This is a genomic window from Myceligenerans indicum (assembly GCF_016742955.1).
Taxonomy (GTDB): Bacteria; Actinomycetota; Actinomycetes; order Actinomycetales; family Cellulomonadaceae; genus Myceligenerans; species Myceligenerans indicum.
The window spans coordinates 56,265-113,935 of sequence record NZ_JABBYC010000004.1 but is presented as its reverse complement, the minus strand read 5'-3'; the positions used below and the strand labels follow the sequence as shown (position 1 = coordinate 113,935).

Here is a 57,671-nt window from a genome sequence, read left to right as displayed (position 1 = left end):
CGAGAAGCTGCAGATCAGCCTGGGCGACGATGCCGCCGAGGTGGAGTACTTCACCGCGATCGGCAACTCGATCGAGACGGTGCTCGGCATCCCGTACGAGCTGAACATCGATCCGGACTACTTCAGTACGCGCGCGGCGCAGGGCTACGACGGCATGTTCCGCAACAACTGGTTCCCGGACTACCCGCTGAACGAGAACTACCTCAGCTTCTACGCCTCGGGCGAGCCGGGCGCGGGGCACTTCGGCTGGTACAGCAAGGCGTTCGAGGACAAGCTCGACGAGGCCGCGCAGGCCCCCACCCTGGACGAGTCCATCGATCTCTACCAGGAGGCGGAGGGCATCCTGGCCGAGGAGTTCCCGACCATCCCGTTCCGCTGGAGCTTCAGCGCCACCTACTACAGCGAGCGGCTGGACAACGTGGTCCTCAACCCGTTCTCCGGGGCTCCGATGCTCCGCGCGGTCGAGGTCACGGACGCCTGAGGAGCCGATGACCCGCTACATCGCGAGACGCCTGCTGCAGGGGGCCGGGACGCTGCTGCTGGTGATGTTCGTGCTGCACCTGCTCACGACCGTCGCCATCCAGCTGAACGGCAACCCCGCGCAGGCGTTCTTCGGGGACAAGGTCGCGACGCCGGCACAGGTGGCAGCGGTCGAGGAGCGCTTCGGACTGGACGACCCGTGCTTCGACCAGCCCGGGAACCCCTGCCTCGGGCCGTTCGCCGAACGGCTCGGCCAGTACGCCCGCGGAGACCTCGGCACGAACCTGCGCGGCCGTGAGGTGGCCGACATCGTGGGTGCCGCCGCGCCCAACACGCTGCGGCTGTTCTGCGTCGTGGTGGTCACGTGGCTGGCCCTCGGGATGGTGCTGGGCTCGGTGGCCGCCCGCTGGCGTGGATCGGCCGGTGACCACGGCATCCGGCTCACGTCCGTGCTGATCGACGCGTTCCCGGTCTTCGTGCTGCTGATCGTGTACCGCTACGTCGTGGCCGTGCCGCTGAACCGGTGGTCCAAGGAGACCTTCGGCGAGGACAGCTGGCCCCCGTACTGGTTCCGGCCCTCGTTCGACCCGGCGCACCCGTGGGCGACGGTCCTCGTCCCCGGGATCCTGCTCGGCCTGGCGGGCTCGGCGGCGTTCATCCGGCTGGTGCGGGCCAGTCAGCTCGAGTCGTACGCCGGCGAGCACGTCCGCACGGCCCGGTCCAAGGGGCTGAGCGAGCCGCGCGTCGTCGTGCACCATGTGGTCCGCAACTCGTCCGTGCCGGTGGTCACGGCCGTCGGCCTCACGTTCGCCGAGGCCCTGGGCGGCGCGGTCATCACGGAGGGGCTGATGAACATCTACGGCATGGGTGGCGTGCTGTGGGAGGCGGTCCGGAACGACGACGTCGGTCTCGTGCTGGGCATCGTGACGCTCCTGACCACCGTGACCGTGCTGGTGATGATCGCGGTCGACATCGCCTACGCCCTCCTCGACCCGAGGATCCGCCTTGGAACGGATGACTGACATGGACCGTACCCTCACCCCGCGCCCGCTCGCCGGCGCCTGGCGCGCGCTGCGGCGCCGGCCTGATGCGGTGATCGCGGCCGTCGTCCTGGTGCTCTTCACGACGATGGCGCTCGCCCCCCGGCTGTTCACCCGCACGAGCCCGCGATCCTGCGACATCCGCGAGGCGCGGGTCGACCCGCAGTGGGCGGGTGGCGCGCACCCCCTGGGCACCGACTCGCTGGGTTGTGACGTGCTCGCGACGCTGGTGCACGGCGTCCGCCCGTCGCTGCTGCTCGCGGTGGTGGTCGTGGGTGTGGCGCTGGTCGTCGGCGTCACGCTCGGCCTGCTCGCCGGGTACTACCTGGGCTGGGTGGACTATCTGGTGTCGCGCACCGTCGAGGTGTTTCTCGTGATCCCGTTGCTGCTGGCCGCTCTCCTGATCCTGTCCCTGTTCCAGGGGGTCGACCTCGGCGGTGGGACGTTCGACGTGATCCTGCTGCCCGCGATCGTGCTCATCCTGTTCAGCTGGATGCCCTATGCCCGGTACGTCCGCGCGAGCGTGCTGGAGACCAAGAACCTGGACTACGTGACCGCGGCCCGTTCGCTGGGCGCCTCCGACCTGCGGATCATGGTGCGACACGTGCTCCCCAACGCCGTCGGCCCGGTGACCGCGATCCTCCCGACGTCGGTGGCGGGGATCATCAGCTGGGAAGCGGTGCTGTCGTTCCTCGGGATCGGCGTGCGGCCGCCCGCGACGAGCTGGGGGATCCAGATCGAGCAGGGGTCCGAGTGGGTGACGGGCGGCGCCCCGCACATCCTGCTCGCGCCGCTGGTCTGCCTGGTCGCGACCGTCCTGGCGCTCGTGGTCCTGGGCGACGCCCTCCGCGACGCCCTCGATCCGAGGCTGGCCCGATGAGCGCCGGGACGTCGCCGTCGGACGTTCCCCTGCTGGAGGTGCGTGATCTGGCCGTGGAGTTCCGCACGCCCGAGGGCTTCGTGCGGGCGGTGGACGGGTTGTCGTACCGGGTGGAGGCGGGCCGCACGCTCGCGGTGGTGGGCGAGTCCGGGTCGGGGAAGTCGGTGTCGTCGCTCGCGGTGATGGGGCTGCTGCCCGACGCCGCGCGGGTGGCACGCGGGTCGGTCCGCCTGGCGGGTGAGGATCTGCTGGGGCTGAGCCGGCGCGAGCACCGCCGCCGGTGCGGTGACCGGGTCGCGATGGTGTTCCAGGACGCGCTGGCCGCGCTCAACCCGGTGCACACGGTGGGCCGGCAGCTGACCGAGGCCCTTCGTGCCCGGCGCGGCATGTCTCGGGCCGATGCGCGGCTCCGGGCCGTGGAGCTGCTGGACCTGGTCCAGGTGCCGAACGCCCGGGACCGGGTGAGGGACTACCCGCACCAGTTCTCGGGCGGCATGCGGCAGCGGGTCATGATTGCGACGGCACTGGCCATGGAGCCGGACGTGCTCATCGCGGACGAGCCGACCACCGCGCTCGACGTCACGGTCCAGGCCCAGGTGCTGAGGCTGCTCGCCGAGATCCAGGCCGAACGGCGCATGGGGCTGGTGCTCATCACGCACGACCTGGGCGTGGTGGCCGGCATGGCGGACGACGTCACCGTCATGTACGCGGGGACGGTCGTGGAACGGGCTCCGGTCCGCGAGACCTTCCGGTCGCCCGCGCACCCGTACACGCGGGCGCTGTTGCGGTCGATCCCGTCGGCCGTGGACCGGTCCACCGCCGACGCGTCCGGAGCCGACCGGTCCACGGCCGGCTCCGGGAGGCGCCGCCTCCCCGTCATCCCCGGCCGGCCGCCGGGCCTCGGTGCGTCGCCGGCCGGGTGCGCCTTCCATCCGCGCTGTGACCTGGCCCGGGACCTGTGCCGCACGCAGTCGCCGGTCCTGGCGGCGGTCGACGGGATGCCGACGGCCGACCGCGGAGGGCCGGGCGACGGGCACGGCGACGGCACCGTCGTGGCCGCCGCGCGCACCGGCACCGACGCGTACAGCGGCGCAGGCCCCCGCAACGCCACGGCCGCGCGCACCGGCACCGACGCGGTCATCGAAGCGCGCGGCCCGGAAGGCTCGCCTTCGACCCGTGCGTCGGCCTGCCATTTCGCCGCCGAGGTGCTGGCGTCCTCCGCCGCGGCGGTACCGACGTCACCCGACAGGGCGGTACCCGCGTCACCCGACAGGGCGATTCCCACACCCCGGGCCGGTGCGGCACCCGCATCCCGCGCCGGGGAGATACCCGCCGAACCCTGGGACGATCCCGGGACCAGCACCCCGGAGAACCAGGAGGCCGCTGATGACTGAACCGGTCCTCGAGGTCCGTGACCTCGTCAAGCACTTCCCGGTGCGCCGCGGCCTCCGGCGCCGCACCACGGATGCCGTGAGGGCCGTCGACGGGGTCTCCTTCACGATCCGCGCGGGCCGCACCCTCGGGGTGGTCGGTGAGTCCGGGTCGGGCAAGTCGACGCTCGCCCGCACTCTCCTGGGGATCGAGCGCCCGACGTCTGGCCAGGTGCTCGTGGACGGCGAGGACGTGGCTCACCTGTCCCGGGCCGGGCGCAGGCAGTTGCGTCGCGACGTGCAGATGGTGTTCCAGGACCCGTACACGGCGCTGAACCCGCGGATGTCCGTGGGCCAGATCGTGGGCGAGCCGTTCGCCGTCCACCGCGTGCGGCCGCCGCGCGGCCGGACGTCCGCCGTCGGCGAGCTGCTGGAACTGGTGGGGCTCGATCCCGGACAGGTGAACCGCTACCCGCACCAGTTCTCGGGCGGGCAGAGGCAGCGCATCGGCATCGCCCGGGCGCTCGCGCTGCGCCCCCGGATCCTGGTGTGCGACGAGCCGGTCTCCGCCCTCGACGTGTCCGTCCAGGGCCAGGTGGTCAACCTGTTGCAGGACCTGCAGGACGAGCTCGGGCTCGCGTACCTGTTCATCGCGCACGACCTGGGCGTGGTCCGCCACGTGGCCGACGAGATCGCGGTGATGTACCTGGGCCGCCTGGTGGAGCAGGGTCCGCCCGGCGACGTCTACGACAGAGCCCTCCATCCCTACACCCAGGCGCTCCTGTCGGCGCTCCCGGTTCCCGACCCGGCGGTGCGGCTGACCGACTCCCGGGCCATCATGGTGGAGGGCGAACCGCCGTCACCGGTCGATCCCCCGGCGGGCTGCGCCTTCCACACCCGGTGCCCGCTGGCACGGCAGCTCGGGGAGGGCGCCAGGGCTGACGGGGGAACCGGAGCGGGCAGGTGTGCGAGCACGCCACCCTCCCTGGAGCCGCATGGAGCCGGCGCGGCTCACGACGGCACCGCTCCGTCACACCGGGCGGCGTGTCATTTCGCGCGCACGCTCCCCACCCCGGCGACAGTGGAGGCATGATGCAGGTCCTGGTGGTGCAGAACTCGACGAGCTCGGGTCCCGGACGGCTCGGGGGCTGGCTGACGGAGGCGGGCGCGACGGCCGACGTCGTCCGGGCGCCGGAGGGCCTGCCGGACAGCCTGGACGGGTACGACGGCGTCGTCCTGCTCGGCGGCGGCTACCTGCCGGACGACGACGCCGAGCATCCCTGGCTGCCACGCGAACGCTCGCTCACCGCGGAGGCACTGGACCGTGACGTGCCGCTGCTGGGAATCTGCCTGGGTGAGCAACTGCTCGCCCAGGTCGCGGGCGGCAAGGTGACGGCGCGGTCGGGCGAGACCGAACGGGGGATGTGCACACTGGAGGTGCTGCCGGCGGCGGCCGGGGACCCGGTACTGGGACAGTTCGTCGCGGAGCCGCTGTGGATGGTGGAGAACCACGAGGATTCCGTGACGACGCTGCCGCCGGACGCGACGCTGCTGGTCACGTCTTCGGGGTGCCGGGTACAGGCGTTCCGTGTCGGGCGGGCCGCCTGGGGCCTGCAGTTTCATCCGGAGGCTTCCCCGGACGCGATCCTCCGCTGGGACGAGGCAGCCCTGGCAGACCAGGGTCTCGACAGAGCGGTCCTGGCGGCGGCCGCCAAGGAGCACGCGGAGGAGAACGAGGCCCAGTCGCGCTCCCTGGTCCGACGGTGGGCCCAGTTCCTGAGGAACGTTCGGTAAGGACGGAGGAATCTCATGGTGCGGACCGGGACACACAGCGACGGGGTGCCGTTCATCGCCTTCCATGTCGCACGGGCGTCCGGTGAGGTGCTCGCGGCACGCGAGGACGACGTCGTCGTCTACGCCGCGTCGACGGTGAAACTCGCGGTGCTCGTCGCCGCGGCTCGCGAGCTGGACGCCGGGACCGCGTCGCCCGGCGAGGAGCTGATCGCCACCAGGACGTTCACCTCACGGGTGCCGGGTGCGGGCACGTTCACGATCGAGCCCGACGACGCCGACGCGGGCCTCCCGCCGGACGGCACGCCGATGGCGCTGGCCGACGTCGTCGAACGGATGATCGTGGTCTCCTCCAACGAGGCCACCAACATGATGATCGAACGGGTGGGCTTCGAGGCGCCCAACCAGGCCCTCTCGGACGCGGGCTGCGAGAACTCGATGCTGAGCCGGCTGTACGCCGACCTCGTCGCGGCGGGCACCGGCGAACCGTCTCATCTGGTCACCGCCCGGGACCTCGCCCGGCTGATGGCGGCGATCGTGACCGGCAGGCTTGCGGGTCCGGAGCGGACGGCCTGGATGCTGGACCTGCTGTCCCGGCAGACGGACCGCCAGCTCACGGCGTCGTTCCCCCACGACGTCCCGTTCGGGTCCAAGTCCGGCTGGGTCGACGGGATCCGGCACGACGTGGCCTTCCTCGGCGGCCCGGGGCCGGACGCCCTGGTGGTCGCCGTGTGCACACGCGGCTACGAGGAGGCGGACGCGGAAGAGGCTCTCAAGGCGCTCGGCGCGATGGCCGTGGCGCTGAGAGGGCTGCCGCCCGCGAGCTGAAGGCGGCCTCTCACGCGATCACCCGCTTAACGAACAGCACACTATCCCTTAGAGGCGACGACGGCTATCCTGGTAGCCACAGTCCAAGCGGCGCGCCCAGACCGCCGTCGTCCAGAAAGTCCGACACCATGGCCCGCGCGTCCCAACGAACTCACCGAGATCTCGCCTCGATCGGCGAGCATGTCCGCAACTGGCGCAAGATCCACGGCCTCACCGCACAGCTCGTGGCAGATCGCGCCGGCATCACCCGCACCACCCTGCGCAGCATCGAGAACGGCACCGGTACCGCCAGCCTGGAGAACACCCTCGCGGTGCTTCGGGTCCTGGGGGTCGCCGACGCCGTGGTCGGTGCGACAGACCCGTTGACCACCGAGATCGGGCGCTTCCACGCGGAGCGCACCCTCCCGCAGCGTGTGAGGATTCCCGGCTGACACGCACCCAGCGCATCGAAGGAGTTGAGCCGCCGTGGCGATCCGTGTCGAGGTCCATCTGCCCGGCGGCCGTCAGGTTCACGCCGGCGAGCTGGACCTGCATCTCAACACCGGTGGGGCGCTGGTCGGCAGCACGTTCCGGTACGACGACGCCTACCTGCGCGCGCCGGGCGCGTACGCGCTGTGCCCGGAACTGCCGCTGACGCCCGGGCCGATCCCGTCGGCGGGTGACCGGCCGATGTTCGGCACGTTCGCCGACTGCCAGCCGGACCAGTGGGGGCGCACCCTGCTGTTCCACGCGGAACGGAACAGCGCACGCGCCCAGGACCGGGCGTCGGTGCGGCTCACCGAGAAGGACTTCCTGCTCGGGGTGCAGGACGAGACCCGGCTCGGAGCGTTGCGGCTCTCGCTCGACGGCGGTGAGACCTACCTGGCACCGCCGCGCGCGGACGTACCGGAACTCGTGGAACTGCCGTCGCTGACGGAGGCGGCGGACGCCGTCGCCGAGCATCGCGGGTCGGACCAGGACCTGCGGCTGCTGGTCGCCGCCGGCACGTCGATGGGCGGCGCCCGGCCGAAGGTCACCGTGCGCGACGCGGACGACGAGCTGTGGATGGCCAAGCTTCCGCTGCGCACCGACCGCTGGGACGTCCAGGCCTGGGAGTACCTCACGCTGCGGCTCGCGTCGCGGGCCGGGATCGAGATCCCCGTGGCCAGACTGCACCGGGTGGACGGGGCGAACGGACGCCACAGCATCCTGCTGACCCGGCGGTTCGACCGACTGCCCGCCGGCGGGCGGATCGGGTTCCTGTCGGCGGAGTCGCTGGTGCAGAAGGCGTTCTTCGAGACGATCGACTACCGCACGCTCGCGGAGACGCTCGCGGACCACTCCGGACGGCCGAGCGCGGACGGGCACGACCTGTTCCGGCGCGTCGCGTTCACCCTGCTCGTGCGCAACGTGGACGACCACCTGAAGAACCACGGGTTCCTGCGCCGTAACGACGGCTGGTCGATGGCGCCGCTGTTCGACGTGAACCCGGACCCGTTCTCGGTGGCGGAGTCCACGCCGCTGCGACCGATGGGGAACCAGATCGACCGTGAGGTCCGCGTGCTGCTGGAGACCTGCGGCTCCTACGGCCTGCGGCCCGAGGACGCGCGCCAGGTGGTCGCCGAGGTCTCCGCCGCCACCGCGGGCTGGGCGGACCTGGCCCGCGACCTGTCACTGCCCGAGGGCGAGATCAGTCTCATGGCCGAGGCCTTCGAGAACCCGAACCGCAGCGAGGCCCAGGGCCTGGCGGCCTAGCCCCGGTGGCCCGGCGTGGCCCGCCCCGGCCCGGGGCGTGTCAGTGGCGAGCGCTACGCTGTTCTCAGCCCATCCGCCCCTCCGCAGGAGGAAAGTGGGCCAGTTGTCGTGTGCCCACCCGGTCTCGGGGCGCGTGTCATCGCTCCACGTCGCCGCACCCCACCTCCACGCCCCACCTCCACACCCTGCTGTAAGGACCCTGATGCATCTCACCGGTCTGCTCCCGCTCCTGCTCGACGATCCGGGTGCCGCGGCCGCCGTCGAGCACGTCGGCACACGCGGCGAGGCCGACGTCGTCGGACCCGTCGGGGTGCGGCCGCCCCTCCTGGCGTCCGCCTCCGAGAGGCGGCCGCTGGTCGTGGTCACCGCGACCGGGCGCGAGGCCGACGAGCTCGCCGCAGCCGTCCGCGTCTATCTGCCCGAGGGGCGTGAGGACGACGTCGCGGTCCTGCCTGCCTGGGAGACGCTGCCGCACGAGCGGCTCAGCCCGCGCGCCGACACCGTGGCGCGGCGCCTGGCGGTCTTCCGACGGCTTGCCCACCCCACCGAGGAGTCCGGCATCGCGGGGCCGGTCCGCGTGCTCGTCATGCCGGTCCGTGCCCTGCTCCAGCCCGTCGTCGGGGGGCTGGGTGAGCTCGCCCCGGTGTCACTGGCAGACGGTGACACGGCTGACCTCACCGACATCGCCCAGCGCCTTACCGACGCCGCCTACACGCGCGTGGACATGGTCGAGCGCCGCGGCGAGTTCGCCGTGCGCGGCGGCATCCTCGACGTCTTCCCGCCCACCGAGGACCACCCGCTGCGATGCGAGTTCTGGGGCGACGAGATCACCGAGATCCGCTGGTTCGCCGTCGCGGACCAGCGCTCGCTGGAGATCGCCGAGCGCGGCCTGTGGGCGCCGCCGTGCCGCGAGATCCTGCTGACCGACGCCGTCCGCGAGCGCGCGGCACGCCTCGTCGAGTCCCTTCCGGGTGCCGCCGAGATGCTGGAGAAGGTGGCGGACGGATCGCCCGCGGAGGGGATGGAGTCGCTGGCACCCCTGCTGGTGGACCGCATGGTGCCCGTGCTCGACCTGGTGCCCGACGACACATTGCTGGTGCTCAACGAGTCGGAGCGCGTGCGGCGCCGCGCCCACGACCTCGTGGCGACCACCCAGGAGTTTCTCGAGGCCGCGTGGGTGGGGGCGGCCGCGGGAGGTTCGGTCCCGCTGTCGGGCGATGGTGGGGCGGACCTGTCGGCGGCGTCGTTCACGACCCTCGCCGAGGCCCGCACCATCGCTGCCCGCCGTGGGCTGGGCTGGTGGACGCTGTCGTCGTTCGGCCAGGACACGGAGCTCGCACAGCTGTCCGGCGACGCCACGGCCGCCGTGGACGCGTCCTCCGCCAGGGAGGGCCGTCCCGGGTCCCCCGACCCGTCGGCGGCCACCGGGGCGGGTGCGCCTTCCTCCGCGCCGTCTGACCACGATGCGAGCGGGTATCTCCCGAGCTGGCTGGCCGGTGCGCAGTCCGCGGGCGGTCCTGCGCAAGGGTTGGCGGATGGTGGATCAGGGTCCGCGATCGCCTCGGGCGGAGAGGTGTTCACCGTCGGCGCGCGTGACGTCGAGTCCTACCGCGGCGACTTCGCACGAGCGCTGCGCGAGGTCGACGCCCTGCAGAAGTCCGGCTGGACGCTCGTGCTCACCACGGAGGGGCACGGCCCCGCCAAGCGCATGAGCGAGCAGCTCTCGGATGCGGGTACCGCGGCCCGCCTGGAGTCCTCCTTGCCGACCGCGCCGGAGGCCGCCGTCGTCCACGTCGTGGCAGGCGGGGTCGGCCGGGGCTTCGTGGTGCCGGAGCTGCGGATCGCCGTCTTCTCCGACCAGGACCTCACCGGGAGGGCCGGCGGGACCGGCACCCGGGACATGCGCAAGATGCCGAGCCGGCGCCGGAACGTCGTCGACCCGCTGCAGCTGCGGGCGGGCGACTACGTGGTGCACGAACAGCACGGGGTCGGGCGGTTCATCGAGATGGTGCAGCGCAGCCTCGGCGGGGGTGCGAACGGTGCCACGCGGGAGTACCTGGTCATCGAGTACGCGTCCTCCAAGCGTGGCCAGCCGGGCGACCGGCTGTTCGTGCCGACGGACCAGCTCGACCAGGTCACCAAGTACGTCGGCGGCGAGGCACCCAGCCTGAACAAGATGGGCGGCGCCGACTGGAAGAACACCAAGGCGCGGGCCCGCAAGCACGTCAAGGAGATCGCGAGCGAACTCATCCGGCTGTACTCCGCGCGCATGGCCACCCAGGGTCATGCCTTCGGCCCGGACACCCCCTGGCAGCGCGAGCTGGAGGACGCGTTCGCCTACGTCGAGACGCCGGACCAGCTCGCCTCCATCGACGAGGTCAAGGCGGACATGGAGAAGCCCGTCCCGATGGACCGGCTGATCTGCGGTGACGTCGGCTACGGCAAGACCGAGATCGCCCTGCGCGCCGCGTTCAAGGCGGTGCAGGACGGCAAGCAGGTCGCCGTGCTCGTGCCGACCACCCTGCTGGTGCAGCAGCACTTCGAGACCTTCTCCGAGCGGTACGCCGGGTTCCCCGTCACCGTGAAGGCGCTCAGCCGCTTCCAGTCCGACAAGGAGTCCGAGGCGGTCGCGGACGGGCTGGCCAAGGGCACCGTCGACATCGTCATCGGTACGCACCGGCTGATCACCGGGTCGGTCCGGTTCAAGGACCTCGGGCTGGTGATCGTCGACGAGGAGCAGCGGTTCGGCGTCGAGCACAAGGAGACGCTCAAGCAGCTGCGCACCAACGTGGACGTGCTGGCCATGTCGGCCACCCCGATCCCGCGCACGCTGGAGATGGCGGTCACCGGGATCCGTGAGATGTCCACCCTGGCGACGCCGCCCGAGGAACGGCATCCTGTCCTCACGTACGTGGGTGCCTACGAGGAGAAGCAGATCGCCGCCGCGCTGCGCCGCGAGCTGCTGCGCGAGGGCCAGGTCTTCTATGTGCACAACCGGGTCGAGTCGATCGGCCGGACGGCCGCGCGCCTGAACGAGCTCGTGCCTGAGGCACGGATCGGCGTCGCGCACGGCAAGATGGGCGAGCACCAGCTCGACCAGGTCATCCGGGCCTTCTGGGAGAAGGAGCTCGACGTGCTGGTCTGCACCACGATCGTCGAGACCGGCCTGGACATCTCCAACGCGAACACCCTCGTCCTGGAGCGCGCCGACGTGCTCGGGCTCTCCCAGCTGCACCAGCTCCGGGGGCGCGTGGGGCGCGGACGGGAGCGCGCGTACGCGTACTTCCTGTACCCGCCGGAGAAGCCCCTCACCGAGCAGGCCCACGACCGTCTGGCCACCATGGCGGCACACACGGACCTCGGCGCCGGCATGCAGATCGCCATGAAGGACCTGGAGATCCGCGGTGCCGGCAACCTGCTGGGCGGTGAGCAGTCGGGCCACATCGCGGGCGTCGGGTTCGACCTCTACGTGCGGATGGTCGGCGAGGCGGTCGCCGCCTTCCGCGGCGACCGCGAGGAGGAGGTGCCCGACGTCACCATCGAGCTGCCGGTCGACGCCCACCTGCCGGAGGCCTACATCGCCACCGAGCGTCTGCGGCTGGAGGCCTACAAGAAGATCGCCGCCGCTCACGACGACGCGGCGCTCGGCGAGGTGCGGGCGGAGCTCACGGACCGCTACGGCGAGCTGCCGGAGGTCGCCGCCGCGTTGTTCGACGTGGCCGAGTTCCGTAACCACGCCCGTGATGCCGGTCTCACCGACGTGACCGCCCAGGGCAAGTACATCCGGTTCGCGCCGGTGGAGCTGGCGGAGTCCCAGACGCTCCGGCTCAAGCGCCTCTATCCCGGCACGATCCTCAAGCCGGGCATCCGCGCGATCCTCGTCCCGTTCCCGACGACCGCGCGCCTGGGCGGGCGCCCCCTCCGCGGCGCGGAGATCCTCAACTGGGCGAAGCAACTGGTCGACGCAGTAATCCTGGGCGAGGTCGCTGCGGCAGCGAAGGCGGGGACGGCTCGCTGACGTCAGGTCGCCGATGCGGTCACGACCGCATTGCCGGAGAATCCGTTTCGCGCACAGAAGTCGGCGACAAAGCCGGCCAGCCATCCGACACCTTCAAACGTCCAGCCCTGAAATTCGCACCGGATACTGACTGCACCTCGTGACGGACCGTCCCAGAAGTGATCGGCGACCAAGACCGGGACCTCGACTGAATCCACCTCCGTCACCAGAGCTTCGCGGAGAAGCGGCGCGGCGAGCTCGTGAACGCTTTCGGCCATGTTCCGCGCGAAGTTTCGGGGCATCTCGGCCGGAAGACTGATCTCGATCTTCGCCGGGACAGGATCGGACTGCGCCAGCACCTCACTCATGGCGAGCCAGCCCATACCTTCAACGCTGGGCGCGAGCGCCATATCGCGCCGACGCCCGACATCGAGAAGCTGAGTGGGCAGGACGAACTGAACCGCCCGAAGCCGGAACTCACTCTGCCGCATCGCGACGACGTCACCGATGCAGCGGAGCAGCGCTTGAGTGGGCAGCGCACCACCAACGGGAAGAGGTTCGACGCCGACATGGAACCAGTAGTCAGCAGGAGGCCCGGCCACCCCCTCGGTGACCGAACCAGTGCCGGCATCGTGGAGCGCCCAGAGGCCTCGCGTCCCGACGTGCTCCTCGAAGCCGTCACGCCATTCGATCACTCCGCGGGTGTCGAGCCACCCCATGGACTCCGAACGCCTGTGAAAGAGGGAATACTCGTCCTCGTCGCCGGCCGAGGGCGCACGACCGCCGGGATCGCCGAACAGCGCCACGACCACCGAACCGGGGGCTTCAGGTTCGGTGGTCGTAGCGCCGCATGATGGAGCAAAGTCTTTCGTCAACCCGACCGGTCCAGTTCTTGGTTTACGCGGCAAGCAACGTCATTCGTCCTACGCGCGACCTCCGGCGTATCGACTTCCCAATCGACATCGACACTGACGTGAGCCCGCCAAGACACCCTCTCACGCGTATCGCAGTCCTCGTGTGCCGTCACCCGGTTTCCGCTGCCACCCCCAGGCCTCAACTTCGTGTTGGGCGAGCAATCCTTCCGCTCCCAGTACCCCTCAGTCCCACTTGCGTTTCTGTAGTACTCGTACAGGCAGACGATTACATGAGCAGTGTCACCAACGTGGCCGAGTTCCGTAACCACGCCCGTGATGCCGGTCTCACCGACGTCACGGCACAGGGCAAGTACATCCGGTTCGCGCCGGTGGAGCTGGCGGAGTCCCAGACGCTCCGGCTCAAGCGCCTCTATCCCGGCACGATCCTCAAGCCGGGCATCCGCGCGGTCCTCGTCCCGTTCCCGACGACCGCGCGCCTGGGCGGGCGTCCTCTGCGCGGCGCGGAGATCCTGAACTGGGCGAAGCAGCTGGTCGACGCAGTAATCCTGGGCGAGGTCGGCGCGGCAGCGAAGGCCGGCACGGCGCGGTAGAGGCGTGACGCCCCGCGCGCGACCGCGGCGCGGGGCGTCGTCGGGCGGCATCACCAGGTGGTGTCACCCGCGCCTCATCCCTGGGTGGCGTACCCGCGCGATGCGCCGCGACGAGCAACGGGCACCCGGCCGGGTCGCGAGAGCCCGTGGGCGTCCCCTCGCTCGGCAAGGGGGACTTTTCCCCTCGATACGATCACGGACGATGTTCACTGCGGCTCCCCACTCGGCATCCAGGTCCGACACCGCCCGTGCCGCGCGTTCACGCCTCGCGTGGGCCGACGCCGCACGCGGTCTGGCGATCTGTCTCGTGGTGCTGTACCACTCGACCAACTGGACCGCGGCCACCGGCTACGACGTCAGCTTCCTGCGGGAGTTCGACGAGCCGCTGCGCAGCCTGCGCATGCCACTCTTCTTCATGGTGGCGGGCATGTTCGCCACGAAGTGGGTCGCGGCCTCGTGGTCCACGCTGCTGCGCGGCAAGATCTTCTGGTTTGCCTGGGTCTTCGTGCTCTGGGAGCCGGTCAGCCTCGTGATCCGGTTGTCCACCGGGTACTACGAGGTGGCCGGCGCCGACTGGTCGACCCTGGCCGGGGACCTGGCCTGGTCGCTGCTCATCCCCCGCTCGGAGCTCTGGTTCATCTGGACGCTGGCAGCCTTCTTCGTCCTGGCCCGGCTCCTACGACCCGTCCCGGTCCGGGTGCAGCTGCTCGCGGCCGCCGTCGTCAGCGCCTGGGCCCTGGCCGGCTGGGAACCCGAGAGCATCGCCTACCGCGGCACGGCGCAGTTCGCACTGTTCTTCCTGGCCGGGCTGCATCTGCGCCCGCTGGTCGAGGCCTACGCCGACCGGCTGCGGTGGTGGTCAGGACTGCTGACCGTCTGCGCCTGGTACGGCGTGACCTGGATGGTGCAGGCCGCCGGCCTGGAGTCGGTCCCGGGTCCCTACCTGGTGGCCAACCTCGCCGGAGCGCTGGCGGGGATCGCGATCAGCGTGGCGCTCGCCCGCTACGTGCCCGGGCTCGGCTGGGTCGGCACGCGGACCCTGCCCATGTACGTCACCCACACTCCGTTGATCCACACGATCCTGTGGGTCTACTGGTCGAACGGGATCTGGATCCCCGCCCCGCAGTCGCAGTGGATACCGGTCTTCATGTCGATGACCGTCGCCGCCGCCGCGCTCACACTGGACGCTCTCACGCAGCGCATCGGCCTGGGCTGGGTGTGGGGCCCACCCCGCCGCTGGCTCAGCGCCCCGTGAGGCACGAACCCGACGACAACCGGGCTTACAGGGGTCAATGACATGACTCTTCCGATACACCCCTTTTCTTGTTAAAGTCGGAGTCAATTGCGGGGTCGTGCTCGCGCGGCCTCCCGGGCGCCGACAACGCCGTCGGAACCCGTTCCGACCGCAGGAGGCGACGTGCGACGTCCACGACGAACGGCAGCACTGACCGTCACAGCTCTGATGACCGGCCTCGCCACGACGGTGGCGGCGCCCGCCACGGGCGCCGTCCCGGATCCCGTGCTCCCCACCCCCGAGTCCGAGGTCAACATCACCGGGCTGCCCTTCACCGGCACCACGCCGGACGGCTCCGTGCGCGGCTACATCGACGCCCACAGCCACCTGTTCATGGAGGACGGCATCGGCGGCGCAGCCGTCTGCGGCAGCGTGTTCTCCGAGAACGGCATCGCCGACGCCCTCCAGGACTGCACCGCGCACGGGCCCCACGGCGGCACGGCCCTGCTGGAGAACCTCACACGCAACGGTTCCCCGTTCGGCACGCACGACACCACCGGCTGGCCGACCTTCGCCGACTGGCCCGCCTACGACTCCCTCACCCACCAGCAGATGTACTACCGCTGGGTGGAGCGCTCCTGGCGAGCCGGACAGCGGGTGCTCGTGAACCAGCTGACCAGCAACGGCCTGTTGTGCTCCATCAACCCGGGCACCTATCAGGACTGCGACGAGATGGCGGCGATCCGCCTGCAGATCGCCGACGCGTACGCGCTCCAGGACTTCGTCGACGCGCAGTACGGCGGACCAGGCGAGGGCTGGTTCCGCATCGTCACGGACAGCGACCAGGCACGCGACGTGATCGCCGAGGGGAAGCTCGCGGTGGTGCTCGGCGTGGAGACGTCCGAGCCGTTCGGGTGCAAGCAGACGCTGCGGGTCTTCGACGGGTGCAGCCGCTCGGACATCACCGCCGGCCTCGACGAGCTGTACGGGCTGGGCGTGCGGTCCATGTTCGTATGCCACAAGTTCGACAACGCGCTGTGCGGGGTGCGCTTCGACTCCGGGTCCACCGGCACGATCGTCAATGCCGGCCAGTTCCTCAGCACCGGCACCTTCTGGAACGCGAGATCGTGCCCGGCGGACGAGCCGCACGACAACAATCCCGGCAACGTCGAGCTGCCCGACGAACTGGACTGGTTGCCGGTCCCGCCGCGCTACCCGTCCGGCACCGTGTGCAACGCCTACGGGCTGACCTCGAAGGGCGAGTTCCTCGTCGAGGAGATGATGCGGCGCGGCATGCTGATCGAGGTGGACCACATGTCCGCCAAGGCGGCCGACCGCACGCTGGAGATCCTCGAGGAGGCCGGCTACGGCGGCGTGCTGTCCACCCACTCCTGGACGGACGAACGGTACCTGGACCGCATCTATGCCCTGGGCGGGTTCGTGACCATGTACGGGCACGACACCGAGGATCTGATCGCGGAGTACCGGCGCACGGCCGACGTGCGGGCCCGGTACGACATCACGGGGGTCGGGTTCGGCTTCGACATGAACGGCTTCGGCGGCACACCGGACCCGTCGGACGGCCGCGTCACCTACCCGTTCACCTCGCTCGACGGCGGCTCGACGCTGGACCGCCAGGTCACGGGTGACCGGGTGTGGGACGTCAACGCCGACGGCGTCGCCCACTACGGCCTGGTGCCCGACTACCTGGAGGACCTCCGCGTCACGGGCGGAGAACCCCTGGCGGACGACATCCTCCGGGGTGCGGAGTCCTACCTCCGCACCTGGGCGACGGCGGAGTCGGACGCCACCTCCTGAACCGCCGGACCAACACCTGCGCCCGGATCGTCCCGGTCCGGGCGCTCGGCCGGTCCGCTCAGGCCCTGGCCGGGTGGAACTTGCCCTGAGCTGTCAGAAGTCCCTCCGTGACCAGGAGCTCCACCGCGTCCGCGGCGTCGTCCACGAAGATCGGGAGGTCCTTACGCTCCGTGGCGGTGAAGTCCCGCAGCACGTAGTCGGCGGTGTCCATCCGGCCCGGCGGACGGCCCACGCCCACGCGGACGCGGTGGTAGTCGCGGGTGCCGAGCGCCTTGGTGATGTCGCGCAGCCCGTTGTGCCCGCCTTCGCCGCCGCCGATCTTCAGCTTGATCGTGTCGAACGGGATGTCGACCTCGTCGTGCACGACGGCGACCTGGCCGGGCTCGATCCCGTAGTACTGGGCGAGCGCGCTCACCGGGCCGCCCGACACGTTCATGTACGTGGACGGCTTCGCCAGGATCACCCGAGGTCCTGGCCGTCCACCGGGCAGCATCCCGAGCCGCACCTCGGCGACGGCAGCCTGCGCCCGCCCGTGCCGCGCGAACGAACCACCCGTCCGCTCGGCCAGCAGGTCCAGGACCATGTGGCCCACGTTGTGCCGGTTCCCGGCGTACTTGGGCCCGGGGTTCCCGAGCCCGACGACGAGCCATGGCTGGTCGGTCATCGATTCCTCCGTCCGGGGCGGCGGTCCGCCGGGTAGGGACTCACACCGGCCGACGACGGGGCTCGCGCGCGAAGAACGCCGAGGTAGCAGGTGGTGCGGCAAACCTACTACCTCGGCGTTCCGGCACAGGGCGGTGCGAGGTCACGCGGTGCACGGCCTCACGGCGGCGGCACCCACCCACGACCCGACGTCCGGTGTGATCGGAAGTGCCGGGAGGATCAGCCCTCGGAGGAGCCCTCGGCGCCCTCGGCCGCCTCGCCCTCGCCTTCCTCGGCGGCGGCCTCGCCACGCGGCTCGGTGATCAGGACGACGGCCTGCTCCGGGTCCGTCAGCAGCGACGAACCGGCGGGCAGCACGATGTCCTTGGCGAACACGTGGGAACCGGCCTCGAGGCCGTCGATCGACACGTCCACGGACTCCGGCAGGTGCGTCGCCTCAGCCTCGACCGACAGCGTCTGGGACTCCACCAGGTGGATGGTGCCCGGGGCGGACTCGCCGGTGAGGTTCACGGTGATGTCGACGGCGATCTTCTCGCCGGCCGCCACGACCAGCAGGTCGATGTGCTCGATGATGTTGCGGACCGGGTCGCGCTGCACGTCCTTGGCGACGGCGAGCTGGCCCTTGCCGTCCAGCTCGATGCTGAGCAGGGCGTTCGAGTGGCGCAGCGCCAGCATGGAGTCATGCCCCGGCAGCGTCACGTGGACCGGGTCGGTGCCGTGGCCGTACAGCACGGCGGGAATCTTGTTGTCGCGGCGGATACGGCGCGCGGCGCCCTTACCGAACTCGGTGCGGGTCTCGGCGACGAGCTTGATCTCGGACACGGCAGTTACTCCTGAAGGTGATGTCGGACTATCTCGGGTGGGCGGCTGCGTCGGCGTGGGACATGTGACGGACGCAATGCGCGCGAACTCGCTGCGTAGCGGTTGGCCCTGTGGGTCACCGACTCACCGCCCAGTCGATCACGGACTGCGGCGCGTGCGGAAGATGAAGATACCGTCGCGGCCGTCCGACGTCCCTCGCCGAGGCAACCTGACTACTGTACCCGCTCGTCGGCACCGGACGCACCGAGAACGTCGTTCCCGGGCTGTGAGGAAGGCAGCGAGGAGTCCCCCAGCAACGGCTGGGTCCGCCGTGGGCGGTACACCACCTGTGCGTGGAAGACGAACCGCAGCAGGAACGCCACCACCAGCATGAGCGCCTGCACCAGCACCGGCCAGAGGCCCGAGACCTCCACGACCCACCACAGGATCGGCAGCCGGACGGCCGCCTCGGTCCCGTTGAAGGCGAACGAGTGCGCCAGGCGCGACCAGAACCCGTGGCGCCCCTCGGCACGCAGGTCGCGGAACACATACCGCTCCTGGAGGGCGAAGTTCACGCTGATCGTGACGACGGCGGCGATGACGGCGGCAGTCAGGTAGTACACGCCGAGCGTCGTCAGGGCCCACAGGATCAGCACGTTCCACACCGCGCCCATCCCGCCGATGATCGCGAACCGCGACATCCGCCCGAAGCGCAGTGACGCGAGCTGTTCCAGGTACCGCATGCCCATCCGCAGGGTCGCCTTCGAGCTGCCGGCGTACCGCTCGCCGAACACGAATGGTTCCTCGCCGACGGCGAGCGTCCGCTTGCCGCGCGCCAGCACCTCGAGCAGGATCTTGAAGCCGCGCGGCCGCAGGCCGTCCAGGTCGAGCGCGGCCAGCCGCACCGCGAAGAACCCGGTGAGCGGGTCGGTCACGTTCCGCAGCCGCAGCGGGAACATGGAGCGGGCGAGCAGGGCCGACGTGGAGGAGACGGCCCGCCGCCAGTACCCGTCGAGCCCGCCGGCGTCCCCGCCGCCGATGTATCGCGACGCGACGACGACGTCGAGCCCGCCCTCCTGCCCCCGGCTCGCGAGCACCGATGCCAGCTCGGGCGGATGCTGGAGATCACCGTCCATCACGACGGCCCACTCGGTCCGGACGGACCGCAGCCCCTCGACCACGGCGCCGCTCAGGCCGCCGTCTGCCTTCTCACGGTGGATCAGGCGGACCGGGAGACCGCCGTGGGCCGCCTGCTCGCCGGCGACCCGCTCGATGATCGACGGCGTGTCGTCCTTGGAGTCGTCGACGAAGAGGACACAGGAGCCGGGAGAGCCCGCCAGCGCCTCGTCCAGGCGCCGGACGAGCTCGGCGACGTTCGGCCCCTCGTTGAACGTGGGGACCACGACAGTGATGGCCACGGCGCCTCCTGGGCAGGTCTGTGTCATAGAACAGTCCACCCTCTACCAGGTTCGAGTCAACTCCCGAGGAGGACTGAACCCTTTAACACGTCCGCCCGTCAGGCGTTCCCGTCGAACAGGCTCGTCACGGACCCGTCCGTGAAGACCTCCTTGATGGCGGTGGCGATCAGCGGAGCGATCGACAGGACGGTCAGGGACTCGAACCGCTTGGACGCCTCGATCGGCAGGGTGTCGGTGACCACGATCTCCGTGGCACCGCAGTCCGCCAGACGCTGCGGCGCCGGGCCGGACAGCACGCCGTGCGTGGCCGCGACGGTCACCGACCGCGCGCCCGCCGCCATGATGACCTTGACCGCCTCGGCGATCGTGCCGCCGGTGTCGATGAGGTCGTCGACCAGGACACAGTCCTTGCCCTCGACGTCGCCCACGACGCGGTTCGCCACGGCCTGGTTGGGGCGCGTCACGTCGCGCGTCTTGTGCACGAAGGCCAGGGGCCCTCCGCCCAGCTTGCTCGCCCAGATCTCCGCGACCCGGATGCGGCCGGCGTCCGGGGACACGACGGTCACGTTGTCCACGTCCACGCGTGTGCGCACGTAGTCGACGAGGATCGGCATCGCCCACAGGTGGTCGACCGGCCCGTCGAAGAACCCCTGGATCTGCGCGGTGTGCAGGTCCACGGACATGAGCCGGTCCGCACCCGCGGTGGCCAGCATGTCGGTCATGAGACGCGCCGAGATGGGCTCGCGGCCCCGTCCCTTCTTGTCCTGCCGGGCGTACCCGAGGAACGGCGCCACGGCCGTGATGGTGTGCGCGGAGGCCCGCTTCGCGGCGTCGACCATGAGCAGGTGCTCCATGATCCACTGGTTGATCGGCGCGGTGTGGGACTGGAGCAGGAAGATGTCGGCCCCGCGGATGGACTCGCTGAACCGCACGTAGGTCTCGGTGTTGGCGAAGTCGTAGGCGCTGACCGGAAGCAGGTCGACGCCGAGCTCCTTGGCCACGTCCTGCGCCAGCTCGGGGTGCGCGCGCCCGGACGCGACGACGAGCGGGCGCTGGATCTGGCGGAGGGCGGTGCTCATATCAGTGGGCCTTTCGTTCCTGATCAGGGTGTCCGACGCCGGACGTGGTGCTGTGGTCTGTCGCGCCGGGATCGGCGGCCGCCGCGGCCTCCGCCGCGGCGGTGCCGGGCCGCCTGCGCGCCACCCAGCCCTCGATGTTGCGTTGTTCGGAGCGCCCGACGCCCAGCGCGCCCGGCGGCACGTCCTTGACGATCACCGAGCCGGCCGCCGTGTAGGCGCCGTCGCCCACGGTGACGGGCGCGACGAACATGTTGTCCGCCCCGGTGCGCGCGTGCGCGCCGATGACGGTGCGGTGCTTGTGCACGCCGTCGTAGTTCACGGTGACCGACGCCGCTCCGATGTTGGTGTGCTCGCCGATCTCGGCGTCGCCCACGTAGCTGAGGTGCGGCACCTTGGCGCCCTCGCCGATCCGGGCGTTCTTCGTCTCGACGAACCCGCCGATCTTGCCCTTCGGGCCGAGCACGGTGCCGGGACGCAGGTAGGAGTACGGGCCGACCTTCGCGCCGGCACCGATGACGGCGAGCTCGGCGTGCGTGCGCACCACGGTGGCGCCGTCGTGCACCTCCGTGTCGCGCAGCGTGGTGTCGGGGCCGATCGTGGCTCCCTCCCCGACCGTCGTGGCACCGTGGAGCTGGACGCCGGGCAGGAGCGTCACGTCCGGGGCGAGCTCGACGTCGACGTCGACCCACGTCGTTCCCGGGTCCACCACCGTGACCCCCTCACGCATCCAGTGCTCGAGGGTGCGCCGGTTCAGCTCGGCGCCGAGCGTCGCGAGCTGAACCCGGTCGTTGACGCCCTCGACGGACATGGTGTCGTCCGTCATGACCGCGCGGACCCCACCGCCCTCCTTGCGGGCGAAGGCGATCACGTCGGTCAGGTACACCTCGCCCTGCGCGTTCGCGCGGTCCAGGCTCGCGAGCCCGCGCCGGAGGGTCGCCGCGTCGAAGACATAGGTGGAGGTGTTGATCTCGCGCACCTCGAGCTGCGCGGGCGTCGCGTCCTTGTGCTCGACGATCGCCTCCACGGCGCCGTCCGCCCCCCGGACGATCCGTCCGTAGCCCGTCGCGTCGGGGACCTGCGTGGACAGGATCGTGACGGCGTCGCCCTGGGCGTGGTGCGTCGCCAGCATCTGGGCCAGCGTGCCGCCGTCGAGCAGCGGCACGTCGCCGGCGAGCACGACCACCGCTCCGTCGATCTCGCCCAGCGCCTCCATCGCGCACTCGACCGCGCGGCCGGTGCCGGGGACCTCGTCCTGGTCCACGACGCGCGCCGCGGGGTCGAGCTCCGCGATCGTGGCGGCCACGAGGTCGCGCTCGTGCCGCACGACGACGGCCAGCTCCGCGGGGTCCAGCTCCCGTGCGGCGGCGATCGCGTGCCCGACCATCGGCCGCCCACCCACGGGATGGAGGACCTTCGGGAGGCGGGACTTCATCCGTGTGCCCTGCCCGGCGGCAAGAACGACGACGGCGGCCGGACGGTGTGTTTCCGTGCTCACGCTCCGCCCCCAGGGCTCGAACCTGGACCATGGGCACCAAAAACCCGTGTGCTGCCGATTACACCAAGGCGGACCGGTGCACCGGACGACGCGCCCGGCCGCCGCCAGGATGCGGGCTCACCGACCTCTGACAGCATGCAACACCACTATCAGGGAAATGCGAGGCCCGCTCCCCGAGCACGGGGGCCGCCGTCGTGCACCGTGCCCTAGTCTGCCAGGTCGCCAGGGGTGGGTGCGGCTGCGGGCCGTGTCGCACGGGACACACGGCACAATGTTCACCATGGCACCCGACTCCCGACGCACGCCGCGACCCCGCATGACCGCGAGTCAGCGTCGCGAGCAGCTCCTGTCCGTGGCACGCGAGCTGTTCGCCTCCAAGGGGTTCGACGGTACGAGCGTCGAGGAGATCGCGGCACGCGCGCAGGTGTCCAAGCCCGTGGTGTACGAGCACTTCGGCGGCAAGGAGGGGATGTACGCGGTGATCGTGGACCGCGAGGTCCAGGAGCTGACGGCGGCTCTGACCGGCGCCCTCGATTCCCGCGGACACCCCAAGGTGCTGGTGGAGCGCACCGCGCTCGCCCTGCTGGACTACATCGAGGAGAGCGAGGACGGGTTCCGGATCCTCGTGCGCGACTCGCCGGTGGCGCAGGCGACGGGAACCTTCTCGAGCCTGATCGGCGACGTCGCCACGCAGGTGGAGCACAAGCTGACCAAGCAGTTCCGGATCAACCGGCTCGATCCGCGCACGGCTCCCCTGTACGCGAACATGCTGGTCGGCATGATCGCGCTGACCGGCCAGTACTGGCTGGACAACCGTGCCACGAAGAAGTCCGAGGTCGCGGCGCACCTGGTGAACCTGGCGTGGAACGGGCTGAGCCGCATGGAGAAGAAGCCGGCGCTGCTGCAGACGCGGTAGCGGACGGAGCACGCTCCACACCGGGCATCACCTAGCACATCCAGCAGCACGACACGCGCAGAACGTGACCGTTGCATCCTTGATCGTCCCCTCAATACCATGCGGATACGGCCTGCGGGATAGAGGTGGGCCGGTCGACGATGCCTGCCCCACTTCGAGAGGGACTCCAGACACATGGCCCGCGAGAACCGTGCGACGCTCGCCGCCGAGCTGATGGACGCTTCGGCTGCACACCTCGTGTTCCCGGGGGGTGACGAGCCAGGCGAAACCGCGCGGGTGCGCGACGGCGCGGCCCCGGTGCCGCGCCGGTGAGCGGCGGATTCACCGGCACCGATGGCCTGATCGACGCGTCCGCGTTCCCGATCGCTTCGGGTGACCTCGACCTCGACTGGCTCGTGGACCAGGCCGCCCACCTCCGACGGATCGGCGCCGCGACCGGAGAGGCCGCGCGCCGTGTCGCCGTCCTGTGGGGTGGTGTGGCAGACCACTACTCCGCGCCCGAGGCTCCGCGCATGTACCGGGCGATGGATCCGGTCGAAGCCCGCGGTGAGCACGAGCAGCAGGTACACCTCGCCGGGGCGAGGCACATCGATCACCTCGCCCACGAGCTGCGGCCGCTCAAGCAGAAGCTGCAACGCATCGAGTTCGAGGCCGACACGTTCCGCAACCAGGTTGTCTCGGGAGTGTGGGTCGGAGCGGACGACGTGGCACGTGGGCTGGTTCTCCTGGAACCGGCCGAGCTGGCCGGCTGGTACGACGGGGCCCGGACCGGGGCCTGGGTGACCTGGGCGAAGCACCGGCCCTCGATCGAGCGCAACGAGGAGCTGATCGCGGACGGCGCCCACGTGACCGGACAGATCCGCGCCGCGGCCGAGGACCTCGAGCGCCGGCTACGTGAGCTGACACCCGGGGATGCGGGCCAAGGCATGGTCGGGCGCGGCTCACGCCACGGCGGTTCGCTCGCGGCTTCCGGCACCGACCCCGCGGACATCTCGTGGTTCGTCCCCGACCAGGAATGGGTCGACGGGGCCACCCCCGCCGAGATCCGCGGATGGTGGGACGGCCTGGATCCCTGGCAGCGGCGGGCGCTGATCGCAGGGATCCCGCTTCTCGTCGGCAATCTGAACGGGATTCCGATGGGGTCCCGCGCCGAGGCGAACGAGATCAACCTGCGCAACGAGATCGCGCGGCTCGAAGGGGAGCTCGCGCGGCTCGACGACGTGCCCTCCCCGGCCGTCGGCGAATCGCTGGGTGGATGGCTGGGGCGCGTGTTCGCGATGAAGCGACAGCGCGACGATCTTCGTGCGGCAATCGACTCCTATGCCACGTACCTCGACCTGCCGGAGCCCAGGGACCGGTACGGGTACGACGCCGACGGCGAGTACGCCAAGATCGGCACGACCACGCGTGCGCAGGTGATCGCGTTCGACCCGGCGAAGGACGCGATCGCGACATACAACGGCCCGCTCGACGAGCACGGCGACATCCCCGGCTGGGTCAAGAACATCGCGATCCATGTGCCCGGCACCACCACCAAGGTGGAGTCGTACGACGGTACCGACCTGCGGGGGTACCAGATGTACGACGCGGCGAACAGGGCCAAGCTCGGTGCGGAGCCAACGGCGATCATCACGTGGGCCGGTGGCCGTCTCCCACAGCACGTGGACGCCGCCTGGGACGGGTACTCGCGCGACCTGGGTCCGAAGCTGGCCGATTTCGCCGCGGGTGTCCGCCGGTCCGAGGACTCGACGCTCACCGTCACCGGGCATTCGTACGGCGCCGCGGTGGTGGGCCATGCCGAGGCCGCCGGCCTCGAGGCCGACCGGATCCTGTACGTCGCGGGAGCGGGCCTGGGCAACGACGACGAGGCCGTGGCCGACTTCCCGCGCACCGGCGACAAGCCGCACTACTCGATGATCGCCCGGAACGACCTGGTCACCGGTTCCTCGCAGAACGCCGATCTGGGACACCTGGGTCACGGCGCCTCCCCGCAGGACGACCCGGACGTGGTGCGCCTGGAGACCGGGTTCCAGGAGGCCGGGGACGAGGACAGCGGAACCATCGAGGACCTGAACCCGATCGGCGCCCACTCGGGCGTGTACACGGTCGGTTCGACGTCGTTCGCGAACATCGTTGGCGTCATCACCGGCACACAGGTCGAGCTGTACGCGCCTGATCGGGTGATCGGCACGACCTACGACAGCCAACCCATCGTCGTCGACGGGACCCTGGACCCCGGCTACGAGCCGAACACGGTCGACGTCACCGAACTCGAGGAACGGCAGGCCACCCCATGACCCCATCAGTCCGGAGCCGGCGGACCGGCCTCGCCGTCCTGATCGCCACCGTCCTGACCCTGACCACGGCCTGCGGCGCGTTCGGCCCGAGGAGCGGCGTGACCATCGAAGAATACGAAGCCCAGACCGAGGCACTCGCCGCCACTCTCGCCGCCACCATCGACGACGTGCCACGCGACCCCGACGGACCTGACGGCCCCAACGACATCATCAGTAACCAGGTGACCCTCGTCGATGCCGAAGGCGGGGCCCGGAAGGAACACCCCTGGAAGTACTGTGTGCTGGACGGCACCTTCACCTTCGCCAAGGACAGTGGAACGAGTTCCGAACAAGCCGCCGACTCCATGGCGGAGGTTCTGCGGGCTGACGGCTGGAACGAGGACGAGCACACGGTTCACGAATCGGGCGGCGGATACGAGTTCCGCCGCCCGGACGATGACAACTCCACCGGCTGGTATGTCGAACTCAGCTTCGGGCGGGGCGACCGCGGGACGCGGCAACTCACGATCACGATCGCCAGCCCCTCGACCGACGCCAGTGACGGCAGCGCGGCGGCCGCCGCCGAGTTCGAGGACGCCGCGACGCGCCTGGAGCTGGCCCTGGACGGCCTCGACGACCAGGTACGGGCCGCCCGGCTTCCCGCGTTCCTGGCCGGGGACAAGGCCGCCTACCTCGACGGCCTCGAGCGCTGGAAGGCAGCAGCCACCGAGGTCCGCACCGTGATCCGGCTCGTGCGGGCGTCCCTGCACTCGGAGTCCGGCGTCGGCGTCGGCGTCGGCGTCGGCGTCGCCCATGGTTCGCCCGGTGGTCGGCGATGACCGGCTGGAGCATCGAGCCAGGCCCCGTCCGCAAGGTTCTCGAAGAGGTCGAGGCCGAGCAACAAGCATTACGGAGAATCATCCGGAGCGCCGAGGCGCACGACACCACCAGCACCACTCCCGGAGCGGAGGCGATCGCCGAATTCCTCCGAGGCCGGGTGCCTGGCCTGGAATGGGTCGACACGCAGATCACCAGAGTCGTCGACGCGACGTCGGGCGCGCTCCAGGCCTACGACGCCGGCGACGAGACGGCGGCCGGCATCTACCAGCGCGCGGCGTCCACCGTCGGCGCGCCGACGCCCCAGCCGCACCCGCACGCACAGGCACCGCTCGGGCCGCCAACGCCCCAGTGATGAGCGGGTCCGCCGGTCCCGACACCTGTCCGGCGCACGCCGATGCCGCGCATCGACGGTCAAGACTCTTGATATCAAGACACTTCGGGGTAGTCTCTCGCCATGGAGGAGTCCACCAGCGGGCCGATGCCGGCGTCGCACGACGACGGCCCTCGGGGTGCCGGACCCGGTGCGGCCGAGCCGGTCACCGCGGAGTTCGACGTCACCCCGCACGACGAGGTCGACCGCATTGTCGCGGCCTGGCTGCAGGAGAGGCCCGACCTCGACCTGGAGCCGCTGACGGTGTTCAGCCGGATCTCGCGGCTGGCCCGCCACCTCGACCTGGCCCGCCGTCGCGCGTTCGCCCGGCGCGACCTGGAGACCTGGGAGTTCGACGTGCTCTCCGCGCTGCGTCGCGCCGGCGAGCCCTACCGTCTCTCCCCCGGCGCGCTCGTCCAGCAGACCCTCGTCACCAGCGGCACGATGACGAACCGCATCGACCGCCTCACCGGCCGCGGCTTCGTGGAGCGCCACCGCTCCCCCGACGACCGCCGCGGCGTCCAAGTGGAGCTCACGCCTGCCGGCCTGAAACAGGTCGACGCCGCGATGGCCGATCTCCTCGCCGTCGAGGCGCAGGTCCTCGGCGCCCTGGACAAGGACCACCGTCCGCTCCTCGCCGGCCTGCTGCGTACCCTGTCGACGCAGTTCGAGAAGTAGGAACGAGCGGCCAGGCAGTTTCGGCCGGACGGGTCACTCACGCCGCGCCGCGGGACGACGGGAACGAACCAGCCGCCCGTTCGGGAGCGCCGCCTCCGGTGCGATGCCGCCCGGGCAGCGTCGCCACCGCCAGGATCACTCCCATGAGCGTGAGCACGGCGAGGACGAGCGCCAGCGGCGCGTTCCAGCCGCCCGTGGCGTCGTGCACGGCGAACATGACGGACGGGCCGGTGAACGCGATGACGTACCCGATCGCCTGAACGGTCGCGGCCATCCGCCGGGCAGCGACCGGGCTCCCCGCCCGCTGCGCGACCAGCGTGAAGATCACCGCGAAGTTCCCGCCCTGCGCGAGCCCGGCGAGGGAGCACCACACGGCCCACCCTCCCGGCGCGAACAGCAGCCCGAGAGGCAACGACAGCCAGCAGGCCGTCACGATCCCGGACGCCACCCCGAGCGGGAGCCGCAAGGCGTGCGTGACGGGCAGCACCAGTGACCCGAGGATCGCCAGCCCCTGGAACAGCGACGCCGCCACGCCGGCTTCGGCGGGAGTGAACCCGATCCGGTCGCCGAGCAGCTCAGGCAGTGCGCCGGTCACCGCGAAGTAGGAGAACGACTGTCCGACGAACGCCATGGCCAGCAACCAGGTGATGGGCCGGCCCCACACACGCTCGGTCGGACGCGCCGACGTCTCCCGGGAAGCCTCCGCCGCGTCGGCGGCCTGCGCCCCCGGGGCCGCCGCGTCCCGACGCGATGCGGGGCGGTCGCCGTCGGACACGCCGTCGCCGGTTCTGCCCCTGATCACCCATGCCCAGTGGATCAGCGCGACCACGGCCAGGACCGACCAGGCCGCGAGCGCCGCCTGCCAGCCGAGCCAGGCGGCGAGCGGCACGGTCAGGGTCGTGGTGAACACGGAGCCCAGGTTCATCGAGGCCGTGTAGAGGCCGGTGGCGACGGCGGCGCGGCCGGCGAAGTCGTGGACGACGATCACCGGCGCGGCGACGTTGCCGATGGTGATCGCCGAGCCGATGACGACGGTCCCGGCCACGGCGACCCATACGCCGGCCGGCCCGGTGGCGGCGGAGCGCAGCAAGGTTCCGGCCAGCACGCCGCCGACGGCGAGGGTCATCGCCCGGTAGGGGCCGATCCGGCCGATGATCCAGGAGGCCACGGGCGCGAACGCGGCGAAGCACAGGATCGGCACCCCGGTGAGCAGTCCCGCCTCGACCGCGGACATCCCGAGCCCGGCGGCGACGTCGGACAGGACGGGCGGGACCGCGGTGATCGGCGCGCGGAAGTTCAGTCCGACGACGAGCAGCGCGACGAGCAGCGCGCTGGTCGAGACGACACGACGCGAGACGTCCGGGGAACGCGAGACGTCCGGGGAAGGGGTGGTGCTCACGTCGAGCCATTGTGTCCGACGGCGGCTGTGTCCGGGCACGGCGTCCGGGGAGGGCCTCCGGGCGCGATGCCCGGGCATGGCGCCCGGACGCGGTGGCGCGGCGACGCGGCGCGGCGTCGCTAGTTCGCGACCTGGGGTGTGAAGATCGTGCCCAGTTCCGTGTGGGAGGCGAGCCAGCCCTGGTAGACGTCCTGCCGGGCTCCGGGGGCGGAGTCGTCCAGGGTGCGCTCGACCACGTCGGGAGGTGTGGCTCCCGAGAGTTCCGAGACCGCCTGGGCCGAGTGGGCTCCCCAGGCCGCGAAGATCTCCGGTGTTCCGGTCCCGGGGCCGAGCAGCACCGGCGTGGAGGCACGTCGCGCGAACGCGCGGAGTCCGGCGGCGTGCGGCTCGGCGAACGGTGCCTCGGCGATCACGCAGGCGATGTCGGGCAGGAGTCCGGCCGCGGCGACGGCCGCGCAGCCTGCTCCGGCACGGCCCAGCACGGCGACGCGCGACGGGTCCACGCCTGGCAGGGATCGGACCTCCTGCACGGCGCGGACGGCGTCGGCGGCGATCTCCCGGTTGTACGGGTCCTGCAGGTCGCCGTCGTGCCGCATCTCGATGACGAGGTGCACGTAGCCGGCGGAGGCCGGCCAGGTGTGGTCGCGGGCCTCGCCGCGGCCGCCCGGCGGGACGAGCTCCACGACGCCCGGAAGCGTCCCTGACGTCTCGGCCGGGGTGACGAACCAGCCGTGCAGCGGATGGTCGCCGAACCCGGGCAGGGTGACCGCGTCGATCGTCAGGCTTCCGATGTCCGAGCTCTCGGGGTCGCGCTGCGTGGCGGCCTTGCTGCGTGATCGGACGAGCAGGTCGGACCGGAAATCATCGAACTGGGGCGGCTCGTCGACGGCCGGGGGCGCGGCAGGCGCGAGTGCGACCGGGGGGATGTCGAACTCGGACACGGTGGGAGTCCCTCCGTTGGGTGTGAGGTGCGCCTGGCAGCGTACTGCTGGTTCGTTGCACGCCCCACCCGAGCCGCGTCTATTTCAGGTGCTCGCGGAGGAATTCGAGGTGTCGCGCGAAGCGATGGCCCTCGCCTCCCTCGTGTCCGTTGTACGGGTAGACGTCGATCTCGGGAGTCCCGGGTGCCGCGCTCCCGGCCGAGCCCCAGTTGTTGCGGGCCGCGTAGACGGTGGACGGCGGGCAGACGTCGTCCATGAGGGCGGTGGAGAAGAGGGCCGGCGCGTTCGCCCGGCGGGCGAAGGAGATGCCGTCGAGGTAGGAGAAGGTGCGCCAGGTGCGCGCCTCGACCTCGGGCCCACGATGGGTGTGCAGGTACTGCCGGATCTCGCCGTAGGGCATGGAGTCGGAGATCTCCACGGCTCGCCGGTAGTGGCACAGGAAGGGGACGTCGGGGACCGCGGCGGCCAGGTCGTCGAGCAGGCCGGCGACGGCGATGGCGATGCCGCCGCCCTGGCTGGTGCCCAGGACGGCCACGCGCTCGGGGTCGATGCCGTCGATGGAGCGGACGGCGTCCACCGCGCGCACGCCGTCGGTGAACAGCCGGCGGTAGTAGTGGTCGTGCGGGTCCTCGATGCCGCGAGTCATCACGCCGGGAACCGCGGGGCCCGCGCCTACCGGGTCCGGGGTGCTGCCGCCGCCCCAGGTCGAGCCCTGGCCGCGTGTGTCCATCATGAGGTGCGCGTAGCCCGCAGCGGCGTAGGCGAGGTGCTCGTGCGGCAGTCCGCGGCCGCCGCCGTAGCCCTGGTACTGGACGACGGCGGGCAGCGGGCCCTCGGCGTGCGCGGGGCGCGTGAGCCAGGCCCTGACCGGGTGGGCGCCGAAGCCGAGGAAGGTGACGTCGTCGACCGTGACCTGGGTCAGCCCGATGTCGAGGCGCTCCAGCAGCGGGGCGCCGCCGCCGGGGAACGCGGCGCCGGCCGCGCGGGCCTCCGCGATGGTGCGGGCCCAGAACTCGTCGAAGTCGTCGGGCTCGTCGACCTCGGGCAGATACTGCTCGAGCTCGCCGCGGGACATGTCGAAGTAGGCCACCTGAATCCTCCTGCGTCGTTGCGGAAAGCGCTGTCATGCCGATCCTGCGGGAGAGCATATACACGGTAGGGCTCATGGCGTGCCGCCGTCCGCGGCACACCGGAGTCACCGTCGCGAGTCACCGTCCGGGCGGTCCCGGGGATCTTCGCGGGGATCTTCCCGGGAATCCGTGCAGCGCCGGACACCACCGGGACAGGGCATCCGGCGCGGGCGCATAACCTTGCGGGGTGGCTCATCTCCTCGGCGCCGACGGCATCTCCCTCCGGATCGCTACCCGCACCCTGCTGTCCGACGTCTCCCTCGGGCTGGACGACGGCGACCGCATCGGCGTGGTCGGCCCCAACGGCGCGGGCAAGTCCACGCTGCTGCGGATCCTGGGCGGGATGTCCGACGCGGACGCCGGGCGCGTCACCCGTGTGGGCGGCTCCACGGTCGGGATGCTCGACCAGCGGGACGACATGCCCGCCGGCGCGACGGTGCTCGATCTGGTGCACGGCAGCGCGGACACGCACGAGTGGGCGTCCGACGCCCGCATCCGGGCCATCCACCAGGGCCTGCTGGCCGATCTCGACCTCGACTCACCCGCCACCACGCTGTCCGGCGGCCAGCGCCGCCGGGTCGCGCTCGCCGGCCTGCTCGCCGACGATCCGGACGTGCTCCTGCTGGACGAGCCCACCAACCATCTCGACGTCGAGGGCGTGGCCTGGCTGGCCGAGCATCTCGCCGACAGGTACGGGCGCCCGGGCGCGCGCGGCGCGCTGGTCGTCGTGACGCACGACCGGTGGTTCCTCGACGCGGTCTGCACGCGAACCTGGGAGGTGCGCGGTGACGGATCGGGCGCCGTCGACGGGTACGAGGGCGGGTACGGGGCCTACATCCTCGCCCGCGCCGAGCGCGCCCGGCTCGAGGCCGCGGCCGCCGAGAAGCGGGACAACCTGCTGCGCAAGGAACTGGCCTGGCTGCACCGTGGTGCCAAGGCCCGGTCCTCCAAGCCCAAGTTCCGGCTCGACGCCGCGGCAGCTCTCATCGCGAACGAGCCGCCGCCGCGAGACGCGATGGAGCTCACGCAGATGGCGACCCGGCGGCTGGGCAAGGACGTGCTGGACCTGGAGGACGTGACGGTCGTCCTCCCGCCACGAGGGGACGAGCCCGGAGACGGCACCGGGCGGGTGTTGTTCGACCACGTGACCTGGCGGCTCGGGCCCGGCGACCGGTACGGCGTCGTCGGCGTGAACGGGGCGGGCAAGACCACGCTGCTCGCGCTGCTCACGGGGCGCCGCGCGCCTGACGGCGGCCGGGTCCGGCGCGGCAAGACGATCGAGGTGGCGCAGCTCAGCCAGGAGGTGCACGAGCTCGACCAGGTGGGGCACCTCACGGCGGTCCAGGTGGTCGAGCAGGAACGCGGCCGGATCGAGATCGACGGCAAGGAGCTCACCGCCGCACAGCTCACCGAGCGTCTCGGGTTCACCCGCGAGCGCGCCTACACGAAGGTGGAGAGCCTGTCGGGCGGTGAGCGGCGGCGGCTCCAGCTGCTGCGGCTGCTCGTCGCCGAGCCGAACGTGCTGCTGCTGGACGAGCCGACGAACGATCTGGACACCGACACGCTCGCCGCGCTGGAGGACCTGCTCGACGGCTGGCCGGGGACGCTGATCGTCGTGTCCCACGACCGGTACCTCCTGGAGCGCGTCGCCGACCGGCAGATCGCGCTTCTCGGGGACGGGAAGATCCGCGATCTCCCGGGCGGTGTGGAGGAATATCTGTCGCTGCGCCGCGCGACCGGGGCGACGGGGTCCGCCGCGACGGTCCCGGCGGCGTCGGCGGGCTCGGCCGCATCGGTGGACGCGGCCGGGCAGGGGGCGGCGGCCTCGCACTCCCAGGCCGACATCCGGGCCGCCAGGAAGGCGATTTCTCGGATCGAGCGGCAGTTGGAGAGAATCGCAGAGGAAGAGACCACGCTGCACCAGGACATGGCGACCCGTGCGACGGACTTCGAGGCCGTCGGCAGACTCGACGCGCGGCTCAAGGAGCTTGCCGCGGAGAAGGGAGAGCTCGAGATGGCCTGGCTCGAGGCTGCGGAGGTAGCCGGATGACCCTGGAAGACGACGTAGACCGCACGATCGTCAGTGCGCTGCGGGCCGATGGCCGCACCACGCTCGCCGCACTCTCCGAGGCGACCGGGCTGTCGCTCTCGGCGGTGCAGGTCCGCGTGCGGAAACTGGAGTCGCGAGGAGTGATCTCCGGGTACCGCGCGGTGGTGGACCCGGAGGCGATCGGCCTGCCGCTTACGGCGTTCATCGAGATCACGCCGCTGGACCAGGCGCAGGAGGACGACGCGCCCATGCGTCTGAAGGATCTGCCCGGGATCGAGGCGTGCTACTCCGTGGCGGGCAACGCGAACTACCTGCTGCTCGTCCGCGTCGCCTCACCCCGCGAGCTCGAGGGCCTGCTGGGCCAGATCCGCCGTACGGCGCAGGTCAGCACGCGCAGCACGGTGGTGCTGCAGACCTACTTCGAGGGCCGGCCGGTCGAGAGTTCCTGAGCCGGCCCGCGGCCGCACCGCGCGCCAACTCCTCCTGGTCCGAGAGGATTGTTAGTCTCACCACGACATCTCGGTATTTTTGAGGAAACCGGACATGGTGAGCACGAGGACCTGGCTGCAGGTCGCGGGTGGAGTCGTCCTGGGCGCGCTCGTCACTGCCGCATTCCTGCAGGGACGCGCCGCGGAGGACACGTGGACCGCGAACGATCCCGTGGGCGAGTGCGGCACCGGCGCCCTGGGCGGCGAGATCGGGCACCAGCGCGGCGGTGAGGTGCTCGCGGTGCAGAACGTGTTGTCCGCGACGCACGGCCTGAGTCCCGCGAACAGCATCTGGGACGCGGACGCCGACAACGCCTCCCGGGCGTTCCAGGCATGGACCGGGCTTCCGGTGGACGGCTGCGTGAACACGAACACCTGGGTGACGATGCGCGCGCTCGTCATTCCGGTGTGCGCTCCCGAATACCAGTGCCAGGGCCCCGACCAGCTCCTGCACTGGGGGCCGGCCCAGGACGCGCACGACGCCTGGTTCCTCGACGCGAACTGCGACTGGGCCACGTGGGTGCTGCCCGGCGTCGCGGAGAGCCCGGTCGCCTCCAGGACGCCGTACGAGTTCGCGCGCGAGGAGCTCACCAAGCTCCGGTGCGAGGGATGACAGGAGCCGCACCATGGCGATGATCACCGACTACCGCAGGGCGACCCGGCGCAACGAGCTGATCCTCGGCGGCGCGGTGGGACTCGTCGTCGTGCTCGCGGTGGTGGCCGTGACGCTCCTGATCACGTTGCGCCACGACGCGGAACCGCCTCCCGAGGGGGCTCCCGACGCCCGCGAGCTGACGGCGGAGAGCTGCGCGGCGGACCAGCGCCAGCCGGCGTGGGTCCCCGACGGTGTCACGCGCGCGGACGCCGCGTGCCCCGAGGACATCGCGCGCCGGCTGAGCGACAGCATGTCGCCGGACCGCCTCGGCACCTGGATCGTCTACGACCTGCACGGCGCGGCGAACGAGGACACCATCCCCCGGGCCGCGCCGGGCTCCTGGCCCCAGGCCGAGGTCGAGTCCGGCGCCATCCACCCGGCCACGACGATCACGTACGTCACCTACCCCGGGTCGGAGGAGCTCACCGACGAGCTCGACGGCGACACGGTGTCCGTCGAGCGGCTGGACTTCCCGCAGGGTGGCGGCGATGCCCGGGTCACCCGGGTGGAGAACAACGGCTTCGGGCCGGTCCGCGTGGAGTGGACCGACGATGCCGGCTCGTACCTCCTGCTGACCGTGCTGGGCCGCACCCCGGACGGCCGCTCCGGGGTCGAGGTGGACGACCTCCTCCGCATGGCGGGCAGCCTCACCGGCTGACGGTGGCGCACGGCGCATGGCGCATGGCGCATGGCGCAAAATTCTCCCGCCGAACCCTGTACGGACAGAAACTTCTCCCGTACCGTGGCGAGCATGACTGAGACGATCCTCTCTCCCTCCGAGGCGCTCCCCACCCTTCGCGAGCACCTCCTGGTCGACGGGTTCGACCTTGTCCTCGACCTCGAGAAGTCCCACGGCTCCACGCTCGTCGACGCGCGTGACGGCCGCGAGTGGACCGACCTGTTCACGTTCTTCGCCTCCTCGGCGCTGGGCATGAACCACCCCGCCCTGGCCGAGGACCCGGAGTTCCTGAGCGACCTGACCCGCGCTGCCCTCAACAAGCCCTCCAACTCCGACATCTACAGCGTCGAGATGGCGCGGTTCGTCGAGACCTTCGCCCGCGTCCTCGGTGACCCCGGACTCCCCCACCTGTTCTTCGTCGACGGTGGAGCCCTGGCCGTCGAGAACGCGCTGAAGACCGCGTTCGACTGGAAGTCACGCCAGAACGAGGCCAACGGGCGCTCCCCCGAGCTCGGCACCAAGGTGATGCACCTCGAGCACGCCTTCCACGGCCGGTCCGGCTACACGATGTCGCTGACGAACACCGAGCCGGGCAAGGTCGCCCGCTTCCCCAAGTTCGACTGGCCGCGTATCCCCTCGCCCTACATCGCCGAGGGCCGCGACATGGACGCCGTCGAGGCCACCGCGCTCGATGCCGCACGCGCCGCGTTCGAGGCGAACCCGCACGACATCGCCTGCTTCATCATGGAGCCCATCCAGGGCGAGGGCGGCGACCACCACTTCCGCCCCTCGTTCCTCGCCGGCATGCAGGCCCTCTGCCACGAGTTCGACGCCCTGTTCATCCTCGACGAGGTGCAGACCGGCGTCGGCATGACCGGCACCGCCTGGGCCTTCCAGCAGCTCGGCGTGCAGCCCGACGTCGTCGCGTTCGGCAAGAAGGCTCAGGTCTGCGGGATCATGGCCGGCGGTCGCGTCGACGACGTGCCGGACAACGTGTTCGCGGTCTCCAGCCGGATCAACTCCACCTGGGGCGGCAGCCTGACGGACATGGTGCGGTCCCGCCGCATCCTGGAGGTGATCGAGGCCGAGGGGCTCGTCGAGCGCGCGGCGCAGATGGGCGAGTCGCTCATGACCCGGCTGCGGGACCTGGCCCGGCGTCACCCCGGCCTGGTGTCGGACGTCCGCGGCCGTGGTCTCATGTGCGCGCTCAGCCTGCCCTCGCGTGAGGTGCGCGACGCCGTGCTGGCCTCCGTGGCCGACGAGGGCGTCCTCCTGCTGGGCTGCGGCACCCGCTCGGTGCGGTTCCGTCCGGCTCTGACGGTGGACGAGACCGTTCTGGCCCGCGGCGTCGAGGTGCTCGACAAGGCCCTGGCCGCTCAGGCGTCCTGAGCTCCGGACCCCGGGCGCGGTGCCCTTGCCGACGGCACCGCGCCCGGGTCGGCATGACGCCGCGCGACACCTGAGGTCCGGCCCGGCGACACGAGGCCAGGGACCGGCGTCAGCCAGTGATGCGGGCACCCGGGGCCGGGCCCGTGGCCGTCCAGACGGAGGCGACGACGTCCGCCGTGGTCCACGCGGCGGCGACAGCCAGGGCGTGGCGGCGGGAACGGGCCAGGGCCGCGATCGTCGGACCGGAACCCGATACGAGCGTGCCGAGCGCTCCCGCCTCCCGTGCGACCTCCAGCACCTGACCCAGCTCGGGCCGCAGATCCAGCGCGGCAGCCTGCAGGTCGTTGTGCAGCGCCTCGCCCAGCGCGGTCGGGTCGCCCGCACGCAGGGCTGCCATGAGTTCGGCGTCGTCCCCGGGGTCCGGGCTGCGGCCTGGATCGACACCGCCTGCCATCTCACCGTCGAGTGGCGTCGGGCCGGCGGCCCGGTCCGCGCCGGCCGCCGACACGCCCGCCGCCGAGAGCTCGTCGAAGCGGGCGAAGACCGACGGCGTCGACAGCCCCTCGGCCTGGACGGCGAACGCCCAGTGGAACTCGCCGCGGGTCAGGACCGGAGTCAGCACATCCCCACGGCCGGTACCGACCGCTGTGTGACCGAGCAGCGCGAACGGCACGTCAGCGCCGAGCCCGGCCGCCAGCACCGTCAGGTCGTGCCGGGACAGTCCCGCGCCCCACAGCGCGTCGCAGGCCACGAGGGCGGCGGCGGCGTCCGCGGAGCCGCCCGCCATCCCGCCCGCGACGGGCACGCCCTTGTGGAGGTGCAGGGCGACATCGGCGTCCAGGCCGGTGTGGTCCGCGACGGCGAGAGCAGCGCGCCAGGCGAGGTTGGTCTCGTCGAGCGGGACGACGTCGGCCTGCGGGCCGCTCACCGTCAGGGAGATCCCCGCCCCCGGCGCCACGTGTGTCGCCGTGACCTCCTCGAACAGGGAGACCGCCTGGAAGACGGTCGACAGCGGGTGGTAGCCGTCGTCGCGCACCGCGCCCGAACGGAGCACGAGGTTGACCTTGCCCGGCGTGCGCACCGTCACCGACGGCTCGGGCGCCGCGTGCAGGTGCCCGCTCATGCGAGATGCTCCGCGATCCTGGCGAACTCCTCCACCGTCAGGGTCTCGCCGCGCGCTGAAGGATCCACGCCGGCGGCGCGCAGGGCGCTCTCCGCCGCGGCGCCGGACCCGGCCAGGGCGCTCAGTGCCGCGCGCAGGGTCTTGCGGCGCTGCGCGAAGGCGGCGTCGACCACCCGGAACACCGCCTCGCGCGACGTCGCCGCCGGCGGCGGGTTCCGGCGCCGGAGCGCGACGAGCGCCGAGTCCACGTTCGGCACCGGCCAGAAGACGTTCCGGCTGATCGCCAGAGAACGCCGCGCGTCGGCATACCAGGCGGCCTTCACCGAAGGTATGCCGTAGACCTTGCTGCCCGGCTCGGCCGCGATCCGGTCGGCGACCTCGGCCTGCACCATGACGAGCAGATGCTCCAGGGACTCGAAGCGCTCCAGGAAGTTCAGGAGGATGGGAACCGCGACGTTGTACGGAAGGTTTGCGACGAGCGCCGTCGGCGGGGGGCCGGGCAGCTCGGTGACGCCCATCGCGTCGGCATGGACGACGTCGAGAGCCGCTCCGGGCAGATGCGCCTCGACGGTCTCGGGGAGCTGCCCCGCGAGCACCGGGTCGATCTCGACGGCGACCACCGACGCGCCCGCATCGAGCAGCCCGAGGGTCAGCGAGCCCAGCCCGGGGCCGATCTCCACCACGCGCTCGCCGGGACGCAGGTTCGCGGCACGGACGATCTTGCGGACGGTGCCGCCGTCGTGCACGAAGTTCTGCCCGAGCGTCTTGGTCGGGCGAACACCAAGGCGCCCTGCCAGGTCGCGGATCTCCGCGGGGCCCAGCAGGGCGCCTTGACGTGTATTCACGTGGATGAGCCTAACCGGTCGGCACTCGGCCGCCAGCTGTCCACAGCCTGTCGGCCGTGGGTGCTCGGTCACTCCCGGACCGCCGGAACCGTGGCCCGGACCGAGGACGTGACACAGGGGTGTCCTCGGTCCGTGCCCGGCTGCTCCGGACGGGTCAGCTTCGGAAGGGTCAGCTTCGGGAGGGTCAGTACCAGCCGACCGACTGCGAGTGGCCCCAGGCGCCGCACGGCGTGCCGTAGCGGCCCGCGATGTAGCCGAGGCCCCAGGAGATCTGGGTGGCCGGGTTGGTCGCCCAGTCGGAACCTGCCGTGCCCATCTTCGACCCCGGCAGGGCCTGCGGGATGCCGTAGGCACCCGAGGACGGGTTCTGCGCGAGGTGGTTCCAGTTGGATTCCCTGGTCCACAGCGCCTCGAGACAGGTCCACTGCGAACCGGTCCAGCCCCGCGCCGCGGCCATGCGCTGGCCGATCTCGCGGTTCGATCCGGCGGGCACGGATGTCGTCGTCGTGGTCGACGAGCTCGACGAGGACGTCGAGGAGGACGAAGACGTCGACGACTTGGTCGGCGCGGGCGCGGGCTTCGGAGCGGGACGCTCCTTGGTGCCCTTGGCGACGACCTTGGTGACCGGCTTGGCCGTCACCTTGTTCGACACCAGCTCGCGGTTCTCCACGACACCGTCGACGGTGGTCACCCTGTACTTCTTGGTGCGTTCACCGTTCTTTCCGGCGGTCTTGACCGTCGGAGCGAGATCCTTGTACCGCGAGGAGTCCTCAACGGTCTTCGACTTGTGCTTGATGGTGCTGGTCTTGGTGACCGTCTTGGTCGCGACACGCTGCACCTGCAGCGCGACGTCGACGTCGGACGCCTTGGCCACCTTGGCGACCTTGGCCTTCTCGACGGCCTTGCCGCCGTTCGCGGTCAGGTCCTCGACGGAGACGACGCTCACGCGGTCGTCCTTGTCGAGGTCGATGTTCAGGCGGTCCAGCACCTCGCTGACGCCGTCCCCACCACCGTCGACCACGCGGGTCGAGCCGTCGGCGACGACGGCGATCGGGCCGTTGTCACGCAGACGCAGCGGGAAGTCCGCACGCGCCCCGTTACGGGAGGCCACGAGCCGCACGTCCGAGCCGCGCGAGGCGAGGACTTCCAGCGCCTCACCGGAGTCGGTGACGTTGAGCCAGACATCGGACTCCTTGCCGTCGGCCGCGACCGTCACCTGACGGCCGTAGCGGACCACGACGTCGGAGCCGTCGCGAAGCGACGTGTCGAGACCGGGTGCTACCTCGTCCTGGTCGTCGAGCCGGACGCCCTGCGCGGCGAGGAGACCCTCGACATCGCCGGCGAACGTGCTCACCGAGGTAGTGGTGCCGTCCACGTCGAGCGTGACGGTCTTGTGCGCCTTGGCGAACGCGACCGAACCGGACGCGACGACCGCGGCAGCCACGACGCCGGCCACGAGGGGCCAGCGACGGGCGGAACGTTGGGTTCTGGGCTTGCTGGGAAGGTTCGAGCCGGAGCTCAGTTCAGAAACGGTGTTCACTCGCGTCCAGTCTTCGGACTTCCCGGGCACGGACGGCGAGAACGGATCACCCGCGTTCGCGGGCACCCCCTCGACGATCGCCATGTCACGGGCCGCAGGGGCCTGGCGGACCACCCGCGCACGCGCGAGAGGACGTCGAGGTCTCGACCGGCCGATCCGGCGGTCTGGCGCGGTCCACACTCCTGGGGGAGCACACCGGGACTGCACCGTCCTGCCGCTGGGCGAACCGGACACTTACACCAATCCGACCCGCCATAGCAAGCGAGGACACTAGACCGTAACCGATCCGTTATTCATCGACCTAATTCATCGCCTGTGTTTCGGGTCACGGGTGAAAAATGTGCGTGACCTGTGCGTCCTGCTGCGGGGCCGGTGCTGGGCGTTGCCGGACGCACAACTCCGCAGGCACCGCAACTTGAACGGCCTCGCGGGCAACCGGGTTGCGAGCGGGACCGGCGCGGGTGCGCCGGGCAGAAGGGATGGCCCGCTCCGACCCGGTACGGAGGACGGTCGGGTACGGCCATCGACTCGGTGCGGAGGCCGACCCGGCGCTGAGGACGGGCGGCCGTCAGGGGCAGGCGGCCTGTGGAGACGTCAGCCCGACACGACCGGACGCACCGGGCCTTCGTGCGTCTCGCGTGGTCGACCACGCCAGGGTGGCATCCCGGCCGGACGGCTCAGTACCAGCCCACGGACTCCGAGTGGGCCCAGGCGCCGCACGGGGTGCCGTAGCGGCCCGCGATGTACTCCAGGCCCCACGCGATCTGCGTGGCCGGGTTGGTCAGCCAGTCGGAGCCGTACGTGGCCATCTTGGACCCGGGCAGGGCCTGCGGAATGCCGTAGGCGCTCGACGACGGGTTGTCGGCGTTCCAGCGCCAGCCGGACTCACGCGTCCACAGCAGGTCGAGGCACGTCCACTCCTCGCCGGTCCAGCCGCGCTCGGCCGCCATCGACTTGCCGATGGACCGGGCCGCGTTCGGATCGGCCTGCGCCTGGGAGATCTTCATGGTGCCGACCGCAACCACCTGGGTGACGGGCTCCCGCAGGACCTCGCGGTCCAGCACGGTCTTCTCGACGACGGCGCCACCGAGCTCGGTGATCGCGTACTTGATCCGCGCCTCACCGGCCACACCGGCGGTCTGCACGACCTCCTCGCCCTCCAGGAGATCGGGTGCGGCGACGGTCTTGGTCTCGAACGGGATCGTCTCGGTGACGGTCGTCCTGGACGACGCGTCCCGGCTGATCATGACAACCATGCCGTCCACGGCGGCAGCTCCCAGCGGGACGGACGCCACGTCCTTGTCCTTGAGCACGATGCCGGCCTCGGCGAGAACTCCGCCGACGGTGGGCTGGGTGGACTTGACCGGAAGCGTCTCACCGTCCACGGAGACATGGACGGTCTTCATCGTGGAGACGCGGATGGGTTCACGACCGAGCGGTTCGGAACGCGACGCCGACGCGACGGCGCCCTTCCCACGCTCTCCGATCAGCGCGAGGAGCTCGCCGACGGTACCGGCCGTCGTCTCCATCTTCGTGGTCTCGCCGTCGATCTCGACGTCCACGGTCCGCATGGTGCGCACGACGATCACGGAGCCGTCCCTGGCATCCGCCTCGACCGCCGGGGTGACGACATCGGCACGCCCCGGGGTGATGTGCTGCGACTTCAGGATCTCGGCAACCGACGTGCCATAGGCGTCGACCGTCTTCACGTCGCCGTTGTAGTCGATCGTGACGGTCTTGGCCTGGGCAGCGTACGTGCCGGTGACCGCGACGAGGCTGCCGAGCACGGCGGTCTGGACGCCGATGCGGACCGGTGCCTTGGCGAGCCACTCCGGCGGCTTGATGCTGAGCGGCTCGGCAGGCGCCGCGTGCGCGCCCTTGGAGCGGCGGCGGGGGCTGTCGGACTGGCGCGGCTTGTCGGCCGGGAAGGGACTGCCGTCGTTCTCGGCAGGTCGCCTGGGGGCCGTGGCCGGGTCCGCGAAGCGCGCTGCGCCGAGCTCCCGCCGCGATCTCACGGTCGTATGGTCTGCCACGAACACAAGACGGTAACGGAACCCGGGCCGTCTGGAAAGCCCGCCGAGAGGGACATGTCCCCCTGTCACCATTTGCCGTAGACAGCCTCCGAGTTGGCACTGATCTCCGAGCAAAGTTTCCCAAGGTCGGAGCCGAGAAATTCAGCCATGAAACGCACGGTGTGAGCCGCAGCGAACGGAGCGTTCGGCCGGCCCCGGAATGGGTGCGGGGTGAGGTACGGCGCGTCGGTCTCCAGCAGGATCCTGTCGCGGGACGTCTCGGTGAGCGCCGCCCGCAGCTCGTCGTTCGGCTTGAAGGTGACGGGCCCGGCGAAGGAGAGGTACCAGCCGTGCTCGGCGCACACCCGCGCCATCTCGGCGTCGCCCGAGAAGCAGTGGAAGACGGTGCGTTCGGGCGCGCCGTCCGCCAGGAGGACCTCGATGACCTGGGCGTGGGCGTCACGGTCATGGATCTGCAGGGCGAGGTCGAGCTCCTTGGCGAGGGCGATGTGCGCCCGGAAGGACTCGCGCTGAGCCTCCTCACCCCGAGGACCGGTCCGGAACAGGTCCATGCCCGTCTCACCGATCGCGCGGATCCGTTCGTGAGCTCGGGCAAGATCCGCGACCTCGGCGATCGCATCGTCGAGGGACGCCGCGTGGCGCGGCTCCGGCTCGGGTTCCAGCCCGTCGGGCCCCACCTCGTCGATGCCGGCGTGCAGGGTGGCCTCGTTGGGGTGGATCGCGACGGCCCCGAGCACGCGGTCGCGCTCGGCCACGTCATCCTGCGTGGTGGAAGCCGTCCCGCCGAGCACGGTGTAGTCGACTCCGGGCCGGGCCGGGGCCGCGGACAGGAGGGACGCCGTCCAGCGTGCCGACTCCAGGTCGCAGCCGACCTGCACCACGCGGTCCACCCCCGCGGCCGCAGCGCGGGCGAGGTGCTCGGTGGGTGTCGGTGCGGGCATGTCGCTCGGCAGCACAGCGCCGATGTGGTCCAGGTGGGTGTGGTTGTCGACGACGGGTACGGGCAGCGGTTCGGGATCTGCGGGAAAGCCCCGCTCGCGCTTGCGGGCCATCAGTTCTCCTCGCTCTACGGTGCCCGCAAGGCCGTCGGCCCCATGGGTCTCGTTCGGCACAAGACTTCGTCCTGCGCCATGGTTGTCCGGTGTCGCCGGTGGTCCGGATCTACGACCTACCAGTGCGTCCCCCTATGGGCCGTCCGGCGCCCCAGGGGTCCGATCCGCGGCCGTCCGGCATCGCAGGTCACCTGACACGAGCCGTTCGGTGCCGCGGCGTCGCATACGCCGCGGCACCGGATGGTCAGGCCGCGCCCGCGCCGCCGAAGCGTTCCACGTACGCGGCGACGTCGTCGTCGGTCAGCTTCGCGAAGAGGACGGGCGGGACGGTCACGGAGACGCCGGCCGGAACCGCGTCGAGCGCGCGTGCCCGCTCGGGAGTGACCCAGGTGGCCCCGTCCTCGACACCGAACACGCCGCGCAGAGCCGCCGCCGTGGTGGGGACGAACGGCTCGGACACCACCGCGTAGAGACGGATCAGGTTCATCGCCGTCCGCAGCGAGAGTGCCGCCGCGTCCGGGTCGGTCTTGACCTGCTTCCAGGGCTCCTTCTCGACCAGGTACGCGTTGCCGGCCGACCACAGCGCACGAAGAGCGGAGGCCGCCTTGCGGTATTCGAGCGCCTCCATGTGCTCCTCGAGCTCGGCGAGCAGCCTGACGACCTCGGCGCCGAGCTTCTCCTCGGCCTCGCCCGGGGTGCCGCCGGCCGGGACCGTGTCACCGAACTTCTTGACCGAGAACGTCAGCACGCGGTTGACGAAGTTGCCGAGGGTGTCGGCCAGGTCCTTGTTGACCGTGGAGGCGAAGTGCTCCCACGTGAACGAGGAGTCGTCGGACTCGGGCGCGTTGGCGATCAGGAAGTACCGCCAGTAGTCACTGGGCAGGATCTCCAGTGCGGCGTCGGTGAAGATGCCGCGCTGCTGCGACGTGGAGAACTTGCCGCCGTAGTACGTGAGCCACGAGAAGCCCTTGACGTAGTCCGTCATGGTCCACGGCTCGCGCACACCGAGCTGGGTGGCGGGGAACATCACCGTGTGGAATGGGACGTTGTCCTTGGCCATGAACTGCGTGTAGCGCACATCGTCGGCCTCGTACCACCAGGACTTCCAGTCCCGGGTCTCGCCGTCGGCCGCGGCGTCGGACCACTCCTTGGTGGCGCCGATGTACTCGATCGGGGCGTCGAACCAGACGTAGAAGACCTTGCCGTCGGCCGCCAGCTCGGGCCAGGTGTCGGCCGGGACGGGGACACCCCAGTCCAGGTCGCGCGTGATCGCACGGTCCTGCAGGCCCTCGGCGAGCCACTTGCGGGCGATCGATGTCGACAGCAGCGGCCACTCCTTGCTGTGCTCGTCCAGCCACGCCTCGACCTCGCCCTGAAGCTTCGACTGCAGGAGGAAGAGGTGCGTGGTCTCGCGGATCTCCAGGTCCGTGGAGCCGCTGATCGCCGAACGCGGGTTGATCAGGTCCGTCGGGTCCAGGACGCGCGTGCAGTTCTCGCACTGGTCGCCGCGTGCCTTGTCGTAGCCGCAGTGGGGGCAGGTGCCCTCGACGTAGCGGTCCGGCAGGAAGCGACCGTCCTCCGGCGAGTACACCTGGCGGATGGCCCGCTCCTCGATGAACCCGTTCTCGTGCAGCTTGCGGGCGAAGTGCTGGGTGATCTCCGCGTTCTGCGCGGACGAGCTGCGGCCGAAGTAGTCGAACTGCAGGTTGAAGCCCTCGTAGATGGCCTTCTGCGTGTCGTGCGCCTGGGCGCAGAACTCCGCGACCGGCATGCCGGCCTTGGCCGCGGCCAGCTCGGCGGGCGTGCCGTGCTCGTCGGTGGCGCAGATGTACAGGACGTCATGGCCGCGCTGGCGGAGGTACCGGGAGTACACGTCCGCCGGGAGCATCGAGCCGACCATGTTCCCCAGATGCTTGACGCCGTTGATGTACGGAAGCGCACTGGTCACAAGGTGGCGAGCCATCGCTGGAAGCTCCAATTCGTTCAGGCGGGACAGCCGGAATCGGCCTCGCCCATCCTATGGCCTGCGCCGCCCGGACCCCGCCGGTTTTCCACAGGCGGGACGGCGCCCACGAAGACATGACAGGTCAATGCCTGCCGGGCACACGAGACCACGGCATCGTTGCTGCGCGTCACGGATCGGGCACCAGCATCAGGGCAACAGTGAGCGAGGTCGCTCACCGGTCACTGCTCCGCCGGGGGGAGCACGTACAAGTCCTACGCGCCCGGAGGTGTTGTTCCATATCTGGCGAGCGCCACGGCCCGGCCGCACACCCTCAGAGGAACGACCACCGCGTCCGCACCCGCAGCTCGGCGAAGTGGGACTCCCACTCCTGCCGGCACTCCTGGGGCAGGTTGAGCACCGGCCACATCCGGACGAGGACCTCCTTGTTCAGCAACTCCCGCTGATCGCGGACGGTGCCGTCGCGCACGGTGACGGAGTACAGGTCCCAGAGCTGGGACTCGTCCTCGACGTCGAACGACATGAATCTGGTCCCCGTGATGTGGGACCCGGCCTTGACGGTGCCCGACGCCGGCCCGGCGAGCTCGTCCAGCGAGCCCGGGCGCGCGTAGGGGGATTCGTAGGAGAAGCCCGCTGCTGCCAGGGAATATCCGGGGTGACCATCCATGGTCCGACGCTAGGACGGTACGCGTGGATTACCTACGTATGGCTGTGATAAAACTTCACCCATACTTCACAAGGACTGACCGGTATCGCGCAAAAAACGCGCGACCTAGCTGGTCAAGCGGCCTTTGCAGACCATCGCCGCAGCAGGTGCCGAGAACCACCGCGGCGCCCACCGGCGCACCCGGAGGCTCACCGCGCGTCCAGGGCCGCGGCGTACAGCTCGCGCTTCGGCACCCCGGCCGCCTCGGCGACCTCCGCCACCACCGTCTTGAGCCGCTCACCGCCCGCCACCCGGTCCAGGACCTCGCCGACGACGTCGTCCACGCTCGCGGGGGGCGCGGGCGGCGCCCCCGCCACCACCACGCAGATCTCGCCGCGCAGGTGCTCCTCCGAGGCTCGCGCGGCGAGTTCGCCCAGTCCGCCACGCAGCACCTCCTCATAGGTCTTGGTGAGCTCCCGGCAGACCGCCCCGTGCCGGTCGTCGCCGAAGGCCTGCGCCATGGCTGCGAGCGTCTCGGCGATCCGGTGCGGCGCCTCGAAGAAGACCATGGTGCGTGGCTCGGTCGCCAGGGCGACCAGGCTGCGGGCCCGCTCTCCCGGCTTGCGCGGCGGGAAGCCCTCGAAGGTGAAACGGTCCGTCGGAAGGCCGGACAGGGCCAGCGCGGTCAGCACGGCCGAGGGCCCGGGGGCGGCCGTGACGCGCAGTCCGCGCTCGACGGCACGCGTGACCACCCGGTAGCCGGGGTCACTCACGGACGGCATGCCGGCGTCCGTCACCACGGCGACGGTGCCGCCGGATGCGACGGTGTCGAGCAGCTCGTCGGCGCGGGCGGTCTCGTTGTGCTCGTGGTAGCTCACGACACGGCCGCCGACCGTCACTCCCAGCCGGGCGGCGAGGGCATGCAGGCGGCGGGTGTCCTCGGCGGCGACGATGTCGGCGTCGGCCAGGAGCCGCAGCAGGTGGCCGGAGGCGTCGTCGGAGTTGCCGATCGGGGTGGCCGCGAGGACGAGAGCGCCGCCGTCCGGCGTCGTACCGCGCGGACCTGTCGAAGTTGTCACGGTTCCCACGATCCCACGCCCTATGCTGGCCCGGTGCCCCAGCACAACGTGAACAGGGATCCGCAGGACGTTCCCGCCGAGACGACCGACGCCCCGCCCACCGACACCCCGTCCGCCCACGCCCCGCCCGCAGGCACCACACCCGGGACGACGGCGGAGGTGGCTCTCCTCGCTGCGCCGGTCGGCGACGCCCGGACCACGCGTGAGCGCCTGCTGACCGATCTGCTCGGCGCCCGCCGCCTCCGTCTGGGCGCGACGTTCCGGGATCGCTTCTGGGGCTGGGCCGGGACGCTGGCCGTCGTCCTCGTCGCGGCCGTCGCGCGGCTGTGGGATCTGGGGCGGCCGGCGAAGCTTGTCTTCGACGAGACGTACTACGTCAAGGAGGGCTGGTCGCTGGCGAGCCTCGGGTACGAGGCCGCCTGGCCCGAGGACCCGAACGCCGCGTTCGAGGCGGGAGACGTCACCTCCTACCTGACGGACAAGGCCGAGTACGTGGTCCATCCCCCGGTCGGCAAGTGGATGATCGCCCTCGGGATGCGGCTGGCCGGCGGCGCGACCGAGTCGTGGCAGTGGCGGGTCGCGAGCGCGGTGATCGGCATCGTCGCGGTGCTGCTGATCGTGCGGATCGCGCGGCGGCTGTTCGCCTCCTCGACGCTCGGGGTGCTGGCGGGCCTGTTGTTCGCCGTCGACGGCGAGGCGATCGTGCACTCACGCACGGGCCTGCTGGACCAGTTCCTCATGTTCTGGGTGCTGGTGGCGTTCGGCTGCCTCCTGATGGACCGCGAGTGGGGGCGACGGCGGCTGGCCGAACGGGTGTCGCACCTCGTGGACGCGGGGAACGACGTGGGCCTGTACGCACCGTGGATCGGGTTCCGGTGGTGGCGGCTCGCGGCCGCGGTCTCGCTCGGGCTGGCGTGCGGGGTGAAGTGGTCCGGGCTGTGGTTCGTGGCAGCGTTCGGGCTGCTCGTCGTCTTCTGGGACCTGGGGGCGCGGCGTACCGCGGGAATCCGGCGGTGGTGGGAGGACGCGATCCTGTCCGACGTCATGCCCACCCTGCTGATCATGCTGCCCACCGTCGTGGTCGTGTACGTCGCCACGTGGACCGGCTGGTTCGCCAGCCGCATGTCGTACATGCGCGACTGGGCCGCCGCGAACGGGCACGAGGCGCCCGGGTGGTGGCCGGGCCAGGCCGACGGCGTCTGGCTGGCCGGACGGTCGCTCGGGCAGTACCACCGGCAGATGTGGGACTTCCACACGTCGCTCGACTCCGAGCACAACTACGCGGCGCACCCGCTGGGGTGGATCGTGCAGTCGCGGCCGACGTCGTTCTTCTGGGAGAAGTACTCCCCCGGCCAGGGGCCGTGCCCGGCGAGCGCGACGCATGACTGCGCCACGGCCGTGACGTCGCTGGGCAACCCGATCATCTGGTGGCTCGGCGCGGTCGCGCTCCTCGTCTCGCTGGTGCTCGCGATCATGCAGCGGGACTGGCGGGCGTCCGGCCCGCTGACCGGGGTCGCGGCGGGCTGGCTGCCGTGGTTCTTGTACTCCTCCCCGATCGCCGAACTCCTCGGCGGGGTGGACCGGACCATCTTCACCTTCTACACGATCGCGTTCGCGCCGTTCCTGATCCTGGTCATCGTGCACGTGGTCGCGGCACTGCTGGACCTGACCGAGGACGACCCGCCCGCGCGGCGGGCGGTCGGCTGGGTGACGGGAGCTGTGGCGGCGGTGATCGTGGGGGTGAGCGTGCTTTTTTACCCGATCTGGACCGCTATGCCGGTTTCGTACGACTACTGGCATAGCCTGATGTGGCTGCCGAGCTGGATCTGACCTGCTCATCGGGGCTACCGAACAGGGTCTCGGCGGTGGCAGGCTAGGTACATGGACGACATTCGGCCCCAGACCAGCCGCTTCGTGACAAGCAGGCCCAGGCGGGCGCTCGTCGTGGTGGACGTGCAGCCCACGTTCTGCGAGGGCGGCGAGCTCGGCGTCGAGGGCGGCAACGCCGTGGCGGACCGCGTGGCCACCTACATCAAGGAGCATCGCGACCGCTACGACGTCATTCTGACGACCCAGGACTGGCACATCGACCCGGGCGAGCACTTCAGCGACGCGCCGGACTTCGTCGACTCGTGGCCGACGCACGGGGTCGCGGACACGCCGAGCGCGATGCTCCACCCCGCACTCGCCGACATCGACGCCGATGCCTCCGTGAAGAAGGGCCAGTACGGCCACGGCTACTCCGGCTTCGACGGCGTCGACGACGCCGGGCGCTCGCTCGAGACCATCCTGACCGACGCGGGTATCGGCGCGATCGACGTGGTGGGCCTGGCCGAGTCGCACTGCGTGAAGCACACGGCGCTGGACGCGCGCCGCAACGGCCTGGCGACGCGCGTGATCACCGACCTCACGGCACCGGTGTCGGCCGGGCAGGGCGAGCAGGCGCGGGCGGAGATGCGGGACGCGGGCGTGGTGCTGTTGTCGACCGCGGATTTGTAAAGACTGCTTCCAGTATTCGGCGCTATGCTCGCCGCCTATGACGGCCAACGACGTCGCCGCGGCGATCACTCCAGCCCCTGTCCGCATCGAACCAGGCTCCGGCGTGGTGAACCTCGAACGGGTCCGGATGATCGTCCCGGACGTCGTACCGGGCACCGACGACGCGGCCGGTCCCGGCCTGCACGCCCTCGCCGCCGAGTTGCTCGAGCCGGCCGGCCTCACACTCGTGGAGGCCCCGCAGGCCGGACCACCCGCCGGCACGCCGCTCGAGTTGCGCGTCGACCCCTCCGCCGGACCGGAGGCGTCGTCGAACCCCGAGCGGTACACGCTGTCCGTGACCCCCGACGGCGTCGTCGTGGGCGCGCCCGAGCGTTCCGGTCTGCTCCACGGCCTACGGAGCCTGCGCCAGCTCGCCGACGCCGCCCAGGCGGCCGGGCGTCCCGGCGAGGTGGCCACCGTCGTCGTGCACGACGAGCCGCGGTACGCGTGGCGGGGGCTGTCCCTCGACATCGCCCGGCACTTCTTCGGGCCGGCGGACCTGCGTGCCGTCGTCGACCTGATCGCGCGGTACAAGATGAACCGTCTCGGGCTGCACCTCACCGACGACCAGGGCTGGCGCCTGGAGATCCCGTCCCGGCCGGAGCTCGTGACGCGGTCCTCGGCCGGTGCCGTGAACGGCGACCCGGGCGGATACCTCGGCGTGGACGACTACGCGGACCTTCAGGAGTACGCGGCGGCGCGCGGGATCGTCGTGGTCCCCGAGATCGATCTGCCCGGCCACGTCAACGCCGCCACGCACGCCTACGGCGAGCTGACCCCGGACGGACGACCGACCGACACCTACGAGGGGATCGACGTCGGATTCTCCCGTCTCCACCTCGATCTGCCGGCCACGGAACCGTTCCTGCGGGACGTCCTGGGCGACGTCGCACGGATGACCCACGGCGAGTGGGTGCACTTCGGCGGCGACGAGGTCCACCGGATGGAGACCACGGAGTACCTGGGGTTCGTCGAACTGTGCCAGGAGATCGTGACCGCCTCCGGGAAGACGCCGGCGGCCTGGCAGGAGGCGGCCGGAGCAGGGCACGGGGACGCCGGCGTGGCCGCGGCAGCCCTGGCGGCCGCCACGGTCGGCGCCGCGGCGGCGGGAACACCGGCCGGGTCGGCGGCGGGCACGGCCACGACCGCGTCCGCGGCCGGGGCGTCCGCGACGGGCCGGTCGGCAGCCGTCCCGGCCGGGACGACGCCGGCCCCGGGCCCCGGCACGGGCTCGCCCGTGCACCCCGGGACCGTCCTGCACTACTGGGACACGCGCGCGGAGGCCGACGCGTTCGTGCGCGCCGCCGAGGCCGGCGGCAGGTTCGTCATGGCCCCGGCATCGCGCACCTACCTGGACATGAAGTACACGCCCGAGCACCCGCTGGGCCTGGACTGGGCGGGCTGCGTCGAGCTGCGTGACTCCTACGAGTGGGACCCGGACGCGATGATCCAGGGGCTGCCCGCCGAGGCGGTCGACGGCGTGTCCGCGTGCGTGTGGACCGAGACGCTGGTGACGCGCGACCACTTGTTCTCGATGCTGCTGCCCCGGCTCGCGGCCGTGGCCGAGGCGGCGTGGACGCCGCAGGAGGGCAAGGACTGGCAGGTGTTCCGGCGGCGGATCGCCGTCGAGGCCGGCGCCTGGCGTCGCGACGGGGCGGCGTACCACCCCACACCGCAGGTGGAGTGGTAGCCGGAACCGTCGCGGCCTCAGCCGACCGTGATCAGGAGGGGCTGCACCGGGACCGAGGGCGGGAGGGCGCCCGCCGGCGGCCCGGCCCAGCCGGCGTCGGTACGCGCCGGGAGCTCGGAGGCGACGTCGGACCACACGAGACCGTCCGTGGGCATGCCGTGGGCCGGACCCGCCGCCGCGAACACCGTGGCCACCTCCGGGCGCGGGTGCAGCGCGCCCCGGTCCACGACGGACGACGCCCGCGACTGATGGACGACGACCATCGTCTGGGGCAGCCCGTGCTCGGCGACGATCCCGGCCACCCGGTCCACCACGGCCTGCAGTTCCGTGACCGCGACCTGTCCCTCGATCTCGGCGCCGTTGCCCGCCACCCGGAACTCGGGATGCAGCGCGACACCGACCCCGGGCATGCTGAGCAGCGGCTCGAGCCTGTCGAGCGGGCCAGCCAACGGCAGGTTTCCCGGGACGACGTCGAGCAGCACGACGATCCCCTCCTTGCGGAGGGCGGTCACCGCCGCCGTCAGGTCCTCGATCGGCATCGGGTCGGCGTAGTCGCCGTCCTCGCCGGGCCCCGGCGACTTCACGCTCGCGCGCACGGCGACCACCGGCACGCCGCCGTAGGCGTCCGCCACCGCGTGCGCCTCGGCGGCTGCCGCGGCGGTCTCGGCGGGATCCGCCCCGGCCGGAACGGTGAACGGGATCGCGACGTAGGTCTCTCCGGCCAGGCGCTGCGTGCCGTGCGGGTAGGTGACCCCTCGACGCGCGGCATCGACCTGCCACGCCAGCCGGTCGCTGTCGGTGAAGCCGGGCCCGATGGCGACGACGCCGAGCGGGTCGGCGGTGGTGAGCCGGCTGATCACGTCCTTGCGCGCGCCGGGGTCACCGCCCGGGACGACGAGCGGGACGGCGCCCGCGGCCCGCGCGGTCCCGATGGCGGCCTCCTGACCGTCCGCCGGATCGATCAGGAGCATGACCTCCGAGAGCTGGTCCGGTTCCTCCACGGCGGGGACCTGGTCACGCAGGGACCGGAGCCTCGTCGGGTCGATCATCCCGGCCTCGGGAAGCGTGATCTCCGCCCCGACCGCCGACGACTTCCTGTCGACGCCCGTTCCGACGGACGCACCCTTCCCGCCACCGTTCACGGACTCGACGGCGTCCTCCGCCGCCTCGTTGACGGCGTCCGGGTCGAAGCGGACGACGTCGAGGCCTCCGGCCAGCTCGGTCGCGTCCGAGACCTCCTCCTCGTCACCGACGACGACGATCGACTCGGCACCCAGCCGCTCCAGTTCCTTGAGCAGTCCGGCGTCGTCGATGACGCCGCCGTTGAGCAGCACGGGAGCGGCGAGCGCCTCGCCGGTCGCGCCCGCGGTCATGCGGTCGCGTGCATCGCCGGCGCCGGCGAGCACGACCACGGGCGAGTGGTCGAAGAGTGCCTGGCTGGCGTGGAGGGCGAGTTCGGCGGAGTCGTCGGAGACGAGTGTGAGGACGCCGCCCTCGGGTGCGCGCACCGCGGCGGGAGCCTCGGCCGAGACGTCGGTGCCCTCGGCGGCAGGAACCGAGCAGCCGGTGAGTGAGCTTGCCGTCAGAACGGTGACCAGGGCGGAGGCCGCGATGCGAGTAGTGACGAATCGGGCTTTCCGGTGATCCACGCGACACATCTTCGCGCACTCCACGCCAAGCTGGTCCCCAGGTAGGTGAATTGTGAGTGAAAGTTCGCGCGGATCGACCGGTTCGGGCCTCAGCGCCGCAGGGTCAGGTGGGTGACCTCAGGCGTGTGCCGGACGACGGACTCCGAGAACTCGATCGGCGGGACGCCGTCGAACACGCGAGTTCCCTCCCCGAGGGTGAACGGGACCACGTGCAGGCGGAGCTCGTCGACATAGCCCGCGGCGAGGTACTCGTTCAGGGTGGTGGCGCCTCCCGCGATCGAGACGTTCCGGTCCCCGGCGGCGGCACGTGCACCGGCGAGGGCTGACTCGATCCCGCCGGTGACGAAGTGGAAGGTGGTGCCGACCATCTCCAGCGGCTCGCGCTCGTGATGGGTCAGGACGAACACCGGTGCGTGGTAGGGCGGTTCCTCACCCCACCAGCCCCTCCAGCCGAGGTCCCACTCCCCTCGCCCCGGTGTGAACATGTTGCGGCCCATGATGAACGCCCCGGCGTCGAGGATCGCGTCGACCTCGGCACGGTGATCGTCACCGTGCTCGAACATCCAGGTGTGCAGCCGCTCGCCGGCGAGCTTGCCGAACGGGTGGTCGAGCGACTGGTCGTGCCCGGAGGAGATGAGGTCTGCGGACACTGCCATGTCTGCGGTGATGATTCCCATGGAAGGTCTGACGACCGCCGCTGCGGGGACTCATCGGCGAATCCCGCGGAGGATCGATCCCACCCGCTGCTCGCGGTGGCATGGCGCATCCGTCGCCGAGGTACCGCCCGGCGTCGTGCGGCCGGGCACCGAGGTGTCACCCGGGCCTACGCTGAGCCCGGTCGGGAGAGGTCGTCAGGACGTCGCGAGGAGAGGATGCGCAGATGAGCACCACCGAGCAGGCAGAGGTTGTCGTCGTCGGGCTGGGAGTCGGCGGGGAGGCCGTCGGGGGAGCGCTCGCGAAGGCGGGCGTGGACGTGGTGGGCATCGAGGCGGAGCTGGTGGGTGGTGAGTGTCCCTACTGGGGCTGCATCCCGTCCAAGATGATGATCCGCGCCGGCAACCTGCTCGCGGAGGCCCGGCGCGTTCCCGGGACCGCCGGGGAGGCGTCGGTGACGCCGGACTGGGCTCCCGTGGCCCGGCGGATCCGCGAGGAGGCCACCGCCGACTGGGACGACGCGATCGCCGTCGACCGGTTCACCGCGGCCGGCGGGCGGTTCGTCCGGGGCCGGGCGGAGATCCTCGGACCGGACCGTGTGCGGGTCGGCGAGTCCGAGTACGTGGCGTCCCGTGGCCTGGTGGTCGCCACGGGTACGGAGCCGGTGGCCCCGCCGATCGACGGGCTCTCCGAGACGCCGTTCTGGACCAACCGCGACGTGATCAGGGCCGAGACACTTCCCGAGTCCCTGCTCGTGCTCGGCGGCGGTGCGATCGGCCTGGAGATCGCGCAGATCTACGCGCGTTTCGGCGTGAGGGTCACGGTGGTCGAGGCCGCGCCCCGCATCCTGCCGATGGAGGAGCCCGAGGCGTCCGAGCTGATCGGGGGCGTCCTGGAGGCCGAGGGCCTGACCGTGCACGCGGGCACCCCGGTCACGCACGTCTCGTACGACGACGGCCGGGGGTTCACCGTCACCGCCGACGGCCTGCCGGGCGAGCTGCACGCCGAGAAGCTGCTGGTGGCCACCGGCCGGCGACCGCGCCTGACACCCGGGACCCGCGCGGTGCTCGGCGCCGCACCCGACGGGGACCTGGTCGACGACCGGCTCCGGGTGGCCGAGCGCGTGTGGGCGATCGGCGATGTCGCCGGCAAGGGCGCGTTCACCCACGTGGCCACGTATCATGCCGAGATCGTGGTGCGGGAGATCCTGGGCCAGGCCGGACCGGCCGCCGACCATCATGCGCTTCCCCGCGTGACCTTCACCGATCCGGAGGTCGGCGCGGTCGGCCTGACGGAGTCCGCCGCTCGCGAGGCGGGACTCACTGTCGCGACCGGCATCCAGCAGGTCCCGTCCACCACCCGGGGCTGGATCCACGGGACGGGCAACGAGGGCTTCATCAAGCTGGTCGCCGACGCCGACGCCGGGTACCTGGTCGGCGCGACGTCCGCCGGCCCGCACGGCGGTGAGGTCCTGGGTGCGCTGGCGGTCGCGGTGCACGCGCGTGTCCCGATCAGCCGGCTGGAGTCCATGATCTACGCCTACCCGACCTTCCACCGGGGCATCCAGGATGCTCTGAGGGACCTGCGGTCGGCCGACTGAGCCGACGCCGGGCGGTCGCCGACGTCCGGCGGCCGTCACGGCCGGGTACGTCACGGCCCGGAGGCCGACGTCACAAGACCGTAAGGGCTCGCGCCGGAGAGAACGCCGATTCCGGGCGCACACTGGTCGCATGCGACGGATACTCGCCCCCTTGATCGCCGGCGTCCTGCTCCTCGCCGGCTGCGCCGCCGGCGACACCACTGGTACGGAGACCGGGGACACCGCCGGCTCAAGCGTGCAGGCCGGCACCGGCACGGAGTTGGGCGGCGCCGCCACCTGGGACTTCTCCGCCGAGACGCTCGAAGGCGGGACCTTCGACGGCGCCTCCGTCGCCGGCACGCCCACCGTGATCTGGTTCTGGGCGCCGTGGTGCCCCACCTGCCGGTCGCAGATCCCGACCGTGACCCGGCTCGCGGAGGAGTACGACGGCGAGGTCGAGTTCATCGGGGCCGGGAGCCTCGCCTCCGACGCCGAGATCCGTGAACTGGCCGAGACGATCCCGCACGTCACCCACTTGATCGACGTCGACGGCACGGTGTGGACGAAGTTCGGTGTCACCGCGCAGTCGACCTTCGCCGTGATCGACGAGAACGGCGACGTCGTCGCGGACGGCTATCTCGACACGGGCGCTCTCGAGGACGCCGTCGCGGACGTGGCCGGCTGACATGCCCAGCGCTGACGCCTTCGCCCTGGCCTTCGGTGCGGGAGTCGTGGCGGCGGTCAATCCCTGCGGGTTCGCACTGCTTCCCGCGTATCTCTCGCTCTTCGTCCTCGGTGAACGGCGGTCACGACCTGCGGCCGTCGGACGCGCGCTGCGGGCCACGCTCGCGCTGACGCTGGGGTTCGCCGGGGTGTTCCTCGTGTTCGGGCTCGCCGTGGCTCCCGTCGCCGCCGCCGTGCAGGCCTACCTCCCCGCGTTCACCGTGGTGCTCGGGCTGGCCGTCGCTGCGGCGGGCGGCTGGCTGCTGGCGGGACGCAGCCTGCCGTCGTTCAGCCTCGGGCGCCGCACGGGCAGGACGGGGGCGCCGACGGCGGAGTTCGGCTCGATGGCCGGGTTCGGCGCTTCGTACGCGATCGCCTCGCTGGGGTGCACCGTCGCTCCCTTCCTGGCCGTGGTGGTCACGGCGTTCCGGGTCGACTCCCCGCCGGCCGGCGTGCTGTTGTTCCTCACCTACGCCGGCGCGATGGGCCTCATGGTGGGTACGGCCGCCGTGGGGGTCGCCCTGGCCCGGGACGGCCTCGTCACCCGGGTGCGCCGGGCGGGCGGATGGCTCCCGAGGGCCGGTGGCGCGCTCCTGCTGCTCTCGGGCCTGTATGTGTCCTGGTACGGCTTCTGGGAACTGCGTGTGCTGCACGGTGGTGCGGGGACGGACCCGGTGGTGGAGGCCGCCGCGGCCCTCCAGCGCTTCTTCTCCGGGATCGCTCCGTGGATCGCCTGGGCGGGAGCAGGGCTCGCCGTGACCGCCGTCGCCGTCCTCGCGGTCCGCCGTGTCCGCGGCCGCTCGCGGCCCGGCCTCCACCAAGAGTCGTAAAGCCGATCTCCGACCTCCGCCGGTCACCGCCCTGACCGAGCGGGAGACGGACGGTGGTGTGGGCCTACCGCCACGGACCGGCCGAGCCGTGACGAGCCCGCCGCCCGCATGTGCGGACGGCGGGCTCGGAGGGGCAGGGTGCCACGAGCCGGTGGCGCTCGTGTCCGGCTCATCACCGGACACGAGCGCCACCGGCTCAGGGCCGGGTCACGGGAACTCGACCACCTTCGAGGGGACCGTGTCGGTGCCCGACGTCGGGCCGCCGGTGTCGTTGATGACGTGGGCGTACTGCCCCATGCCACCCAGGGAGATCACCTGGACGTGGTGGAACGACACGCCCGGGCGCACCGGTGTGGCGAACCCGTGGTCCTGCACGATGGTGGGGTCGGCCGTGTAGTTGCAGTAGGAGCCGAGCGCCCAGGCCTCGTGCGAGGTGACGTCGTCCGCCACCTTGTAGGCCGCGTAGCCGACGATCCCGTCGTGCGTGATCGCCGCCTCGTTCGGCGCGTCGTACGCCTTCTCGTTCTGCAGGAAGATCGTGCGGCCGCCGTTGCCGTTCCAGAGCACGTCGTACTTGTTGAAGTGCTCCACGAACAGGCCGGTCGCCAGGACGTCGTCGCCGTTCACGACGAACCCGTAGTCGGACCGGTTGGTCTCCCAGCCCACCCCGGCGCCGTGGTCCGCACGCCAGATCCAGGTGTGGTCCACGAGAACGTCGTCACTGTTCACGACGACGGCGTTGGTGGCCAGGCCGGGTCCGGCCCCGCCCACGCGGGCGAACACGTCCTGCACGGTGGTGCGGTCGGCGCTGTGGTCGGCGGATGCCCCGGGCTCACCGATCCGCAGGAGGTTCTCGGAGTTCTGCGGGCCGGCGTCGACGAGGAAGCTCGCCAGGCGCACGCCGTCGACGTCGGCGACGTGCATCGCGTCGACACCGCCCACCGGGACGAGCGTCGCGTAGCCGAGTCCGAGCACGACCGTGTCGGGGTTGTTCACCTCGATGGTCTGGTCGACCTGGTAGACCCCGGGCGTGATCAGCAGGTTGAGCCCCTGGGCGAGCGCCGCGTTCATGTCGGCGGCCGTGTCGCCCTCGCGCACCACGAAGAACTCGCTCAGCGGGATGGACTCGCCCCCGGTGTTCTGCGGCCAGGACACGCCGCGGCTTCCGGTCCGCTCGGCAGGGTTCCACACGGCGTACTCGTCGCCGTCGAGGTAGAGGAACGGCTTCTCCCGGGAGATCGGGGTGGTGTCGAGCGTGGTGTACGGCCCGTCGGCGAAGTTGGTGGCCGGTGCCCCCTCGACGCCGGTGAACGTCATGTTCCAGACCCCGTTGGTCCAGCCCCCGACGGCGGAGTCGCGGGTGAACCACTGCTGCTGCGAGTACGGCCCCACCTCTCCGTCGATCCGGCTGTCGGCGATGTACCCGCCGGACGCCCACCCGTAGCCGCTCGGCGCCAGGTTGAGCCCTCCGAGGACGTGAATCCTGCGGAACGGCGCTGCCTGCGCGACCGCCCAGCGGTCGGTGCCGCTGACCGGGTTGATCGAGAGGTTCTCGGCCGAGCGCCAGAAGTTCTGGGTCGCGTTGCCGTTGAACCAGCCCGCGTCCACGGTGACGTCGCCGTTGATCCGCACGTCGTCGGGGTTCAGGCCGAGCCCGGAGATCGAGGTGTAGAACCCGAGCTGCGCGTTGATGCCGTCGTACGTCCCGGGCTTGAGCAGGAACTGGTGGCGCTCGGTGCCGAACTGGTTCGACTCCATCTGGGCGAACACCTGGTCGAACTGCGCCTGGACGTCACCCGTCGACGGGTCCAGGACATGGACGT

At 71.3% G+C, this 57,671-nt stretch carries 48 protein-coding genes, 1 tRNA gene and 1 pseudogene (2 of these 50 cut by a window edge); 29 read left to right on the top strand and 21 right to left on the bottom strand.

Annotated features, from left to right (window positions below):
• The 10 genes from HGK34_RS04675 to mfd all read left to right on the top strand — a co-directional run.
• Positions 1-481: the 3' end of a peptide ABC transporter substrate-binding protein gene (locus HGK34_RS04675; RefSeq protein WP_201845412.1), read on the top strand. 1,160 nt of this gene lie to the left of the window's left edge; the window shows 481 of its 1,641 coding nt (coding positions 1,161-1,641); the start codon falls outside the window, past its left edge; its stop codon occupies positions 479-481.
• A 7-nt stretch (positions 482-488) separates the two neighbouring features.
• A complete protein-coding gene (locus HGK34_RS04670; protein ID WP_201845411.1) occupies positions 489-1,502 on the top strand; it encodes an ABC transporter permease in 1,014 nt (337 codons plus the stop codon).
• A gap of 1 nt (position 1,503) precedes the next feature.
• Complete coding sequence (locus tag HGK34_RS04665) at positions 1,504-2,400, top strand: ABC transporter permease (protein ID WP_244666401.1); 897 nt, start codon at positions 1,504-1,506, stop codon at positions 2,398-2,400.
• Positions 2,397-3,794, top strand: a complete 1,398-nt coding sequence (locus HGK34_RS04660) for an ABC transporter ATP-binding protein (protein ID WP_244666400.1) — start codon at positions 2,397-2,399, stop codon at positions 3,792-3,794. Before HGK34_RS04665 ends, HGK34_RS04660 begins: the two co-directional genes overlap by 4 nt.
• Positions 3,787-4,863, top strand: coding sequence for an ABC transporter ATP-binding protein (locus HGK34_RS04655; protein ID WP_201845409.1), 1,077 nt, complete (start codon positions 3,787-3,789; stop codon positions 4,861-4,863). The genes HGK34_RS04660 and HGK34_RS04655 overlap by 8 nt, the downstream gene beginning before the upstream one ends.
• Positions 4,860-5,564 carry a type 1 glutamine amidotransferase gene (locus tag HGK34_RS04650; protein WP_201845408.1) on the top strand — a complete coding sequence of 235 codons (705 nt, stop codon included), beginning with the start codon at positions 4,860-4,862 and terminating at the stop codon, positions 5,562-5,564. Before HGK34_RS04655 ends, HGK34_RS04650 begins: the two co-directional genes overlap by 4 nt.
• Before the next feature lie 15 nt (positions 5,565-5,579).
• Positions 5,580-6,389, top strand: a complete 810-nt coding sequence (locus HGK34_RS04645) for a serine hydrolase (protein ID WP_201845407.1) — start codon at positions 5,580-5,582, stop codon at positions 6,387-6,389.
• A 128-nt stretch (positions 6,390-6,517) separates the two neighbouring features.
• Positions 6,518-6,820, top strand: coding sequence for a helix-turn-helix transcriptional regulator (locus HGK34_RS04640; protein WP_201845406.1), 303 nt, complete (start codon positions 6,518-6,520; stop codon positions 6,818-6,820).
• Positions 6,821-6,854: 34 nt separating this feature from the next.
• A complete protein-coding gene (locus HGK34_RS04635) occupies positions 6,855-8,123 on the top strand; it encodes a type II toxin-antitoxin system HipA family toxin (RefSeq protein ID WP_201845405.1) in 1,269 nt (422 codons plus the stop codon).
• Between the two features lie 202 nt (positions 8,124-8,325).
• Complete coding sequence (gene mfd, locus HGK34_RS04630) at positions 8,326-12,141, top strand: transcription-repair coupling factor (RefSeq protein WP_201845404.1); 3,816 nt, start codon at positions 8,326-8,328, stop codon at positions 12,139-12,141.
• A gap of 2 nt (positions 12,142-12,143) precedes the next feature.
• Here the strand turns inward: mfd and HGK34_RS04625 are convergent, their stop codons facing one another.
• Positions 12,144-12,926 carry a hypothetical protein gene (locus HGK34_RS04625; protein ID WP_201845403.1) on the bottom strand — a complete coding sequence of 261 codons (783 nt, stop codon included), beginning with the start codon at positions 12,924-12,926 and terminating at the stop codon, positions 12,144-12,146.
• Positions 12,927-13,282: 356 nt separating this feature from the next.
• On the opposite strand from HGK34_RS04625, the pseudogene HGK34_RS04620 reads away from it, so the two are divergent.
• From HGK34_RS04620 to HGK34_RS04610, 3 genes and pseudogenes are all read left to right on the top strand, one after another.
• Positions 13,283-13,585, top strand: a pseudogene (locus HGK34_RS04620) (hypothetical protein); the annotation flags it as partial.
• Between the two features lie 202 nt (positions 13,586-13,787).
• Positions 13,788-14,840: an acyltransferase family protein gene (locus HGK34_RS04615; RefSeq protein WP_201845401.1), complete on the top strand. Its 1,053-nt coding sequence runs from the start codon at positions 13,788-13,790 to the stop codon at positions 14,838-14,840.
• A gap of 162 nt (positions 14,841-15,002) precedes the next feature.
• A complete protein-coding gene (locus HGK34_RS04610) occupies positions 15,003-16,637 on the top strand; it encodes a Coagulation factor 5/8 type domain-containing protein (protein ID WP_307815758.1) in 1,635 nt (544 codons plus the stop codon).
• 58 nt (positions 16,638-16,695) lie between these two features.
• Here HGK34_RS04610 and pth read toward each other — a convergent pair whose 3' ends face one another.
• The 6 genes from pth to HGK34_RS04580 form a co-directional block, all read right to left on the bottom strand.
• Positions 16,696-17,301, bottom strand: a complete 606-nt coding sequence (gene pth / locus HGK34_RS04605; protein WP_201845400.1) for an aminoacyl-tRNA hydrolase — start codon at positions 17,299-17,301, stop codon at positions 16,696-16,698.
• A gap of 218 nt (positions 17,302-17,519) precedes the next feature.
• A complete protein-coding gene (locus HGK34_RS04600) occupies positions 17,520-18,122 on the bottom strand; it encodes a 50S ribosomal protein L25/general stress protein Ctc (RefSeq protein WP_201845399.1) in 603 nt (200 codons plus the stop codon).
• 212 nt (positions 18,123-18,334) lie between these two features.
• On the bottom strand, positions 18,335-19,519 hold the full coding sequence (locus HGK34_RS04595) for a glycosyltransferase (RefSeq protein WP_201845398.1): 1,185 nt from the start codon (positions 19,517-19,519) through the stop codon (positions 18,335-18,337).
• 98 nt (positions 19,520-19,617) lie between these two features.
• The gene (locus tag HGK34_RS04590) at positions 19,618-20,598 is read right to left on the bottom strand and encodes a ribose-phosphate diphosphokinase (RefSeq protein WP_201845397.1); all 981 of its coding nucleotides are present in this window, start codon (positions 20,596-20,598) and stop codon (positions 19,618-19,620) included.
• 1 nt (position 20,599) lies between these two features.
• The gene (gene glmU, locus HGK34_RS04585) at positions 20,600-22,093 is read right to left on the bottom strand and encodes a bifunctional UDP-N-acetylglucosamine diphosphorylase/glucosamine-1-phosphate N-acetyltransferase GlmU (RefSeq protein WP_201845396.1); all 1,494 of its coding nucleotides are present in this window, start codon (positions 22,091-22,093) and stop codon (positions 20,600-20,602) included.
• A gap of 1 nt (position 22,094) precedes the next feature.
• Positions 22,095-22,166: transfer RNA gene (locus HGK34_RS04580), tRNA-Gln, on the bottom strand.
• 243 nt (positions 22,167-22,409) lie between these two features.
• Here HGK34_RS04580 and HGK34_RS04575 point away from each other — a divergent pair.
• The 5 genes from HGK34_RS04575 (at position 22,410) to HGK34_RS04555 (ending at position 27,173) form a co-directional block, all read left to right on the top strand.
• Positions 22,410-23,009: a TetR/AcrR family transcriptional regulator gene (locus tag HGK34_RS04575; RefSeq protein WP_201845478.1), complete on the top strand. Its 600-nt coding sequence runs from the start codon at positions 22,410-22,412 to the stop codon at positions 23,007-23,009.
• Positions 23,010-23,317: 308 nt separating this feature from the next.
• Positions 23,318-25,306, top strand: a complete 1,989-nt coding sequence (locus tag HGK34_RS23450; protein ID WP_201845395.1) for an alpha/beta hydrolase — start codon at positions 23,318-23,320, stop codon at positions 25,304-25,306.
• Complete coding sequence (locus HGK34_RS04565) at positions 25,303-26,124, top strand: hypothetical protein (protein WP_201845394.1); 822 nt, start codon at positions 25,303-25,305, stop codon at positions 26,122-26,124. Before HGK34_RS23450 ends, HGK34_RS04565 begins: the two co-directional genes overlap by 4 nt.
• Positions 26,121-26,477 (top strand): DUF6507 family protein, encoded by a 357-nt coding sequence (locus tag HGK34_RS04560; RefSeq protein WP_201845393.1) that lies wholly within the window; start codon positions 26,121-26,123, stop codon positions 26,475-26,477. The genes HGK34_RS04565 and HGK34_RS04560 overlap by 4 nt, the downstream gene beginning before the upstream one ends.
• 102 nt (positions 26,478-26,579) lie before the next feature.
• The gene (locus HGK34_RS04555; RefSeq protein ID WP_244666399.1) at positions 26,580-27,173 is read left to right on the top strand and encodes a MarR family winged helix-turn-helix transcriptional regulator; all 594 of its coding nucleotides are present in this window, start codon (positions 26,580-26,582) and stop codon (positions 27,171-27,173) included.
• A 37-nt stretch (positions 27,174-27,210) separates the two neighbouring features.
• On the opposite strand, the gene HGK34_RS04550 is transcribed toward HGK34_RS04555, so the two are convergent.
• From HGK34_RS04550 to HGK34_RS04540, 3 genes are all read right to left on the bottom strand, one after another.
• A complete protein-coding gene (locus HGK34_RS04550; RefSeq protein WP_307815756.1) occupies positions 27,211-28,572 on the bottom strand; it encodes an MFS transporter in 1,362 nt (453 codons plus the stop codon).
• Between the two features lie 119 nt (positions 28,573-28,691).
• On the bottom strand, positions 28,692-29,513 hold the full coding sequence (locus HGK34_RS04545) for an acetylxylan esterase (protein ID WP_201845391.1): 822 nt from the start codon (positions 29,511-29,513) through the stop codon (positions 28,692-28,694).
• 79 nt (positions 29,514-29,592) lie between these two features.
• The gene (locus HGK34_RS04540) at positions 29,593-30,603 is read right to left on the bottom strand and encodes an acetylxylan esterase (protein ID WP_201845390.1); all 1,011 of its coding nucleotides are present in this window, start codon (positions 30,601-30,603) and stop codon (positions 29,593-29,595) included.
• A gap of 227 nt (positions 30,604-30,830) precedes the next feature.
• Here HGK34_RS04540 and HGK34_RS04535 point away from each other — a divergent pair, with 227 nt between their 5' ends.
• From HGK34_RS04535 to lat, 5 genes are all read left to right on the top strand, one after another.
• Positions 30,831-32,693 (top strand): ABC-F family ATP-binding cassette domain-containing protein, encoded by a 1,863-nt coding sequence (locus HGK34_RS04535; protein WP_201845389.1) that lies wholly within the window; start codon positions 30,831-30,833, stop codon positions 32,691-32,693.
• 2 nt (positions 32,694-32,695) lie between these two features.
• Positions 32,696-33,142, top strand: coding sequence for an Lrp/AsnC family transcriptional regulator (locus tag HGK34_RS04530; protein WP_280517842.1), 447 nt, complete (start codon positions 32,696-32,698; stop codon positions 33,140-33,142).
• 94 nt (positions 33,143-33,236) lie between these two features.
• Positions 33,237-33,794, top strand: a complete 558-nt coding sequence (locus HGK34_RS04525; protein ID WP_201845387.1) for a peptidoglycan-binding domain-containing protein — start codon at positions 33,237-33,239, stop codon at positions 33,792-33,794.
• 13 nt (positions 33,795-33,807) lie between these two features.
• Positions 33,808-34,494 (top strand): hypothetical protein, encoded by a 687-nt coding sequence (locus tag HGK34_RS04520; RefSeq protein ID WP_201845386.1) that lies wholly within the window; start codon positions 33,808-33,810, stop codon positions 34,492-34,494.
• Positions 34,495-34,587: 93 nt separating this feature from the next.
• A complete protein-coding gene (gene lat, locus HGK34_RS04515; RefSeq protein WP_201845385.1) occupies positions 34,588-35,904 on the top strand; it encodes an L-lysine 6-transaminase in 1,317 nt (438 codons plus the stop codon).
• A 109-nt stretch (positions 35,905-36,013) separates the two neighbouring features.
• Here the strand turns inward: lat and HGK34_RS04510 are convergent, their stop codons facing one another.
• The 8 genes from HGK34_RS04510 to rsmI all read right to left on the bottom strand — a co-directional run bounded on the left by HGK34_RS04510 (position 36,014) and on the right by rsmI (position 46,185).
• The gene (locus HGK34_RS04510) at positions 36,014-37,027 is read right to left on the bottom strand and encodes a 4-(cytidine 5'-diphospho)-2-C-methyl-D-erythritol kinase (protein ID WP_201845384.1); all 1,014 of its coding nucleotides are present in this window, start codon (positions 37,025-37,027) and stop codon (positions 36,014-36,016) included.
• On the bottom strand, positions 37,024-37,872 hold the full coding sequence (gene rsmA / locus HGK34_RS04505) for a 16S rRNA (adenine(1518)-N(6)/adenine(1519)-N(6))-dimethyltransferase RsmA (protein WP_201845383.1): 849 nt from the start codon (positions 37,870-37,872) through the stop codon (positions 37,024-37,026). Before rsmA ends, HGK34_RS04510 begins: the two co-directional genes overlap by 4 nt.
• Positions 37,873-38,056: 184 nt before the next feature.
• Positions 38,057-39,412 (bottom strand): resuscitation-promoting factor, encoded by a 1,356-nt coding sequence (locus HGK34_RS04500; protein ID WP_307815753.1) that lies wholly within the window; start codon positions 39,410-39,412, stop codon positions 38,057-38,059.
• Between the two features lie 677 nt (positions 39,413-40,089).
• Positions 40,090-41,427, bottom strand: coding sequence for a resuscitation-promoting factor (locus HGK34_RS04495; RefSeq protein ID WP_307815752.1), 1,338 nt, complete (start codon positions 41,425-41,427; stop codon positions 40,090-40,092).
• Positions 41,428-41,510: 83 nt separating this feature from the next.
• Positions 41,511-42,497 (bottom strand): TatD family hydrolase, encoded by a 987-nt coding sequence (locus HGK34_RS04490; RefSeq protein ID WP_201845380.1) that lies wholly within the window; start codon positions 42,495-42,497, stop codon positions 41,511-41,513.
• A gap of 244 nt (positions 42,498-42,741) precedes the next feature.
• On the bottom strand, positions 42,742-44,460 hold the full coding sequence (gene metG / locus HGK34_RS04485; RefSeq protein WP_201845379.1) for a methionine--tRNA ligase: 1,719 nt from the start codon (positions 44,458-44,460) through the stop codon (positions 42,742-42,744).
• A gap of 313 nt (positions 44,461-44,773) precedes the next feature.
• A complete protein-coding gene (locus tag HGK34_RS04480) occupies positions 44,774-45,127 on the bottom strand; it encodes a hypothetical protein (protein WP_201845378.1) in 354 nt (117 codons plus the stop codon).
• Between the two features lie 188 nt (positions 45,128-45,315).
• Positions 45,316-46,185, bottom strand: a complete 870-nt coding sequence (rsmI, locus tag HGK34_RS04475; protein WP_201845377.1) for a 16S rRNA (cytidine(1402)-2'-O)-methyltransferase — start codon at positions 46,183-46,185, stop codon at positions 45,316-45,318.
• Positions 46,186-46,218: 33 nt separating this feature from the next.
• Between rsmI and HGK34_RS04470 the strand changes: the two genes are divergently transcribed.
• The 3 genes from HGK34_RS04470 to HGK34_RS04460 are packed head-to-tail and all read left to right on the top strand — an operon-like array spanning position 46,219 to position 50,413.
• On the top strand, positions 46,219-48,015 hold the full coding sequence (locus tag HGK34_RS04470; RefSeq protein ID WP_307815750.1) for a dolichyl-phosphate-mannose--protein mannosyltransferase: 1,797 nt from the start codon (positions 46,219-46,221) through the stop codon (positions 48,013-48,015).
• A gap of 51 nt (positions 48,016-48,066) precedes the next feature.
• Positions 48,067-48,684, top strand: a complete 618-nt coding sequence (locus HGK34_RS04465; RefSeq protein WP_201845376.1) for an isochorismatase family protein — start codon at positions 48,067-48,069, stop codon at positions 48,682-48,684.
• Between the two features lie 37 nt (positions 48,685-48,721).
• A complete protein-coding gene (locus tag HGK34_RS04460) occupies positions 48,722-50,413 on the top strand; it encodes a family 20 glycosylhydrolase (RefSeq protein ID WP_201845375.1) in 1,692 nt (563 codons plus the stop codon).
• Between the two features lie 17 nt (positions 50,414-50,430).
• Here the strand turns inward: HGK34_RS04460 and HGK34_RS04455 are convergent, their stop codons facing one another.
• Positions 50,431-52,062: a hypothetical protein gene (locus HGK34_RS04455; protein ID WP_201845374.1), complete on the bottom strand. Its 1,632-nt coding sequence runs from the start codon at positions 52,060-52,062 to the stop codon at positions 50,431-50,433.
• 89 nt (positions 52,063-52,151) lie between these two features.
• Positions 52,152-52,739, bottom strand: a complete 588-nt coding sequence (locus tag HGK34_RS04450) for a dihydrofolate reductase family protein (protein WP_201845373.1) — start codon at positions 52,737-52,739, stop codon at positions 52,152-52,154.
• 203 nt (positions 52,740-52,942) lie between these two features.
• On the opposite strand from HGK34_RS04450, the gene HGK34_RS23130 reads away from it, so the two are divergent.
• From HGK34_RS23130 to HGK34_RS04435, 3 genes are all read left to right on the top strand, one after another.
• Positions 52,943-54,316 carry a dihydrolipoyl dehydrogenase family protein gene (locus tag HGK34_RS23130; RefSeq protein ID WP_201845372.1) on the top strand — a complete coding sequence of 458 codons (1,374 nt, stop codon included), beginning with the start codon at positions 52,943-52,945 and terminating at the stop codon, positions 54,314-54,316.
• A gap of 130 nt (positions 54,317-54,446) precedes the next feature.
• Positions 54,447-54,980: a TlpA family protein disulfide reductase gene (locus HGK34_RS04440; RefSeq protein ID WP_201845371.1), complete on the top strand. Its 534-nt coding sequence runs from the start codon at positions 54,447-54,449 to the stop codon at positions 54,978-54,980.
• Between the two features lies 1 nt (position 54,981).
• Positions 54,982-55,848 carry a cytochrome c biogenesis CcdA family protein gene (locus tag HGK34_RS04435; RefSeq protein WP_201845370.1) on the top strand — a complete coding sequence of 289 codons (867 nt, stop codon included), beginning with the start codon at positions 54,982-54,984 and terminating at the stop codon, positions 55,846-55,848.
• A 207-nt stretch (positions 55,849-56,055) separates the two neighbouring features.
• Here HGK34_RS04435 and HGK34_RS04430 read toward each other — a convergent pair whose 3' ends face one another.
• Positions 56,056-57,671 carry the 3' portion of a discoidin domain-containing protein gene (locus HGK34_RS04430; RefSeq protein ID WP_201845369.1) on the bottom strand. The gene runs 538 nt beyond the window's last position, so 1,616 of the gene's 2,154 nt are visible here — the last part of the coding sequence; the start codon falls outside the window, past its right edge; the stop codon is at positions 56,056-56,058.

Bases quoted from the DNA above. Each gene is read 5' to 3' on its own strand.
- HGK34_RS04670 (WP_201845411.1), top strand. From the start codon at position 489: ATGACCCGCTACATCGCGAGACGCCTGCTGCAGGGGGCCGGGACGCTG.
- HGK34_RS04665 (WP_244666401.1), top strand. From the start codon at position 1,504: ATGGACCGTACCCTCACCCCGCGCCCGCTCGCCGGCGCCTGGCGCGCG.
- HGK34_RS04660 (WP_244666400.1), top strand. From the start codon at position 2,397: ATGAGCGCCGGGACGTCGCCGTCGGACGTTCCCCTGCTGGAGGTGCGT.
- HGK34_RS04655 (WP_201845409.1), top strand. From the start codon at position 3,787: ATGACTGAACCGGTCCTCGAGGTCCGTGACCTCGTCAAGCACTTCCCG.
- HGK34_RS04650 (WP_201845408.1), top strand. From the start codon at position 4,860: ATGATGCAGGTCCTGGTGGTGCAGAACTCGACGAGCTCGGGTCCCGGA.
- HGK34_RS04645 (WP_201845407.1), top strand. From the start codon at position 5,580: ATGGTGCGGACCGGGACACACAGCGACGGGGTGCCGTTCATCGCCTTC.
- HGK34_RS04640 (WP_201845406.1), top strand. From the start codon at position 6,518: ATGGCCCGCGCGTCCCAACGAACTCACCGAGATCTCGCCTCGATCGGC.
- mfd (WP_201845404.1), top strand. From the start codon at position 8,326: ATGCATCTCACCGGTCTGCTCCCGCTCCTGCTCGACGATCCGGGTGCC.
- HGK34_RS04615 (WP_201845401.1), top strand. From the start codon at position 13,788: ATGTTCACTGCGGCTCCCCACTCGGCATCCAGGTCCGACACCGCCCGT.
- pth (WP_201845400.1), bottom strand. From the start codon at position 17,301: ATGACCGACCAGCCATGGCTCGTCGTCGGGCTCGGGAACCCCGGGCCC.
- HGK34_RS04590 (WP_201845397.1), bottom strand. From the start codon at position 20,598: ATGAGCACCGCCCTCCGCCAGATCCAGCGCCCGCTCGTCGTCGCGTCC.
- HGK34_RS04575 (WP_201845478.1), top strand. From the start codon at position 22,410: ATGACCGCGAGTCAGCGTCGCGAGCAGCTCCTGTCCGTGGCACGCGAG.
- HGK34_RS04565 (WP_201845394.1), top strand. From the start codon at position 25,303: ATGACCCCATCAGTCCGGAGCCGGCGGACCGGCCTCGCCGTCCTGATC.
- HGK34_RS04560 (WP_201845393.1), top strand. From the start codon at position 26,121: ATGACCGGCTGGAGCATCGAGCCAGGCCCCGTCCGCAAGGTTCTCGAA.
- HGK34_RS04555 (WP_244666399.1), top strand. From the start codon at position 26,580: ATGGAGGAGTCCACCAGCGGGCCGATGCCGGCGTCGCACGACGACGGC.
- HGK34_RS04525 (WP_201845387.1), top strand. From the start codon at position 33,237: ATGGTGAGCACGAGGACCTGGCTGCAGGTCGCGGGTGGAGTCGTCCTG.
- HGK34_RS04520 (WP_201845386.1), top strand. From the start codon at position 33,808: ATGGCGATGATCACCGACTACCGCAGGGCGACCCGGCGCAACGAGCTG.
- lat (WP_201845385.1), top strand. From the start codon at position 34,588: ATGACTGAGACGATCCTCTCTCCCTCCGAGGCGCTCCCCACCCTTCGC.
- HGK34_RS04510 (WP_201845384.1), bottom strand. From the start codon at position 37,027: ATGAGCGGGCACCTGCACGCGGCGCCCGAGCCGTCGGTGACGGTGCGC.
- HGK34_RS04490 (WP_201845380.1), bottom strand. From the start codon at position 42,497: ATGGCCCGCAAGCGCGAGCGGGGCTTTCCCGCAGATCCCGAACCGCTG.
- metG (WP_201845379.1), bottom strand. From the start codon at position 44,460: ATGGCTCGCCACCTTGTGACCAGTGCGCTTCCGTACATCAACGGCGTC.
- HGK34_RS04480 (WP_201845378.1), bottom strand. From the start codon at position 45,127: ATGGATGGTCACCCCGGATATTCCCTGGCAGCAGCGGGCTTCTCCTAC.
- HGK34_RS04465 (WP_201845376.1), top strand. From the start codon at position 48,067: ATGGACGACATTCGGCCCCAGACCAGCCGCTTCGTGACAAGCAGGCCC.
- HGK34_RS04460 (WP_201845375.1), top strand. From the start codon at position 48,722: ATGACGGCCAACGACGTCGCCGCGGCGATCACTCCAGCCCCTGTCCGC.
- HGK34_RS04450 (WP_201845373.1), bottom strand. From the start codon at position 52,739: ATGGGAATCATCACCGCAGACATGGCAGTGTCCGCAGACCTCATCTCC.
- HGK34_RS23130 (WP_201845372.1), top strand. From the start codon at position 52,943: ATGAGCACCACCGAGCAGGCAGAGGTTGTCGTCGTCGGGCTGGGAGTC.
- HGK34_RS04440 (WP_201845371.1), top strand. From the start codon at position 54,447: ATGCGACGGATACTCGCCCCCTTGATCGCCGGCGTCCTGCTCCTCGCC.
- HGK34_RS04435 (WP_201845370.1), top strand. From the start codon at position 54,982: ATGCCCAGCGCTGACGCCTTCGCCCTGGCCTTCGGTGCGGGAGTCGTG.